Below are 53115 nucleotides of genomic sequence, written 5' to 3' on the forward strand. Positions count from 1 at the left end.
ATCAGAGCGCGGTCGAAGGCCACACCGGCGCGAGCACGAACCGTGCCGAACCAGTCGCTGCGGTCGAGGTCGTAGGTGACGCCGTCGGTGCCGACGAATGCGCCCTCGGAGCCGAAGTCGGCGTACTGGATGTCGCCTTCGAGACCGACCACGAACGAGCCGATCTGGTAGTTGTAGCCGACCTGGGCGCCGCCGACGAAGCCGCCGTCGTCATCCTCGTCCGCCAGATCGACGGAGTCGAAGTCGTCGTTCGACCAGCCGAAGCCGGCGTTCACACCGACGTAGAAGCCGGTCCAGGTGAAGATCGGAGCAGCTGCAATGATCGGAGCCGGAGGAGCGGAGCGGACCGGCAGGTCAGCAGCGGCAGCAGCCCCGGCGAAGCCGAAGAGGGCGACGCTGGCGAGAAGAATCTTCTTCATGGTTTCTCTTTCCTAATCGATGTCATGCCAGCCGGACCCACTTGTTGTCGGTTCAAGCCGGGCACTCCCCATTTATAGAGCGACAACCTCGCGAGGGCTGTGACCTCACAACCACAGCAGCCAAGAACAGCTGTGGCAGGATTGTGGCGGCAATACGCAGATGATCCCCTTGCGACATCGCTGGACCAGTAATGCACAGCTTGGCTATTGGTTCAACGCCGAAGCAAAAAAATGTCATTTTCTTGGCGAGAGTGGGCAGCTAACGCTACGTCCTTACATTTTTAGAGGCATTTCATGAGAAAAGCAGCCCTCATTACCGGTGGCGCGCAGCGAATCGGGCGCCGGATCGTTGAGCGCCTTGCCGGCGAGGGATACGCGGTAGCGATCCACTGCCGCCGCTCCACCGACGAGGCGGAACACATGGCAGCCCAGATCAGGCACGCTGGCGGGAAAGCGTCGGTTGTCCAGGCCGACTTGACCGATGGCGAAAGTGTCGGACGTTTGGTGCCGGAGGCGGTTCACGCCGTTGGCCCTCTGACACTTCTTGTCAACAATGCCTCCGAGTTCGAGCCCGACGAGGTTGAAACCCTGTCATTGGAGCGCTGGGACCGGCACTTTGCCGTCAATCTGCGGGCGCCTGCCTTCCTGGGTCGTGATTTCGCTCATCAGCTCCCTGCCGAGGGCCAGGGCTGCATTGTCAACATCGTGGATCAGCGGGTTTGGAAGCTGACGCCGCAATTCTTTTCCTACACGCTCACGAAGGCCGCTCTCTTCACCGCCACCCAGACCATGGCGCAGGCGCTGGCGCCCCGGATCCGCGTCAATGCCATCGGACCTGGACCGACCCTGTCGAACACGCGCCAGGGGGATGAGGATTTTGACAAGCAGAGCAGAGCCGTGCTGCTCGGCCATGGCGGAACACCCGACGAGATCGCCGATGCAGTGCTCTACCTCGCGAAGGCCATCAGCGTTACCGGCCAGATGATCGCTGTCGACGGCGGCCAGCATCTCGCCTGGGAGACGCCGGACGTGGCCGGCATCAGGGAGTGAGGGCGATTGCCGAGATCAGGCGGCCGTAATCCGGCTCCTGCCGATGGGTGGTGCGACGATAGCTGAAGAAGCGCTCCTCGTCGGAATAGGTGCAGAGCCCGAGATCCGTGAAGGCACCGACTCCGGCCGCCTCAAGGCGGGCGCCGATGAAGCCGGGGAGGTCGAACATGGCATGTCCCGGCCTCTCCGCCTCCTTGAGGAAGCGTGCATAGCCGGGCACTTCCCGGGTGAAGCGCTCGATGAAGTCTGGGCCGACCTCATAGGCCTTCTGGCTGATCGTGGGCCCGAGCACCGCGACGATGTTTTGACGCCTCGATCCGAGACGCTCCATCGCAGTGATTGTGGACTCAAGAACCCCCATCACGGCTCCGCGCCAGCCCGCATGGGCTGCCCCGATCACGCGGGCTTTCTCGTCGGCAAACAGAACCGGCCCGCAATCCGCCGTGGTGATGCCCAGTGCCAATCCCGGCATGGATGTCACCAACGCGTCGGCCTTGGGCCGTTCATCGCGCCACGGACCTTCCACGATCACCGCATCGGGCGAGTGGACCTGATAAACGCTGATGAGAGAATCCGATGCGACGCTGAGCGCCTCGGCCATGCGCCGACGGTTCTCCTGCACCTTCGCCGGATCGTCGGAGGAGCCGACACCGCCATTGAGCGAGGCATAGAGCCCCTCCGAGACGCCGCCCTCCCGCGTGAAGAAGGCGTGGCGGATACCGGGCTGGGAGGCAAGGGGGGGAGCTTGGATGAGCATGGGGAGATCTTACGAAGAGAAGGGCAGGGCAGGCAATCCGGGCACGGCCTGGATGGCTTCATGTGTAACGGCCAAAACCTTAAACAGCTCTCCCATGCCGGTCGGTCCGCGCTCCGTGAGCCGAGTGAGGGCCCGGTCGATATCAGCGGCCTGAGCCGGAGTGGCGCGTGCCTTCAAGGCCTCGGCCCGGGTCTCGATCCCGAGCGCTTGGAGAAACTCGCCCTGAGTGACGGTGCCGTGGACCCGAGCGCCTTGCGTCGCAGCAGCCTGGGCCAAGCGATGAAAGTCCACATGGGTGGTCAGATCCGCCTCGCCCGGCTCCTGCAGCGGGTCAACAGGCCGATGGTTCTTCAGCGCCTGCAGGGTGTCGCCGAAGGCCGGCCCCCAATAGCCGTAATCCAGGATCAGGGCGGCTCCGCCATCGCGGGCGAGCCGTCCGGCCAGCGTGCCCATGATGTCGACTGAGACGCCGGGCCATTCGAGAACATCCCCCAGCCGCAGCGGCTTGCCGAGAGCGGGTTCCGGCTCCGGGCGCAGACCCAGGATCAGGTGCTCGTCATCCAAACCCACCAGCCGTTCGCACCAGCCGCGATTGGTGCCGAGGAATTGGCGGACGGGGAGCGCATCGAAGAACTCGTTGGCGACGAGCAGGATAGGGCCTGACGGCACATCCTCGAACCGGTCGTGCCACTGAACCGTAAATTCCGATTCAGCAAGAGCGTCCTGCTGGCGCTGCCTTAAGGAGGGACTGGTCTCGACGAGGTGAACAGTAGGGGCTCCCTTGAAGTCGGGCAGGAGGCGCGTCGCCCGCAAGAGATCCGCCATCAGGGTGCCGCGCCCAGGGCCGAGTTCCACGAGACGGCAGGGCGCAGGGCGGCCCATGCCGTTCCAGACCTCCAGCATCCACAGACCGATCAACTCGCCGAACATCTGGCTGATCTCCGGCGCCGTGGTGAAGTCGCCGGCGGCCCCCAGCGGATCGCGGGTGGCGTAATAATGCCGGAGGCACACGCTCATGTATCGCTCGACCGTGATCGGCCCCTCGAGGGCGATGATCTCGCGCAAGCTGTCCTCCAGCGTCTTCACGCGGCTTCGACGGCCTGCCGGGGCCGCGTTAAGCCCCGTGCGGCCAGCACGATGGCGCCTGCGCCCACGAGCGCCATGGGGACCGAGAGCAGCATCCCCATGGTAATGCCGCCGCCGAGAGCCCCGAAGGAAGAGCCGAAGAGGAAGCCGAGCTGCGCGTCCGGCTCGCGGAAGAACTCGCAGACGATGCGGGCCAGCGCATAACCCAGCACGAAGATGCCGCCGAGGAGCCCGGGCCTGCGGAAGCCGAAGCGCCGCGCCGCGAACGCCATGACGATGAACAGAATCAGGCCCTCGCCCAGGGCTTCGTAGAGCTGGCTCGGGTGGCGCGGCACAGGACCCGCGTGGGGAAAGACCACAGCATAAGGAAATTCGGGCGCCGGCCGGCCCCACAGCTCGCCGTTGATGAAGTTGGCGATGCGGCCGAAGAACAGGCCGATAGGTGTCACCACGGCGGCCATGTCGAGCATTGCGAGCGGGTTGAGTCCGCGGGAGCGGGCGAAGAGCACGATGGCGAGCACTGCGCCCAGGAAGCCGCCATGGAACGACATGCCGCCGCGCCAGACCGCGAAGATCTCCAAGGGCTGCGATAGGTAGGAGCTCAGGTTGTAGAACAGCACGTAGCCAATGCGTCCACCGAGCACAACGCCGAGCGCAACCCACACGATAAGGTCGTCCACATCGATGGGTTTCGGCTGCTTCAGCCCGCCCCAGAGATCGGCCTTTGCAGTCAGGCGCTTGGCATAGAACCAGCCGCCCAGGAGGCCGACCACATAGGCAAGCGCGTACCAGCGGATTGCAATGGGACCGATGGAAATGGCAATCGGGTCGATGAGAGGAAAGGAAAGCGGCATGTGCAGGCCTTGAACGAACGGGCTGCCATTGGACCCGTCAGGCAAGGATCGTCAACCCTGTTGCAGTTTAGGGCGAATGCGCCCATGTGTGGCGTTCCAGGGCCCAACAGGCCCACCGAACGCTGTGGATTGACCCATGACCCAATCGTCCAACCGGATCTTCGATGAACTCGCCCGCTTTGCCACCGATGCCGCAGGGGCAGCTCAGGGCGTCCGTCGCGAGATCGAGAGCGTGGTCCGCAGCCAGTTCGAGCGGCTGGTCAAGGATATGGACGTTGCCACCCGCGAAGAAGTCGAGGTTCTGCGCGAAATGGTGATTGCGACCCGCGAGGAGAACGAGCGGCTCGATGCCCGGGTGAAGGAACTCGAGGCGAAGTTGACCGCAGTCACCACGAGCTCTGCTGCAACCTAGTCAGGGATAAAAGCCGGCCTGCATCCGGCGCGGGGCTCCTGTTGTGGACAGGTGAATCCGGCGCATTGTGACGGAGGCCGAAATCTAAGACTGTCAATTATGAGCTGATTCGAGGTTGCTGCGGCAGGGTCTCCGAATACCGAAGGTATTCGGAGGTGTTCTTCCGATGAGTGCCCGGATTGACGCAATGGTATTGCCCGAATGTGTTTACCATGTTCAGGCAACTGAGTTTTCAGGGTCGACATGTCGCAGATTCATCTTGAAATCGACCGCGCTGAGCATCCTCTCGACGTGGTCGAACGTCTGGCTGCTCTGCGGCATTGGATCTTCGATCGCGCCGAGGCGGACGAGATGTCCGTCTCCGTTTCCGGCCGCTGGGCCGATTACGATGTCGCTTTCACGTGGATCGAGGATGTCGAGGCGCTGCATATGGCCTGCGCCTTCGACCTCAAGGTTCCTGATCGGCGCCGGCAGGAGGTCGTCCAACTCATCTCCGCCGTCAACGAACAGCTCTGGGTCGGGCATTTCGACCTGTGGAGCACCGAAAACGTGGTGATGTTCCGCCACGCGCTCCTGCTCGCCGGCGGCGCCGACCCCACGGACGGGCAGTGCGAGACCATGCTGCGGGTCGCGGTGGAAGCCTGTGAGCGCTATTTTCAGGCCTTCCAGTTCGTGATCTGGGCCGGGAAGTCGGCCCGCGAAGCCCTCGACAGCGTCCTATTCGAAACCGAAGGCGAAGCCTAGAGCAGCGGACCCAAAAGTGGACTTGCACTTTTGAGATCCGTCCGATGCTCCTTCTTGGAAGAGCGCATCGTCCAACGCGGAAAACCGGTTCCACTTTTCCGCACGATGTGTGACCTGCCTCGACAGAGCCTGACGGGCAGGGATAGATAGCGGTATTCCGCATTCTTCCGTCAGGTCAGCTTATGTCGCAGCACGCCGCTCATCTCCCCTCGTCGCTGATCCTTGTTGGTGCCGGCAAAATGGGCGGCTCCATGCTGGAGGGCTGGCTCAAGGTCGGCATGAGACCTCAAGGGGTGACGGTTCTCGACCCGCGCCCGTCCGAGGAGATGACCCGGTTTTGTCAGGTGCAGGGAATTGCTCTCAACCCTGCGAACCCCGCCGCGCCTCATGTGCTGGTGCTCGCCACCAAGCCTCAGATGCTTGACGAGGCGGCGGCCTCGGTCAATGCATGCCTCGGCCCCCAGACCCTCATCATCTCGATCCTCGCCGGCAAGACCATCGGCGACCTTCGCTCGAGGCTCCCAGCTGCCGGTGCCATCGTGCGCGCCATGCCGAACCTGCCAGCCAGCATCGGCCGTGGCGCTACGGGAGCGGCGGTCAACGAGCAGGTGAGCGAGGAGCAGCGGCTCATGGCCGATGCGCTCCTGAGCAGCAACGGCATTGTCGAGTGGCTACCTTCCGAGAATCTTATCGACGCCGTTACGGCTCTGTCGGGTTCAGGGCCTGCCTACGTGTTCCATCTCGTCGAATGTCTTGCCGAGGCAGGGGCCTCGGCCGGCCTCCCGAAGGAACTTGCCGAGCGTCTCGCCCGCGCCACCGTGACCGGAGCAGGGGAGCTTCTTTTCCAAAGCGTTCTGGCGCCAGCGACGCTGCGCCAGAACGTCACCTCGCCCGGCGGCACCACGGCGGCGGCGCTTGAGGTGCTCATGCGTGACCCAAACGGAATGAAGGCGCTGATGCGCGAAGCCGTGGCCGCGGCCAAGCGGCGCGCAGAGGAACTTGCTGGTTGAGGCTTTGAGGCTTGGGATTAGGGCATAGCGTCCCTAGATTAGCTTCAACGGTATATCTTCAGGAGGTTGATCGTGACGGCACAGGCTTCCACAGCTCCGATGGACAAGCGCAAGGCCATCATCGAAGCCCTCATGGATCTCGCCGCCCGGCGCTCCTGGCACGAGATCGAGATCACCGACATTGCGAAGGCCGCCAATGTCTCGCTCTCGGAGTTCCGCGATCTCTTTCCCTCGAAAGGCGCGGTGCTCGGCGGACTGTCCCGCATGATCGACAAGCAAGTGCTTGAGGGAACGACAGAGGACCTTGCCGGCGAGCCTGCCCGTGAGCGCATCTTCGATGTGCTGATGCGCCGCTTCGATGCGATGCAGCCCTACAAGGAAGCGCTGCGCCGGATTTCACAGGACCTGCGATACGATCCCGTGTCGCTCGCGGCGCTCAACCAGGTGGCACTCAATTCGCAGCGTTTCATGCTGGCGGCAGCCGGCATCAACACGGAAGGGCCGCTCGGCACGTTAAAGCTTCAGGGCGCGGTGCTGGTCTATGCCAACACCATGCGTACTTGGCTCGACGACGATGATCCCGCCCAGGCTAAAACCATGGCGCGCCTCGACCGCGAATTGCGCCGGGGTGAGCGCATCATCGAGGGTGCCGAGGATCTGCGCCGCCTGAGCGCTCCGCTGCGCGCGGTCGGCCGCGCTTTCATGCAGGGGCGCCGCTCATCCCGTTCCGAGAGGCGCCGGGCCGCAGATGACAACGGCGATGCGGAGAATCCCGCAGCGGCGATCTAACCAGACGTAGAGAGGCATATGGATCAGGAGTACTCGATCTCGCCGCAGATCACGTTCGACGATTTCCTGAAGGTTGACATCCGTGTCGGGCGCATCCTTGCCATCGACCCTTTTCCGCAGGCGCGCAAGCCCGCCTTCAAGCTCACGGTCGATTTCGGCCCGGAGATCGGCACCAAACGCTCTTCGGCGCAGATCACGGTCAACCACACACCGGAGGATCTCGTGGGAACGCTCGTTCTCGCAGTGGTGAATTTCCCACCGCGGCAGATCGGGCCGTTCCTGTCGGAGGTGCTGACGCTTGGCGTGCCTGATGCCAATGGCGATGTGATGCTAATCAGGCCGGATCGGGATGTGCCGATTGGTGGGAGGCTTTACTGATCAGGCCGGCAGGCGCACCGTCGCGCGCAAGCCTCCGAGCGGGCTGTCGCCGAGCACGATGTCACCGCCATGGGAGCGTGCGACGTCGCGGGCGATGGCGAGGCCCAGACCTGAGCCGCCCTCGTCCTGATTGCGCGCTTCATCCAGGCGCACGAAGGGCTTGAAGACCTCCTCGCGCATCTGAGGTGGGATGCCCGGTCCGTCGTCATCCACATGCAGCACGAGCCAGCGTGTTTCGTGATTGGCCGTGATCTCGATCCGATCCCCATGCCGCGCCGCGTTGCCGACCAGATTGAACAGCAGGCGGCGGAATGCGTCGGGGCGCACCGTGATCATCGGGTCTCCGACGATGTCGAGCTCCGTCACGTGGCCTTGCCGCTCCGCATCCGACTGCACTTCTTCGAGCAACTGCCGCAGATCCGTCTCGACTGCGTGTTCCCCTGCATCGCCGCCGTCACCGCGGGCGAAAGCGAGATAGCCTTCGAGCATGCGGCTCATTTCATCCACGTCCCTCTTGAGGTCTTCGACCTCGGGCGTCTGATCGAGGAAGACGAGTGAAAGCTTGAAGCGCGTCAGGATCGTACGAAGGTCGTGGCTGACGCCGTTGAGCATCGTCGTGCGCTGTTCCATGTTGCGCTCGATGCGCCGCTTCATTTCGAGGAAAGCGTGGCCGGCCTGGCGCACCTCGCGTGCGCCGCGCGGGCGGAAATCGATCTCGCGTCCCTTGCCCAGAGCCTCCGCTGCTTCGGCGAGCCTTAAGATCGGCCTGATCTGATTGCGCAGGAACAGGATGGCGATGCCGAGCAGCACGAAGGATGAGCCGCCCATCCAGACGAGGAAGATGTGCGAGTTCGAAGCGTAAGCCTGGCTGCGTCGCGCCAGAATGCGCATGACGTCGCTCTGGTCGAGCTTGACGCGCACTTCCACATAGCTCGAACGCCCGACCGTATCGATCCAGTAGGGGCGGTCGATCTGGCGGCGCAGCTCGTTCGAAAGGGTTTCGTCGAGAATATCGAAGAACGGCTTTGGTCCTGGCGGCGGCAGATCTGTGTTGCGCAGGATGTCCACATCGAGCTGCAGGCGCTCCGAGGCGATACGCGAGAGCGTGCTGGTGTTCCTGTCCTGCGGATAGCTCTCATAGATGTCGATGAGCGCCGCGATGTCCGCCGTGACCGCGGAGGAGAGGCGGCGCGTCACGAGTTCGTAATGGCGCTCCATGAACACGTAGGCCACGACCGATTGCAGCAGGATAACCGGCGCGATGATGATGATGAGCGCGCGCGCATAGAGCCCCTTCGGCAGGAAGCGCCCGAACCACCGCGCAGCGTGGTCGAGGGGCGAATAGTTCAGGGTCGCGCCGATCTTCATCGGTCGATCACGAGCCGGTAGCCGATGCCGCGCACGGTCTGGAGAAAGATCGGGTTGGCAGGATCCGTCTCGATCTTGCGCCGCAGGCGGTTGATCTGGACGTCCACCGTGCGCTCATTGGCGGCGATCCCGGTTCCGGACAGCGCCTCACGGGGCACGTTGTCGCCCGCCTGGCTGCCGAGGATGGTGAGGATCTCGCGCTCACGTTCGGTGATGCGCACCATCTCGTCGCCCCGCCGCAACTCGCCCCGGTCGAAGCGATAGGAGAAGGGGCCGAAATGGATCACGTCGGGCGTGTCGCCATTGGCTGCGCCCGCCACAGGCACCGCACGCTTAAGGATATTGCCGAGCCGCAGGAGCAGCTCGCGCGGCTCGAAGGGTTTCGACAAGTAGTCGTCCGCGCCGATCTCGAGGCCGGTCACCCGGTCGGAGGTGTCGGAGCGGGCGGTAAGCATGAGAATCGGCACCTGCGAATGCTCCCTCAAGGAGCGGGCATACTCGAAGCCGGTTTCCCCTGGCATCATCACGTCGAGGACGAGGGCGTCGAAGACGAAGTTCTCCGCTTTCGCCCGCGCCTCCGCGGCGCTGGCCGCCGCCGTCACCCGATAGCCGTTCTCGCTGAGAAATCGGGTCAGCAGGTCGCGCAGGCGGCGGTCGTCGTCCACCACGAGGACGTGCGGGGCGTGGTCGGGAATGTCGATGCGTGCATCCATCGGGTCTAAGGTTTCATTGTCACGGACCCTGCTTTATCAGGTTTCCCCGGACCCGAATACGAGTTGCTTCACATGGGCGCTCTCATCCGGATCGATCAGGCTCAGAAGATAGCGACTGACCGCATCCTTGGCTTCCGGCTCCATGCCGGACAGGGCGCGCATGATGCGGCGGGTCTGAAGCTTGGCAAGTTTCAGAGCCAACTCCCGGCCCTGGATCGTGGCAAAGAGCAGGCGCTGGCGCCGGTCGGAGGTGCCCATCCGGCTCTCGATGAAGTCTTTTTCGATCAGCTCCTTCAGGACCCGGTTGAGGCTCTGCTTGGTGATGCGCAGGATATCGAGGAGTTCCGCGATGGTCAGGCCCGGGTTGCGGCTCACGAAGTGCAGGACCCGGTGATGCGCCCGCCCGAAGCCGTACTCGTCCAGGATCCGGTCCGGATCGCTGACGAAATCACGATAGGCGAAGAAGAACAACTCGATCAGGTCATAGGCTGGGGTCTCGGCGAGGATGTCCTTGCCGAGATGATGAGACTTCAAAGCCGGAAGAGCGTCAGGCACCGTCCTGTTCCCAAATTTTATGTCAGCCTTATTGACATATCTCAGGACGATTGTTACTCGTCAAGCCGCTTCCACGAAATGAATGAAATTGAAATTGGCTGGAAGCGCACCGGAAATTACCCGGCCCCGGTTGCCACAAGGTCGGCCTGCAAGGAGTTAGACGATGTCCGCGACCCCCTTCGATCAACGTGATGGATGGATCTGGTACGACGGGCAGCTTGTACCTTGGAAGGACGCGCAGCTTCACGTTCTCTCGCACGGCCTTCATTATGGGTCATCCGTGTTCGAAGGCGAGCGGGCCTATGGCGGCGAGATCTTCAAATCGACAGAGCACTCGGAGCGCCTGAAGAAATCGGCCCAGATCCTCGACTTCGAGATCCCCTACAGCGTGGCCGAGATCGACGCGGCCAAGCGCCTCGTTCTGGAAAAGAGTGGCATGAAGGATGCCTATCTGCGCCCCGTCGCCTGGCGCGGCTCGGAGATGATGGGCGTGGCCGCTCAGGCCAACAAGATCCATCTCGCCATCGCGGCCTGGGAATGGCCGAGCTATTTCGACCCGGCCGAGAAGATGAAGGGCATCCGCATCGACATGGCGGAATACCGCCGTCCCGATCCGGCCACCGCGCCGTCCGCCGCCAAGGCCGCTGGCCTTTACATGATCTGCACGATCTCAAAGCACAAGGCGGAGCGGAAGGGTTATGCCGACGCGCTCATGCTCGACTGGCAGGGCCGCGTGGCGGAATGCACCGGCGCCAACGTGTTCTTCATCCGCGACGGCATCGTTCACACGCCGATTGCCGATTGCTTCCTCGACGGCATCACCCGCCGCACGGTGATCGACCTCGCCAAGCGCCGCGGCTTCGAAGTGGCCGAGCGCCGGATCATGCCGGACGAGCTCCCGAGCTTCAACGAATGCTTCATCACCGGCACGGCGGCCGAGGTGACGCCCGTGTCCGAGATCGGCCCGCACAAGTACCAGCCCGGCAACATGACCAAGGTGCTGATGGATGACTACTCGGCCGAGGTGCAGCCGAAGAGCAAGGCTGCTTAAGTCTTCCGGCCTTCTGTGAATTCCACGTCATGCCCGCCTGTGTGCCGGGCATTGACGTTTCTGACAGGCTTAATCCTTGGAATCTGCGTGAGCAATCACGCGGATCTCGACGATGGCTCCTTCGCGTCTGAGGCCAGCAACTTCAACTGCCGTCCAAGCCGGATACGGTTCGCCCAGGTATTCGAGGCGGATTGCATCGAAGAGGTCGAAATGATCCCGCAGGCCGACGTGATAGGTCGTCATTTCGACGATTGATCCAAATGTCAGGCCACCGGCCTGCAGCACGGATCCGATCTTTCCAAAGGCGTTTCTGATTTGGGTTTCCGCATCACCCGGCATCTGCCCGTGCTCGTCGCTTCCGGTGACCCCGGTCAGAAAAATGTGGTCGCCGGAGACAATGCCAGGGGACATTTTCAACTGGTTTGCCGCTGCTCTGAATTCAGGTGGAATGATTGCGCGTTTGCCCATTGAGCAGCCTCCGGGAGACGGTTGAGACACCATAGTGGAAAAGGTGTCCTCCATGCTCAACATGCCTTTCGCAACTTAAAAATCCTCCGCATCGGGAATGCGGTTGAAGGCGATCTTGGCGCCCGCATAACCGCCGGGGATCGTCACCCAGGGACCCCAGTGCAGCAGGGTCTTGCGGTGGCTGACATTGAGCTGATCGGCGATGGCGGACAAATATTCCATGCGCCGCTTGAGTTGCGCCTCCGGAGTGTCATCGAACAGGTCGTCCTCGATGTCGCTCAGCGGCACCAGATCGTGCAAGGCCACATGAACGCTGCGGCTGCGGCGCATCTCCTCCCGCTCGGCATGCTGAAACAGGCGGCTCAAGGACGCCAGCAGGGACGGGTCGTCCCAGGTGGACCGGAAATGCTCCTCTCCATACCAGCCCGCGCTGTTCCTGTCCGTCAGCCAAACGGCCAGCGCCTTGGCCGCAAAGCCGGCGCGGCGCATCCGGGCCGAGGCCTTGGCGAGCAGAACCCGGGCGGCTGCATAGGCGCCGTTGAGCGAGCGCCAGTCTGCGGGAAGGACCCGGCCGTGGCCGAACATCCGGCGGCGGGTTTCGGGCCGCTCCACAGTGTAGCCATGCAGCCCCATCCACATCCGCTCTCCCTCGACGCTGCCCCAGAGCCGGCGCAGTTCCTTGGGCTGGAGCCGCCAGAGGGCCGCCATGTCACTAACCCCGGCGCGGGCAAGCCGCGCCGCATTGCCCCGCGCTATGCCGGGGATATCCGTGAGGTCGAGGGAAAGCAGGGGGCCCGGCAGATCGTCCGGATGGAGCGCCACGAGGCCGTCCGGCTTTTTCATCTCGGCGGCAATCTTGGCCAGCAGATCATTGGGCCCCAGGCCCACCGAGCAGGTGAGGACAGGACCAATCCTGGCGGCGATCACATCCTTCACCTGCTGTCCAATCCGAAGGGCGTGAGGCCATTCGGAAGGCATCAGGGCACAGACCATCTCGTCGATGGAGCAGACCGCTCTCACGGGAACGACTGTGTCGATGGCCTCCAGGATCTGTCGGTGCAGTTCCACATAGGCCTCGTGCCGTGCCGTCACGAGAATGATGCCGGGACATTGCCTGCGGGCATCCCGCACGAAGGTACCCCGTTTGATGCCCTTGGCTTTGGCTTCACGGCTGACGGCGATGAGCCCCGTATGCTCCGAATCCACCGGGATCACTCCAATGGGACGGCCGCGCAGATGCGGCTGGAGATGCTGCTCGGCGCTGGCGAAGAAGGAATCGAAGTCGACATAAAGCCGCTCCAGGCCCGTCGGCTTGCGCATCGCCATCCACCTTTCTTGTGTCCGTGAACAAATCAAGAACATGAGCTTGGCAACGAGTCGAGGGCCGAAACTGTGGATAACGGGGATGAGTCTCCGGGGGTAATCCACCTTTCTCTGAGGAACCAAGGGTCTGCACGAGTGTTCTTGTCAAAGAACAAAACTAGAACATTAGGAGTCCTGCATGTCTTCGCACGGCAAAGTGAAATCCGGCGCTTCCGTTAACCATCAGCATTCCGCAGAGGCAGTTAACCCGAAGACCAATCCCGACCCGCCCGACAACCAGATCAAGGACCCGGACGAGTGGGTAACGGGCGATGAGCCCATGACCGGCGCTCAGGCGTCCTACCTCAAGACCTTGTCAGAGCAGGCTCATGAGCCGAAAGCGTTCGAACCCAAGCTCGACAAGGCCGAGGCTTCGAAGCGGATTGACCAGCTGAAGCAGAAACAGGGGCATTAATACACTGAAGCTCATGCGTCATGGCCGTCCCGGACTTGATCCGGAACGGCCGTGCCGATGCCGAAAAGCCGCGACACCTCTCCAATCAAGATCACCGGCACAATGCGAGTGATGATACCGAGGTTGAAGGCTGCTCGTGCCTTGACCAAAATTGAACCGCCCACTCTTCCGCAACCCCTTGGCCATCACCACATTATCTCTCGGAAGCGTCATGCTTCGAAGGGATGAAACATAAGACGATGATGAATTTAGCTTCTCGCCGCAGCCGGGTCATGATTGCCCTGGCGGCCGCTCTGGTCTTCGCCGGAAGTGCGGCCGAGGCCCGCGTCGGGCGGGGAGGGGGCAGCTTCGGCTCGCGCGGCTCGCGCACCTACACGCCTCCGCCGGCCACGCGGACAGCCCCGGATGCTGCAGCCCCGATCCAGCGTTCGCAAATTCCGAACCAGGGTCCCAACGTCACCCGTCCGGGCACTCCGGCTCCGAACGTGGCGCAGCCGCGCCGCTTCGGCTTCGGCACGGGCCTGATGGCCGGCCTCTTCGGCGCAGGCCTGCTCGGCATGTTGATGGGCAACGGCTTCTTCGGCGGCCTCGGCGGTTTGGCATCGATCTTTGGTCTTCTGCTCCAGATCGGCCTCGTGGTTCTCCTGGTCTCCTTCGCCATGAAGTGGTTCCGCCGTCGTCAGCAGCCGGCCTATGCGGGTCCGGACCAAGGGCAGGGCTATGCCCGCTCCATGGGCGGCAGCGTTCCTCCGACAGGAGGACGGCCCATGAGCGGTGGTCTCGGCGCTGGCTTGGGCGGCCTTGCCGGTGGTCTGGGCGGAGCGCTGGGCGGCCTGACCAGAGGGGCTCAGCCTCAGGGCGCGCCATCCCGTCCTGGCGTGCGGGATGAGATCGGCATCGGCGAGCGCGACTTCGCGGACTTCGAGCGTGGCCTCGTCGAGATGCAGGATGCCTATTCCCGCGAGGACGTCGCCAAGCTCTGGACGCTCGCGACTCCTGAAATGGCCGGGTACATCCAGGAGGAGCTGAACGATAACACCGCTCGCGGTGTCGTGAACAAGCTTTCCAATGTGCGCCTCAACCAGGGCGATCTGTCGGAGTCTTGGCGTGAGGGCTCAACGGACTATGCCACAGTCGCCATGCGCTTTGGCATTACCGACGTCATGGTCGACCGTGCCAGCGGTCGCGTCGTGGAAGGCGATCCGAACAAGGTCGAAGAGGCGACCGAGCTCTGGACCTTCCGTCGCGATCAGGGCGGCTCCTGGAAAGTTTCGGCGATCCAGCAGGCCTAAAGCCACTCTCAAGATAATACGAAAGCGGCCGGTGGAAACCGGCCGCTTTTTGTTTGCCTCACAGAGTGGGGTGATTACTCTGCAGCCTGGCGGCGGCCCGTATGCGAGCCCTCGCGCACCTCTTCGATGATTTTGCTGACGAAGGCATCGAGATCGCCGGGATTGCGGCTGGTGATGAGGCCGTGATCAGTCACCACTGTCTCGTCGCGCCATTGACCGCCGGCATTGATCACATCCGTCTTGATCGAGTGATAGGACGTACACTTCTTGTCTTTGATAATGCCGGCTTCGATCAGGAGCCAGGGTGCATGGCAGATCGCCGCGATGGTCTTGCCCGAGGAATAGAACGCGCGAATGATCTCGATGGCTTTAGGCTCGACCCGTAGCTTGTCCGGGTTGATCTGTCCGCCGGGAAGCACGAGCGCATCGTAATCGGCCGGGTTCACATCCTCGATGTCCTTGTCGACGGACACTGTCTTGCCCCAGTCCTTTTCGTCCCAGCCGTAGATCTTGCCGGACTTCATGCGCGACTTCGGCGCCGCGACATCGACCGTTGCGCCGGCATCAGACAGCTTCTCCTGCGGCACCATGAGTTCCGACTGCTCGAAGCCATCCGTCGCCATGATGAGGATTCGGGCCTGTTTGATATCAGGCATGATGCTTCTCCGTTGTTGTGGGGATCTGCTTGAGAACGGACGGAGCATTGAGGGGTTCCGTGAGAGGGCTGCAATCGGAACCCAGTCTGCGTAGCTCTGTTGACCCAGTCACGGATAAAAACGAGGAAGAATGATGGTCAATCCAGGACAGCCGACGAACGAGCCGCTGCCCGGCGGGAACATTCCCAGTGAGGTGCCGCCAGGGTCGATCCCCGACGAGGAGCCGGACATCGGGCCGACGGGGCCTCGCACCCCGTATCCAGTCACCGATCCCGGAATCACCGACCCTAAAGGTCCTGGCTCAGAGCCCGATTACCTGCCGGGCAACCCGACGGATCCCGGCACACGCTACTGAGGGCAGAGCTATTTGCATGATGAGCGGGCCTCTGATGGAGCCTGCTCAGATTTCGAGAATAGCGTAGGGTCTGCCCGTCGGCTTCTCGATGTGCTTGGCCACATTGTAGACTGGCTGCCCCCCAGGCGTACGGCCCTCAAAACGGCCTCGATGGGCGTGGCCGTGCACGATGGCATTGACCTTGAAGCGGTCAATGGTCTCCGCCAGGCGCGACGAGCCCAGGAAGGGGTAGATTTCCAGCGGCTCGCTCTCGATCGTATCGGTGACAGGAGCATAATGCAGAATGACCATGGAACGCTTGGCCCGCACGTGGCGCATGGCGTTTTCCAGCCGCAAGGTCTCGTTCATGGTTTCATTGACAAACTGCTTCATGGCCGGCTCGCCGAAATAGCCGAGCATCCGTCGGCCAAAGCCACCGGCAAATCCCTTCACGCCGACGAAACCGACGCCATCGATCTCCACCGACTGACCATCGAGCAGTTTCATGCCCGCATCGCGCAGGATCTGCGCCACTTCTTCCTGCGCGCCGCATTCGTAATCGTGATTGCCCAGTACGCCGACGACAGGGATCGAGCAGGCCTTCAGATCCTGCGCCAGAAGCTCAGCCTCCTTCGGCTTGCCGAGATCCGTCAGGTCTCCGGCCAGCACCAGCACATCCGCTTCCCGGGAGATCTCCCCAAACAGATCGCGGTAGGATTCGGCATTGTCTTCGCGAACGTGAAGGTCGCCCATGGCCGCGACCTTCAAGGTTGTCTGCACATCACTCATTCCGCCATTCACCTTCGCCGCCAACATCGGCAAAGCCCCATTCCTTCACGTCGATCTCATAATCGATTCGGGAGAACATCCGCCCGCGGCAGACTTTCATCTGCGGCGGAGGAAGGTCACGTTGCTTGGAAAGCCTGTCGAGGAGTTCGTCCATCACCCAGCCTGGGACCTTGTCGCGCTCGGACGGATAGATCCAGCGGAAGTTGAGCAGGTGCATGAGCAGCACCTCCCAATGCACTTCCATGTAGGCCAGGAGCCCATGCCAGTCGATCTGATCGTGAGCTTTAAGGATCGTGTGCGCTACGTCGGCGCCGTCATAGCGGTGGCGTAGCTGGATGAAGCATTTCGACCAGACGAGTTCGGTCGGCCCGACGATGCGCACGGGAATGCCGAACACCTCGATTTGCCGTGCATGCTCGAACCATGGATCGCCGATCGGCATAGTGCCGTTCGAAGACGCGAAGATCACGTCGAAAAAGTATTGGCCCTTGAACACCTTGCCGAGCCAGCGGTCGTCCTCGATCTCGATGGAGTAGCCAAGATTCTTGAAGTGCGAGAGGACGCGCGTGTAGTCGCCCGCCTTGCAGAAGATGTCGAGGTCCTTGGTCGGACGCGTGATGCCCGTATAGGCCGAGAGCGCATAGGTGCCGGCGAGCAGGAAGGGCAGCCCAAGCGTGTTCAGCTCCCGAAGAGCCTCCGCATAGAAAGCCTCCGACTCCGGGTACTTGAGGGTCGGCTCCGCCTTGGCGTCCATGATCGGCACGGACGGGTATGCGCCGGAGGTGAGATCGGGATCGTGAACTGCCATGGCCTTATCCGAAGCGCGGCCAAGAATGACCCGCGTTCGACAACCGAATGGCATTCATGAAGTTCCGTTCCAGCCCAGCTTAATGCCGGGGAGGTGATTTCTGGCTCAGGCTCGAAGCTGCCGCTGCTCGGGTTGCTGCTGCGGGGAAGGGCAAAGTCCGAGATTCTCCCAGGCGCCGAGGGTATTCTCCTCGAACTCGGTAACGCGCTGCTGGAGTTCGGCCTCATGCTCCACACCGTTCAACGGCTTGCCATCCTTCAACAGACGCTGTCCCGCTGCCGACAGAACATCTCCGACGAAACGGACCATGTCTGCTCCCCTATCCTGCAGGGACAGCCACATGAGCTGCGCCATGCGATCCGCCATAATGCCGCCACCCGTTACCGGTGAGGCAAAGTAGCTGAACTTGCGCTCGAAGCGCGAAAGATTTGCGACAGCTTTGTTGAAGCGATCCACCTGGAGTTTCCGCTCGGCGACGCCCTGCGACGGCAGGCAGGGTTGGCAGGAGCCCAGGGCAACGAGGATCGTGAGAGCCTGAACCAGGCGGTTGAAGCCCGCCTGTGCCAGTGCGGGCTCGGTCATGATCTCGCGCAATGTGCGAGGGCCTTTCTCAAGCTCCACAATCAGGGGATCGTAGATGCTGCTTTGCAGTTTGACGGCGTGGCGCAGGCCCCGCAGCTCACGCGGGATCTTGCTGCTTTTAGCTGACAGAACGAAGCGCGTCTCAAGCCAGCGCTCGCGCACCTGCTGGGCGGAGAGGCGGACTGCGCCTTTGACGAAGATGTCGCGCCGGAACTGCTGGTCGACAATGTGGTCGCGGGTCATCTGGCGCAGGGCGACGTCGTCGATCCCGGCGAGGAACTCCTGCTGCTTCTTCGTCAGATTGATCTCGTCGAGGTTCTCGAGCGCATTCGCAGGCCCGACCCAGGTCAGCTTTGCCTCAGCGAGGTCCTGCGCCAGATCCGTGAAGTAGAACGGCTCCGAATGCTGATTGAGATATTCGTGAGCAATATAGTTGGAATTCTGACCCTTGAGCTTTTCGATCCGCTTCGCCAACTTGGGATGGCTCCCGAAATAGCGCGTGTCGAGCTTCCCGACCTTGTCAGCCAGATCGATGAAGTGCTTGACCCGCGAAGGGCCGGAAAGTTGCGCTCCTTGAGCCACCGTATGCTCCAGGAGAAGGCGCCGGAGCGGCATCATGGAAGCCCATCCGGGCATGGTGTTGTAGGAGATGTAGACTAGGCCACCCGGCTTGAGCTTGCTGCGGATGAAATCGACGATGGTCCGCCGGTTCTCGGGGGAAATCCAGCTGTAGATCCCGTGAAGGCAGATGAAGTCGAAATCCGGCAGGTCGGTGCGACCGAGGAAGTCGGCGAAGCTGTCGTCGTAGAAGTGGACGTTATGCAGGCCTCCAGCCTTAGCGAGGTCCCGCGCGCCGACGATATGGCCTGGATTGAAGTCGGTGGCGTAGAATTGAATGTGCGGGTTTGCGGCTGCCAGAAGGTTGGCCGAGAAACCCTGGCCACATCCAAGCTCGCAATAGGCCAGTGACGACGAGCCAAGGTCCGGCGCCTGGACCCCCTGCAGGAGTGTCAGGAAGCCGAGGAGGCTTGGCGTCAATTCCTGATAGAAGCCGTGGGTATACTCGACATCGACAACATAACCTGCTGACCAACTCGCCATGACAATATCCCGGTCGCCTGCAGATGCCGCTGTGGCACCGGAACAGGGCTAGAAAAGTTATAAAGTAACTTATGTCAGGCGGCCGGGTCTGGATCAATGCTTTTCGAATGGCCTTGAGGACGTTGGTTGGCCCTAATGATCCCCATGCGAAACGCGCGCGTCGCGGGGGCTGTTGAGGATCTCGAGCAGGCTCTGGGCGATGTGCCTTGCCTCGTCGTCCTTCAGGCGCAGCAGGAAGGGCGGCATCGCGCCGGCCTGGAGGGCCACCACGGCCATGCCGTGCTCGTCCATGCCGACATCGATCGTCTGGGAGGTCACGTCGACCAGCTCCTCCGGCATCTCCTCGTCCCCGACGCTCTCGCCGATGGCGGCAAGAAGTTGGCTCACGGCCCTCACCAGCGAGCGGGCGGCATGGGGGTCCATGACCACGGCGGTGGATTGTTCGTCCTTCTGGAACGCCAGCTGAATGTTGTCGCCTTCGAGCGTGACGGAAATGCCTGCCATCGATGTCCTCTTCCTTGTCCCACCCATATGGGGCCCCACCAGGGCTGGGGAAAGGTAAAGGCGTTGTTACGACGGATGCGCCTCGTCCCCAAGGGGAGAAGCGCATCCTGGTAAATCGGCGGTGGTACCGGAGGTTATGTCAAACGCCGCTGCCCGAAGTTCCGCCAGTCCTACGGCTGCTGGAGGTTGCGGTGCCAGTGGCTGGAGTTCCGGTGCTGCCGGCTCCCGCGGCGCCTGCGCCCGAGATCATGGTGCCGGTGATGCCCGCATCGGCCGCCTGCTGGATGCGCAGGTTGTTCTGCACGTGGGTGACGCCGGAAACGGCCTCCGCGATGTCCTCTGCATGGCGCTTCTCGAAGCGGCTGTTGACTGTGCCGGAGAGCGTCACCTCGCGGTTCTCGACCCTCACGTCGATCTCGGAGGCGTCGATATGCGGGTCCTCCGTGAGGCGGTCGTTCACGTCCTCCAGGATGCGGGCATCGGACCGCTGGTAACCCTTCGGGCCGCGGCCGCGATGCTGGCCGGCCTCGCGCATGTCCCGGTCGCGGCGGCGCTCGGCGTCGTCGTCCCCGAACCAGGACCGCACCTCGTCACCGGCCCGCTCGAGGAAACCGCGCTCCTCGTTGTAGTCGCGCGACCCGCGGCCGAAGCTCTCGGAGCCTGAGCGGTCGCGCCCGTAGCGGTCCTGACCGAACCGGTCCTGATCGTGCCGGCGGTCCGTATCGAAGAGGGGACGGCCCTGGCCGCGCTCCTCGCCGACCACATCGTGCCAGTCGAGGGCCGAACCGCCGGTGCCGTAGCCGGCGGAATCACCGAAATCGCGCTCGCGGTCGCGGCCATAGCCCTCGTCGGAGCGCCGGTCGGAGCCGGTGCCCCGGTCGTAGCCGGCGCTGCGGTTGCCGAAACCGCGGCGGGCGATGTAGCCGTCGTCCTCACGCTCGCTCCAGCCGGAGCCCTGATTGCCGTAGCGGTTGCGATCATTGGCCATGAGTGCGCTCCTTCCTGCTGTCGTCCGGGCCGCTCGAGGGCCCGCTTCCGCGCAACCAACGTGAGGCACGAACGTCTGTTCCTGGGCCGGAAACCCTCCCGAGGGCTGTTTTTCTCGCTCCGCTTGAACGGTCCGGTCGCGGTCGCATTGAGAGGGTGGGGTATTCAGCACCATGACGAGGTTAACGATGGCAGATCTGTCCGGATTGAGCGACGAGGCGCTGGCGGTGTTCGCCTTCGCGGCCTATCACCAGTTTTCGAGCGGCCAGATGGTGCGCAGCGTGGTGCAGAAGGACGGAGCCGGCCATAAGGCGAGCGACGCCGCCGTGGAGGAGCTCACGGGGCGTGGGCTCATCGAGGCCGACGGCGCCGAGATCCGCTTCACGCCGCAAGGCGAGGAGGCCCTGCAGGGGGTGATCTCCGGCATCCGGGGCAGCCGCTGAAAGCCGGCGCCGGTCAGGGATTCATCGGGGAGGCCCCCGGGGTAGGAGCCTGGGCTTTGCCTTGCATTTGCCCCATCCGTACCCTACGTAGTTCTGATCGACATTTGGCCGGACGACTGGGCTTCCCGCTTTGGCACTGCCGGGCGCACGTTCCTTCTCTACCATCTATCGACTAACGGATGTCTGGCTTTTAAGCTCGCATCCACGTGCAAACGACAGTGAAAAGGGAATTCCCCATGGAACAGGGAACCGTGAAGTGGTACAATGAAACCAAGGGTTATGGTTTCATCCAGCCCGACAACGGCGGCAAGGACGTGTTCGTTCACGCTACGGCGCTCGAGCGCGCCGGCATGCGCGGCTTGCAGGAAGGTCAGAAGATCTCCTATGAGCTTCAGACCGACCAGCGCACCGGCCGCGCTTCTGCAGTGAATCTGCAGAACGCCTAAGGTTTCATGCCGGAGAACGTGCTACGGCACGTTCTCTCGCATCTGAGCCGTTCCGGTCCAGGGGCGGCTTTTTTGTTATGAGGAAAGGCTTTGCATGGCAAAGGAAGAACTGATCACCTTTGAAGGACTTGTGACCGAAATTCTGCCCGATGCGCGCTACCGCGTGCAGCTCGACAACGGGCACGAGGTCATCGCGTACACGGCCGGGAAGATGAAGAAGAACCGCATCAAGACCCTCGCCGGCGACCGCGTGACCGTCGAGATGTCGCCCTACGATCTGGAGAAGGGCCGCCTCATCTTCCGTCACAAGGATTCGGGTGCCTCTTCCGGCCCGCGTCCGCCGCAGCGCGGCAATCAGCAGTTCCGGCGTCGCTAAACCAACAGGCGCTCCGACAGGTGCGCCTGTTGATGGAAAGCTTCGTTTGATGGTCAGGCGACCGCGTGCATCACCGAGAGGGTGACGCGGTCCGGGCCGAGATCCTCCTCCATATCGGTGAGGTGCATCAGCTCGGCGAGGCGGTTGCGGGCCCGGTTGACGCGGCTCTTGATGGTGCCGACCGCACAGCCGCAGATCTCCGCCGCCTGCTCGTAGGAGAACCCGGAGGCGCCCACCAGCAGCAGTGCCTCGCGCTGGTCGTGGGGCAGGCGGGCCAGAGCCGTCTGCAGATCCTCGAAATCGAGATGGGACATCTGGTCGGGCGCTACCGAGAGGGTGGCGGCGTATTTGCCGTCCGCATCCTCGACCTCGCGGCGGCGCTTGCGGTACTCGGAATGGAACAGGTTGCGCAGGATGGTGAAGAGCCAGGCCTGCATGTTGGTGCCGGGCTGGAAGCGCTCGATATTGGCGATCGCCCGCATCAGGGTTTCCTGCACAAGATCGTCGGCGCGGTCCACGTTGTTGGTCAGCGAGATGGCGAAGGCCCGAAGGTTGGGCGTCGCCTTGAGCATGGAATCGCGAAGAGAGATGTCGATACTCATGACTAGTGCGTCTCCGGCTTGCGCTCGTCCAGCCGATTGATGATCTCGATGAACCGGTCCGGAACCGGCTGCTCGCCGAGGGCCAGCGTCTCGTAGAATTGACGCAGCCGCTGGCCGATCTGAGCCTGCACCGAGCGGCTGAGCGCCGGCGAGGACGATCCGTGAAGGCCAGGAACGGTTTCTGTGTCTTCATTGCGCATGGTGTCTGGATTCTTTTTCTGCATGGGGTGTCCTGGACAATCGTGGACGAGCGACCTCCCGCAGGGAACGCACTGTAAGCGGCCCCCAATCGCCGAGGGGGTAACGTCAGGCATTTGTGATCGTTCCGCGCCGGAACCTAACCCTTCGGTGCTCATCCACAGGCAAAAACTGACCTTAGGAAAGCAAAAACTGCCCTTGGGGAAGCTGGAACCTTTTCCGTATGGCCAAGTTTCCCACCCACTAAGCGCGGCCGTTCCAAGGCCCGCCGTCAAGGAGAATTGCCTATGGCTATCAGCACCATCCTGCTCATCATCGTGATCCTGCTGCTCATCGGCGCCGTGCCAGCCTGGCCGCACAGCCGCGGCTGGGGCTATGGCCCGAGCGGCCTGCTCGGCGTCGTTCTCGTCATCCTCATCATCCTGCTGCTGATGGGACGGCTCTGAGAACCCTGATCAAGGGCTGAAGAAGCAACCGGGGCGGCCGCAGGGCCGCCCTTTCTCGTTGGACAGCGCCGGCCGGGTTCAGGCCTTCTCGCCCGGCGGCCGATAGGCGATCGACGAGGCCTTCTGCAGGGCCGCCATGGTCTCCTCGACGCTCAGCAGGACGGTGGTCTCGAAGGAGCTGACCGCGCCGCCGGCGCCGATCGCCAGCGCGGTCGCGGCCATGGCGACGTTGTCCGGGGCCTCCCACAGGGTGTAGCCGTCGTGCTCGCCGAAGGCGTACCAGAACCCGTGCAATGTCCCGCCGGATGCTTCGATATAGGCCTTGGCGGCCGTCCGGCGGTCCTCGGGGTTCCTGATGAGCTTCGCCCATGTTGCCGGCGTGTAGCTGAACCGAGTCAGGTAGAACGTCATGGGCTCCTCCTTCACGGGCCATCTCTGGCAAGAGAGCCAGCATAGCACCTTTGGCCCTCGCGGAGCGGAGGCTCATCCGTTGTTGCCGCCGGTCGATCCCGCGCCTGTGCTCCGCTGGGGCTCGAATGACCGATGTGGGCCGATCCGGCCGCCGCTCGTGGCCAGCCGCATCCTCACTGGCTCCCCGAGGGTGTCCGGGCCTTCGCCCGGCGGCGCTGCGCGGTCCAATAGGCACGGTAATCGTCCAGCTCGTAGCGGACCGCATCGGCGAAGAGGTTGCGCTGGTGCAGGTAGCAGGGCGGCCCGAACCCGCCCTGGCAGCTCTCGTGCCATCGGCAGGTGCGCCGGCGGCAGGTCTTGTACGCCATGAAGAGGTCGGACAGGCGCTGAAGGGTGTCGTCGAAATCGGGCATGATGCAGAGGGGTACGTCGTCGTCCTGGATCATGATTGAATCTCTCGAGGCAATAGGGATGGGAAGGAATAAATGAAAAGGGCACAGGCTCTCGGTCCCGGGGCCGGTGAAGGCCCCGGGAGGGGAGGCAATCGAGGGTGGCGTGTCGTGCAGCCCGGCTCGATGTATGGTTTGGAAGGTGAGAGCCAGACTGCTCGTCACGCGCGGTTTGTTTCAGCGGACCTGGAGACATGCCAGATCGGCCACCCACGATCACAGGCTTGCGAGGCCTGCGGCGGGACCGCTCCTTGCCCCACTCTTGCGACGCCTCGCGAGCGCGCCCCTCGTTGGGCGAGGATGTCTCTAGCTATAGCCGAGGTTAGGAGAATTGTCAAGAACAAAATAGGAACATTTCTCCTGCTCACTCACTTTCATGGTCGGGCTCGTGCCGGCTATCCTCGTCTTCAGTTCGCTTGGTCTCGCACACATCCTCAGGATGAGTATGAGGGTTTTGAATGTCGGAACATTGGAGCAGGTGTAGGTATGACGGCGGAAGGTGTCACAGCCAATGAGTGTCCTTCCCAGCCGCAATGAAGTGGAGGGAAAGTCGCCCTAACGAATATTAGTAAGCTCAATACTTTACCTGATCACAGCTTACCTTCATCGACCAAGTTTCTGTACCAATTTAATTAAGAGTTGGCGTCAGAGGCATTTTAACTGGCGAGTTGTGTTAGTTCGTCATTATTTCTCAGACTAGTCAGCCTTCCGCGATAGTAAATATCTTAATTCTACTTGATCCCCGATCCCAGGCAGGTGAATCGCAACAATTTCACCGCAAGGAAGCAAAAATAGCTTGTTAACGTATTTTTTGCAGGAAATTTGCAAAAATACCCTAAATAGGCTATGAGACCTCCCTCAATGAAAGGCTATTAGAAATGCTGATGCGTTTTGGCGCGGCCAATTTCGGATCTCTAAGAACATCCCAAGAAATATCGCTAGTTGCTTCCTCTTTAAAAGATAAAGGAAGTCATCTCATTGAGGTCCCGGAACAGAAGCAGAGTTTACTCTCAAGTGCGATCTTGTACGGAGCAAATGCTTCTGGAAAGACAACAATGCTAAAAGCATTTTATGCTATGCACAATATGCTGCTTCATTCACACAACCGCTCTTCGCCGACTGGTGGTATTCAGCGCAATAAATTCGCCCTAGATCCAGAAATGAAAGATAACGTCTCGCAGTTTGACTGCGACGTTATCATTGATGGCGTGAGATATCACTATGGTTTCAAACTCAATGATGAGGAGTTTCTAGAGGAGTGGCTGTATGCATTTCCTGGAGGTAGCCGTCAATCTTGGTTTTACCGGAAGAAAGGTGAGCCAATAAATTTTGGGAAGAACCTTAAAGGTCAAAATAAGTCAACTGAGGCTTTGACGAGGCCCAACAGTCTGTTTCTGTCTGCTGCCGCCCAGAATGCTCACTCGCAACTTACGTCGATCTATAGTTACTTCCAAAAGAGGTTCTTCTTTGATCTGACGCCCAATCCCAACCCAGTGATGTTGCCCTTCCTGTTTGCTAAGAATGACTTCGATAGACGAATTCTATCGATCTTGAATATGGCCGACACAGGGATTGTCGATGTGAAGCTTGAGCGGAAGCAGGGATCTGAAAAGCAAAAAATGATGCTGTCAGGGCTTGTCGATGTAATCAGCAATGTCTTCCCAGATATTGGACCATCTGCGCAAGAGATCGACAATATATTTCCTGAGCTTCGATTTGCACACAGTGCTAAAAGCGGAGAGAAAGTATTTTTGGATCTAGATACAGAGAGTAGGGGCACTATTAGGCTAGTAGAGTTGCTTGGTCCTTGTCTTAGGGCTCTAGATACAGGTGGAATTCTGTTTGTTGATGAGATCGATACCAGTTTGCATACTGGATTGGCGAGCGCAGTAATCGAGCTCTTCAGTTCGAACGTATCCAATCCGAAAGGGGCTCAGCTCATCGCAACTACGCATGACACAAACCTGCTTTGCTCAGGCGCTCTCCGTCGAGATCAAATTTGGTTTGTTGAGAAAGATAGCTCAGGCGAATCCAGTGCCTATCCACTGAGCGATCTAAAAACCCGAAACACAGACAATTTTGAGAAGGGCTATCTTGAAGGGCGCTTCGGTGCGGTCCCATTCACTGGGAATATTCAAAAGCTTTTCATGGAAGAGGCTGCCTAAGATGAGGGGGCGCGTATTACCGCCCAATGTCTCGCGCAGGGTGGCTCAAAGAAAACCAAAATTCTCTGTTACGATTGTGTGTGAAGGGAAGAAGACGGAGCCTTACTACTTCGAGGCGTTCGCAAACGAATATGGAAATATGCTCGTTTCTGTCACGGTTGTTCCGGGCGCAGGAGTCCCTATGTCCGTAGTGGATGCAGCAATCCGCCTGCGAAATTCAAAGACTCGTAAGAAGAAGAATAGCTTTGAAGAGGCTGATGAAGTCTGGGCCGTATTCGACTGTGATGAACATCCAAAAATCAAAGAGGCAACCAACAAGGCTAGGTCAAAGTCTGTAAATGTGGCCTACTCTAATCCCTGCTTCGAGCTATGGGCGCTGCTACATATCCAGGATCATGACGCGCCTATCCACAGGCATGACTTACAAAAGCTTCTGAAAGAAATAATGGAAGGCTACGATCCGCAAAGGGGAAAGGGCCTTAACTACAGTATCATGAAAGCCCAATATGAGACGGCATGCAAACGAGCTGAAAGGATGGCCCAGCGAAGGGTTGATGAAGGTAACGAGCATGGTAATCCGTTCACGGATGTCTACAAACTTACTGAAAAGATAGTTGCTAACGGCAAGAAGTTAGCAAGCAAGCGCTAGTTGAGCCTTGAACCCCGCCGCCTCCCACCACGTTCTCCCCACCGCGCGGAGACCCTTCCATGCCTCTCATCATCCAGGCCGGCCTGTGGGGCCTGCTCAGCGGATCGGCCCTCGTGCTGGGGGCGCTCATCGGGTATTTCTCAAAGCTGCCGCAGCGGGTGATTGCGGGCGTGATGGCGTTCGGGGCCGGGGTCCTGATCTCGGCGCTCTCCTTCGACCTCATGGACGAGGCCTATCGCCAGGGCGGCATCGGCTCCACGTCCTTGGGGTTTCTCGCCGGGGCTGCGGTCTACACAGGGGCGAACGTCCTCGTGTCGCGCCGGGGCGCCCAGCACCGCAAGCGGTCGGGGTTCACGGAGCATGCGCGGCCCTCGAACGAACAGGGGAGCGGTCTCGCGATTGCGCTCGGCGCGCTCCTCGACGGCATTCCGGAATCCATCGTGATCGGCGTGAGCCTGCTAGAAGGCGCGGGCGTGAGCCTGGTGGCGGTGGCGGCGGTGTTTCTCTCCAACCTGCCGGAGGGGCTCTCCAGCGCCGCCGGCATGCGCCGGGCCGGGCATTCCAAGGCCTATATCTTCGGCATCTGGGGCGGCATCGCGCTAGCCTCAGGGATCGCGGCGCTCATCGGCTACGGGGCCTTCGCGGAGGCCGCCCCCGCAACCATCGCGTTCGTGACGGCCGTGGCGGCGGGCGCGATCCTCGCCATGCTGACCGACACCATGGTGCCGGAAGCCTTCGAGACCGCCCACGAATATGCCGGCCTCATCACCGTCGCGGGTTTCCTGGCGGCGTTCACGCTCTCAAGGGTCGTGGGGGCGTAGGGCAAGCGCTGCTCTTTTTCCTCCCCCTTGCGGGGAGGGGGGCGCGCAGCGGCCTGGTGGGGGTCGTTTGATCGGGTGAAACCTTTCCCGTCATGGCCGGGCTTGTCCCGGCCATCCCGATCCTGTGAGGCTCAGCGTTTCAAACAATCGGGATCACCGGCACAAGGCCGGTGATGACGTGGTAGGACGAACATTGGCAGGGCTTTCGGGCGCAGCGCTCCGACTTTCCGACCCCCACCTCCAACTCCTCCCCACAAGGGGCAGGAGGGCTTTTCGAACTTAGCGGTGCGGGTTCAGCCCGGAATCCGTTGCTCGTAGTCGGGCCGCAGGCGGGCGATCTGGTCCCAGAAGGGCTCCGTCGGTTCCCGGCCTGCTATGCGGGCGGCCAGGATGTCGAGATGGGTGTGCCAGCCGGAGCTGACGCTGAGCAGGGTCGAGCGCTCGGGCACCCGGTGGTGGACCAGGGTGAGCAGGGTCTTGCTGCCGATGGGCTCGAGCGTGAAGGTGACGCCGCCGGTGGAGCCCCAGGTGATGGCGAGCTTTTTCGGCGGGTCGATCTCGGTGATCTTGCACTCCAGCCGGTGCTCTTGCGCTGAGCCGGCCGGGCGCGGTCCGGGCGGGTTGGTGAGCTCGTCGTTGCGCCACACGAACTCGAAGGGGGCACCGACGGCGAGCGCCATCTCGCCGGCCGCGAGCCACTGGCGGCGCAGCTCGCTCTGCGTGAGGTAATCCCACACCCGCTCGACCGGGCCGGGGAGAAGGCGCTGGATCGTCAGCGTGTCGGGGCCGGTGAGCACGCCATAGGCATCGGGGGCCAGCGTGGTGGGCGAGAGGTCATTCATGGCTGTCTCCTCGTGGGTTTATCGGGGGCTTGGGGGCACGGGCATCCTCCTCGCGAAGGAGCCGGTCGAGGGCATCCAGACGATCGGTCCAGAAGCGTTCGTAAGTGGTGAGCCATTCATGGGCGCTCGCCAGCGGGCCGGGATCGAGGCGGCACAGATGGGTCCGCCCGCGCACCTCGCGCCGGATCATCCCGGCATTCTCAAGCACCTTGATGTGCTTCGAGGCGGCCGCCAGGGAGATCGCGAAGGGCTCGGCGAGCTGGCTCACGGTGCGCTCAGATTGGGCGAGGTCCCGCAGCATCTGCCGGCGGGTGGCATCGCCCAAGGCGTGGAAGACGGTGTCGAGGTGGGATGCGTGTTGTTCAACCATGTGGTTGAATATGCGCGCGGCGCGGATGATTGTCAACCGATTGGTTGAATGATTGTGCGGGATGCCTCCGTGGCGTGATCCTTGGATCGAGTCCGGCGACTGCCATGAAGAAGACGGCAGGAAAATTCCTGCTGCAAACCAAAGGGTGTAGATTGCTCCAGGGGGCCCGGAGATGACGACGATGCCCATCTACCTCGACCGGCACGACCTCAAGGGCCTGACCGCCGCCGACATCGCGGAGGCGCACCGCAAGGACCTGGACGTGCAGGGGCGCTACGGGGTGCGGTTCCTGACCTACTGGTTCGACGACACCCGCGGCACGGCCTTCTGCCTCATCGACGCGCCCGACATCGACACGGCCATGCGGGTTCACGACGAGGCCCATGGGGAAATCGCACGCGATGTAATCGAGGTCGACCTCTCCGCCGTCGAGGCGTTTCTTGGCCGCATCTCCGATCCGGAGCCGGCGGGGCATTGCTGCGACGGACGCGTCGATCCGGCCCTGCGCACAATCATGTTCACCGACATCGTCGATTCCACCGCCATGACGGCGCGCCTCGGCGATGTGCGCGCCGTCGAGATGGTGCGGGCGCACGACGCCATTGTCCGCCGGGCGCTGCACAACAAGGGCGGGCGCGAGGTGAAGCATACGGGCGACGGGATCATGGCCGCCTTCGACGATGCGGCGGCGGCGGTTGATTGCGCGCGGGCGATCCAGCAGGCCTTCGAGGCCTTCAACCTCGCCAGCCGCGAGAAGCTGCAGGTGCGCATCGGCCTCGATGCGGGTGAGCCGGTGGCCGACCACAACGATCTGTTCGGCGCGACCGTGCAGATGGCGGCGCGCCTGTGCCAGAGCGCGGAGCCTAACAGCATTGTGGTGTCGGAAACTCTCAGTGGGCTCGTGCCCGACCGCTCCCGCCTTGTGAGTCTCGGGCCAAGGGCGTTGAAAGGTTTTGCGCAGCCTGTCGAGGCCTATGAGGTGGCGTGGCGGTGAGGGCGACGCCCAAGCAAAATGCCCGGCACGGGGCCGGGCATGTCATCGCTCAACGGAAACGAAAGCGGCCTTACCGCCCCTTCCGTCCGCCCTTGTATTTCGGCTTCTGCCCCGCAAGCCCTTGCGTTGAGCGTCCGGCCGGGCGCTCGCGGAAGTTCAGCGGGACCTCGCGGTCGGTGCCGGGGCCCATCTCGTCGAGGCCGGGCTTGCGCACCCGGGTGCCCTCGTCAGAGCGGCCCTTGCCCGTGGGGCCGTAAGAGTCCGAATCCTCGTCGCCCGCCGTGGCGCCCTCAGTTGAAGGCGGCAGGCCCTTCGGCGGCAGATTGGCACTGCGGCCGTATTTGCGCGAGCCGCCATACTTGCCGGCCTCGCGCTCCACGTCGCTTTGTCGCGCCATCGGATCGTCGCTGATGGCAAGCTCCGTGGCCTGCAGGCGCTTGAGCTCGTCGCGCAACCGTGCCGCCTCCTCGAATTCCAGGTTCGCCGCGGCCTCGCGCATGCGCTTTTCCATGTCGGCGATGACGGCCTTGAGGTTGTGGCCCACGGTCCTGTCGGCCATCCCCGTATCGACCGACACGTGATCGCGCTCGTAGACGCTGTCGAGGATGTCGGCGATGTCTCGCTTCACCGATTGCGGCGTGATGCCGTGCTCGGCGTTGTAGGCAAGCTGCTTCTCGCGGCGGCGGTTGGTCTCCGCGATCGCGCGCTCCATGGAGCCGGTGATCTTGTCCGCGTAGAGGATCGCCTTGCCTTCCACGTTACGCGCCGCGCGGCCGATGGTCTGCACGAGGGATGTCTCGGAACGCAGGAAGCCTTCCTTGTCCGCATCGAGAATGGCCACGAGCGCGCATTCCGGAATGTCGAGACCCTCGCGCAGCAGGTTGATGCCGATGAGCACGTCGAAGGCGCCGAGGCGCAGGTCGCGGATGATCTCGATGCGCTCCAGCGTATCGATGTCCGAGTGCATGTAGCGCACGCGGATGCCGTTCTCGTGCATGTACTCAGTGAGGTCTTCCGCCATGCGCTTTGTGAGCGTGGTCACGAGCGCGCGGTAGCCGTTGGCGGCCAGCTCCTTCACCTCGTGCACGAGATCGTCCACCTGCGAGCGCGCGGGCCTGATCTCCACCACCGGATCGACGAGGCCCGTCGGGCGGATGACCTGTTCGACGAAGATACCGCCGGTCTGCTCCATCTCCCACTTGGCGGGCGTGGCCGAGACGTGCACCGATTGCGGGCGCATGGCATCCCACTCCTCGAAGCGCAGTGGTCGGTTGTCGAGGCACGACGGCAGGCGGAAGCCGTATTCCGCGAGCGTCGCCTTGCGCCGGAAGTCGCCGCGATACATGCCGCCGATCTGCGGCACCGTCACGTGGCTCTCGTCGGTGAACACGAGCGCGTTGTCGGGCAGATATTCGAACAGGGTCGGGGGCGGCTCGCCCGGCTTGCGGCCGGTGAGATAGCGCGAATAGTTCTCGATGCCGTTGCACACGCCCGTGGCCTCGATCATCTCGAGATCGAACTGCGTGCGCTGCTCCAGGCGCTGCGCCTCGAGCAGGCGGCCCATGCGGGCGAGTTCCTGCAGGCGCTGCTGCAGCTCGTCCTGAATACCTTTTACGGCCTGTTGCAACGTGGGACGCGGCGTCACGTAGTGCGAGTTCGCGTAGACCTTCACGAATTGCAGGTCGTTGGTCTTCTTGCCGGTGAGCGGATCGAACTCGACGATGCTTTCGATCTCGTCGCCGAAGAGGCCGATGCGCCAGGCACGGTCCTCCAAGTGGGCCGGGAACAATTCAATGACATCGCCGCGCACGCGAAAGGTGCCGCGGGCGAAGTCGCTCTGGATTCGCTTGTACTGCAGGGCCACGAGATCTGCGATGAGCTGGCGCTGCTCGATCTTCTCGCCCACCTTCACGGAGAAGGTCATGGCCGTATAGGTCTCGACGGAACCGATACCGTAGATGCACGACACGGACGCCACGATGATCACGTCGTCGCGCTCCAGAAGCGCGCGCGTCGCCGAGTGGCGCATGCGGTCGATCTGCTCGTTGATGGACGATTCCTTCTCGATGAAGGTGTCCGAGCGCGGCACATAGGCCTCGGGCTGGTAGTAGTCGTAATAGGAGACGAAGTATTCCACCGCATTGTCGGGGAAGAACGACTTGAACTCGCCGTAGAGCTGGGCCGCCAGCGTCTTGTTGGGCGCGAGGATGAGGGCAGGGCGCTGCGTCTCCTCGATCACCTTGGCCATGGTGAAGGTCTTGCCCGAGCCCGTGACGCCGAGCAGCACCTGGTCGCGCTCCTGTCGGCGCACGCCGTCCACCAGCTCGCGGATCGCGTTGGGCTGGTCGCCGGCGGGCTGGAAGTCAGACTTGATCTTGAACGGAATGCCGCCTTCCGACTTCTCGGGCCGGGGCGGGCGGTGCGGCACCCAGAGCGTGCCGTTCTTGAAGCGCGGATCGCCTTCGGTGAGCAGCCGCGAGAGCGCATCGACCGTGGCGGAATAGCCGGACCCGGAGATCTCACCCAACTCCTCGGCCACGTCAGGCCCGTCATCGGGACCCTTCAAGCCAAGCTTCTTCGCCAGGGCGGGATCGACATCCGTGATGTCGCCATGGATGAAGGTTCCCTGCGCGCGCTCGGCAAAGCCCTCAGCCGCCTCCCGCTCCCGGTTGACCGCGGGATTGAGGAGATCGGCCAGGTGAGGCGCCAGGGGCTTCAGCTCAGGCTTGGAGGCTTTCCCGGTGGAAAGCTTGGGCTTCTTAGGTGATTTGGCCATAGAACGAATATGGTACGAACTGCTGAGGAATGGAAGTATGGACGGTGGTATTCTTTGCCTTCACAGCAGGAGCAAAGCACTTAGTTATAGGAATATACGCTTGAGAGCTGCCTCTGAACATGGTTTGATCGGAGTATCTGAATGACTGCAATGTGAGTTCCATGATGGCTGGGCAAAACGACCGCAAATGCTGCCGAATTTGCTGGAATACTAAGCACTGGCGGGAGCCTACAGGTGAGGCTGCGAAGCTTGAAGCCGAAGACAGTTTTGTTTCACGAAATCGATTCGGGCACGAGGAATGGCTCTTCAATTTTTCATGGATCCATCCAAGCGAGAACTCCTCGTCTAAGGGTTTCAAGTATGGATATTTGCAGCCGATAGGGAAATATCGGACTGCATACGAAGGCAATGCGCTTGATATTCTGCTTTACACGCTAGGACCCAACAAGAAGCGTATCGCCGTTGCCGAAATCTCCAACTTGTTCGTCCCTCCTGTAAAGGAGTTGAAGCGTGCCGTAGCCTTCATGAGGAAGAACAGATGGTTGCACGAAATGATGGACGATTTGGGTGCACTTGGCGTTTCATCCTCGATGCTGGAGGAGCCGGCAGAGCACATTTTCAATGTTCGATTTGATCCAGATCAGGTTACTTTCTTCGATCCGATGATCGTCCTTCCAGAAACTCATAAAACGTATCGCAGTAACCGATATCAGCCACTCAATTGGGACGGTACTTCACCATTGCAAAATGAAAATACTGCTATCCAAGTTTACGGAAACAGGGATGGAAAGCGCAGATCGGAGGAAGATAGGACAAGGGCTGCTATAGAGGGCGTTCGATACAGCCCGAGACACGTGAAGCTGCAGAACGCACTACATGATTTTTTCTGCAAAAAATATGGAAAGAAGTCAGTTTATTACGAACGCAATTTCGTAGACTTAGCGCTGAATGTAAACAACTCTTTGACCTACTACGAGATCAAAATCGCTCCCACTGCAAAAAGCTGCATCCGAGAGGCATTGGGGCAACTGCTCGAATATGGTTTCTATCCTAACGAGCAGCGCTGCGAGAGACTTGTCATCGTAGGCGATGGTACGGCAACAGCCGATGATAGAGCATACATTCAATATCTACGACGCGAGTTTAAGTTGCCAGTCTTCTACCAATGCTGGTCCTGGCAAAAAGGTATTCTTCTTGAAGCAGTGTGAGTCATAGGCCCCATTCCTTTACAAGGCAGATAGCTATCTATGGCTGCGTAGCCCATCTGAAAAGCGAAACCTCCTTGCCTTCCTCATACTGTGTGCTTCTCGGCCTTGCGGCTGCCGCCCCGCAGAGCCTTGATCAGCGGCACGGCGACGAAGTGGACCAGGGGGATCAGCAGCCCGCCCAGGACCAGTCCGAAGATTCCGGAGGCGGCTGCGGAGACGAGCCATTCCACGAAGCCGCCCAGGGCCGGAACGGCGTGCCCGGCCGCCACAGCCACGTCATGGATGGCGTGGCCGAGCCCGGCGAAGCCGTAGCCTTCGAGCCCGTGGATGATGATGCCTCCGCCGACCCAGATCATGGCGGCGGTGCCGACCACGCTGAGGATCTTGAGCAGAATCGGCATGCCTTTGACGAGACCGCGTCCAAGGACTTTTGTGAGCGGCGCCAGAGCGCGGTCCGCGCCTGAGGGCGGCGCGCCCGGCCCGGCCCGACCCAGGAGGCGGGAGACAGGCCGGTTGCTGGCCGCCATGGCCACGCCGGCATCGTCCGCCTTCACGATCAGCGCCACGCCGCCATAGACCAGGGCCGTGATGCCGATGCCGACGACCGCGAGCACCACGGCCTGCATGGTGAACGATCCCGCCGGCACGCTCGCCAGGGTGATGGCCATGATCTCGGCCGAGAGGATGAAGTCGGTCTTGATTGCGCCGCCCACCTTCTCGTCTTCAAGGTTCTGCGCTGTCTGCGCGGCTTCGCCGACAGCGGCCTCGTGCTGGTGCGCCCCATGGGGAAAGAGCGCCTCGAACACCTTCTCAGAGCCCTCGTAGCAAAGATAGGCGCCGCCGATCATAAGCAGGGGCGTGATGGCCCAGGGGGCGAACAGGCTGAGCAGCAAGGCTGCGGGGAGAAGATAGAGGAGCTTGTTCTTGAGGGAACCGAGGGCGATCTTGCCGACGATGGGAAGCTCGCGCGCGGCGGCGAAGCCCACCACGTAGCGCGGCGTCACGGCGGCATCGTCGATCACCACGCCGGCCGCCTTCGCGCCCGCCTTGGCGGCCTGCAACCCCACATCGTCGAGCGAGGCGGCGGCGACCTTGGCGAGGCCCGCGATGTCGTCCAGCAGGGCGATCAACCCGATGCTCATTGGGGCTCCTGTCGAAAAGGGTCAAGCGTGAGTGTTCGAGCAATGAGCTACACTGCTCCTCAGGACTCGACAACGCCCGACGGGCATGTTGGGTGCAATGCGGCGTGGCTTGCCACGGTCACCCACCGTCATTGGCCTGTCATAGGACGGGCGCATGAGGATCCGGCTAACCTTGACCGTCTTGCGGGGATCCCATGCATCGCTCCTTCATCGCCGGCTCGTTCGCCGTCGCGTTCCTCTCCGGCACTGCGCTCAGCGCCTTCGCGGCCGAGTATTTCGACCGCATCGCCAGTTTCCCGATCACGGCGAACCTGCCGAAAGACGGGGATCAGAAGGCCGAGACCGTAGCCGAGATCATCACGGCGAGCGAAGACGGCAAGCTGTTGATCTACACGGACAGCCCGCGCAAGGCGCTAGGCTTCATCGACATCACCGACCCGGCGCAGCCGAAGACCGGCGGCTTGCATGCTCTCGGTGGCGAGCCGACCTCCGTGAAGGTCGTGGGCCGGAAGGCTTATGTTGCGGTCAACATGTCAGAGAGCTTCACCAAGCCGAGCGGCAAGCTCGTGACGATTAACCTCGCCGACCGAACGATGGCTGCGGAATGCGCCTTGCCTGGCCAGCCGGATTCGGTTGCGGCCAACGCGGGCGTTCTCGCCATTGCCATCGAAAATGAGCGCGACGAGAAAGTGAACGATGGCGCGCTTCCGCAGCTGCCTGCAGGTTCGCTGGTGGTCGGCCCGCTCAACGGCGATTGCGCAAGCCTCAAGACCGTCAGCCTGACCGGCCTTGCTGCCGTGGCGGGCGATGACCCGGAGCCGGAATATGTCGACGTGTCCGACGAGGGCAAGGTCGTCGTGACCCTGCAGGAAAACAACCACATCGCGGTGGTCGACGGCAGGACCGGCAAGATCGAGGCGCATTTCTCGGCCGGCAGTGTAGACCTGAAGAGCATCGATACCCAGAAGGACGGCAAGATCGAGCTCTCCGGTTCCATGGACAAGGTGGCGCGCGAGCCGGACGCCGTGCACTGGATCGATGCAAACCGTTTCGTAACTGCGAACGAGGGCGACTGGAAGGGTGGGTCACGCGGCTTCACCATCTTCAATCGGGATGGCAGCGTGGCGTATGAATCCGGCGCGAGCCTGGAGCACGAGGTCGTGTCGCTCGGCCATTACCCGGACAAGCGCAACAAGAAGGGCGTTGAGATCGAAGGCGTCGAGACTGGCCGCTTCGGCAACGACAACCTGATCTTCGTTGGTGCCGAGCGCGCCTCGGTCGTAGCCGTCTATCGCGACACGGGTGCTGCACCCGAACTCGTGCAGGTTCTGCCCACCGGCATCGGCCCTGAGGGACTTCTCGCGATCCCCGGCCGCAATCTGTTCGTTGCCACCAGCGAGACCGATCTGCATGGAGAAGGCGGCGTTGCTCCGCACGTGATGATCTACCAGCGCACGGAGCGCGCTGCGCCCGCCTATCCGACTATCCGCTCTACCCGGAACGCCAACGGCCAACCAATGGCCTGGGGGGCGCTCTCGGGCCTTACTGCGGACAAGACGCAAGCCGGCAAGCTCTACGCGGTGACGGACAGCGTCTATAGCGGAGCGCCGCGCATTCTCACCATTGATGCCACCGGGAAGCCTGCGATGATCACCGGCGAAGCGCTCGTCACGCGCAACGGCGCAGCGGCCGAGAAGCTCGACCTGGAGGGCATCGCTGTGGCGGGCGACGGCTTCTGGCTCGCCTCCGAGGGCAACCCGGAGAAGGGCCTCAACAACCGTCTCATCAAGGTCGATGCCAAGGGTGCGATCCAGGAGGAGATCACCGTGCCGGCAGATCTCGAAAAAGGTGCGAAGAACTACGGCTTCGAGGGCGTGACTGTCACCGGCTCCGGCGCCGACGAGATCGTGTGGCTCGCAGTCCAGCGCGAATGGGCGGATGACGGCAAGAACGCCGTGAAGCTCCTCGCATACAAGCCATCAGATAAGAGCTGGAGCGTCGTGCGCTATCCGCTCGACAGCGCGGAGGCTGGCTGGATCGGTCTCTCGGAGATCACGGCTGCGGGCGATCGGGTTATCATCATCGAGCGCGACAACCAGATTGCCGAGAAGGCAAAGGTGAAGAAGCTCTATGCGGTCTCCATGGCCGACATGAAGCCGCGGACGCTCGGCGGCGAATTACCGCTCGTGCAGAAAACACTGGTGCGTGATCTGCTGCCTGACCTGAAGGCGGCGAGGGGCTATGTGCTCGACAAGGTCGAGGGCTTTGCCATCGATGCTGCGGGCGATGCCTACATCGTCACCGACAACGATGGCGTGGATGATTCATCTGGTGAGACGCTCTTCCTCAAGCTCGGAAAGTTGTAAGCCCGAAACTCTTCGAGGATGGAAACGGCCCCTCGTTGAACGGCCTTTTTCGTTTGGTCGCATGCCTTCGAGGGGCAGCAAAAAAAGCAGCCCCGAAGGGCTGCTGAAGTGTGTGATCACTGGGAAACCGGGCGGAGCTTTCGCTCCGCCCATGCCGGGATGCGGGGGGATCAGCCCGGCAGCAGAACGGTATCGACCACGTGGATGACGCCGTTCGATTGCATCACGTCGGCGATGCTGACGGTGGACTTGCCACCCTTCTTGTCCGTGATGGTGAGCGTGTTGCCGGACGGCGTGACGGTGAGCATCTCGCCCTGCACGGTCTTCAGCATGGCCTTGCCGCCGCCTTCCTTCACCTTTGCGGCGAGATCCTGCGCGGTCATCTTGCCGGCCACAACATGATAGGTGAGCACGCCGGTGAGCTGGGCCTTGTTCTCGGGCTTCAGGAGGGTGTCGACCGCGCCGGCCGGCAGCTTGGTGAAGGCTGCGTTGGTGGGAGCGAAGACCGTGAAAGGGCCTGCGCCCTGCAGGGTCTCGACGAGGCCTGCAGCCTTCACGGCCGCCACGAGGGTGGTGTGGTCCTTCGAATTGACGGCATTCTCGACGATGTTCTTCGACGGATACATCGGGGCGCCGCCAACGGTCGTGGTCTTCTCCTGTGCGGTGACAGGCAGCGACATCACGACAGCCGGAGCCGCTAGAGCAATGGCGGCAGTCATGCAGGCAATGCGAATGTTCATGGATCTGGTCCCTGAATTGGTTGGATTAAGGATCCCGGCTTGCTGCCGGAGACCGAAGGCTCAACCTTCAGGGCGGATACCCCGCATGGATGCGTTTGGATGCGGGGTCGCGTTTTCGTGAAGACAGAAATATTCTGGGGTCAGGCGGTGAACGCCGTCGGACCCCTCAGGTAAGCCTCCATGCGGTCGAGCTCGACCTCGACGTCTTCTGCTTTCACGAGGCCTGGCGCGTCCTGCTCGGTCTCGGGAACGGGCAGCTTATCAATGGCCGTGCTCTCTTTGAGAGATTTGTGGAGAGCCTGCAGATGCTTGATCTGCTCATCGTCATCCGAACTCTCAGGCGGGTGGCGCGGAGCCATGACATCCTCCTTCCGGGTTAGCCAAAAGTATTGGCGCGATCCGTGTCACAAATAGGGCGCCGTCACAGTGCTGTGGATGCCGTGCCCTTCATCACCACAGGTCCCGTAGGCAGGCCCGTGGGGGAGCCGCTGAGCGGCTCGACCGAGATCGCGAACAGTTGATTCGAATGCGGCTGGGGCAGGTTGCGCGGATTGAGCAGGACCGTTCTGGCGGTCTGCACCACGCCCACCGAGACCGGCGCTCCGTTCGGGTCCGGGAAGGCCCAGACCTGGATGGAGTGATTGTGCGGGATCTCCATGTCGCCGAGCGGCGTGAGCTCGAGGCGCCCATCTGCGAAAGTGCGCAGCACGGCGCCCGGTTGGTTGGTCTCGCTCATGAGCACCGCCACGAGGGTCGGCTGGCGGGCAGCCTTCTCGGCGAAGTAGCCCACGCCCAAGGCGAGCAGGAGCCCGGCCAGCGCACCGGCCATGCCGAAGCCGCGCCAGAAACTGAGGCTGTTCCAGAGCCCCTGCAGAAGGCCCGGCGAAGTCTCCCGCCGTGCGAGGGCCACAGGCCTCGCGGCAGTCGCTACCGGCTGAGGTTCAAGGCCGGTCTCGATCCGCTGCCACAGAGCTTCACCGGGCGGGAGGTCGACGACGGTATTGTCCCATTCCGCGAAGCGGATACGCCATTGCTGGACGAGGGCCTGGAAGGCTGCGTCGGACGTCATGAGACGCTCGGCCAATCCGCGCTCCTCTCCCTCGAGAAGGCCCAGCACATGCTCGGCGGCGAGGCGATCCTGATCGTCGCGGGTCATGCCATGCACTCCCGCAGGGAGATCAGGGACCGGCGAATCCACGACTTGATCGTGCCGAGCGGCACGCCGAGACGGCCGGCGAGCTCTCCGTGGCTGAGCCCGTGGATATAGGCGAGCGTGATGGCCTGGCGGCGTGCGGGCTCCAGGCGCTCCAGGCAGCGCTTGAGGCTTCCCGTATCGGACAGGCGCAGCATCACGGTTTCGGCGCTCTCCTCGTCGCTTGCAAGCCCCATGGGCTCGAAGTCATCGACCAGATCCGTGCGGGTCTCACCGCGCAGAATGTTGAGCGCCCGGTTGCGCAGGATGGCGTAGAGCCAGGAGCGGGCATCACCGCGGGCAGGGTCGAAGCTGTCCGCCTTGCGCCAGACCTGGAGGAAGGTGTCGTGCACGGCCTCCTCGGCCAAGGCCCGTCGGCGCAGGAGCCGCATGGCAACCCCCAGCATCCGCGGCGCCTCGCTATCATAGATGGCACGCAAGGCCACGCGATCGCCCCGGGCGCATTGGCCGAGGGCGTGGTTCAGGTCCAAGGCCGGGGAGGCCATCTCCCCCAGCGCTGCCTTCACGCGAGAACTCCGTTTCCACTTGCCGACGATACACCCGAACCCTGCCGTTGGATGCAGGAGGTCCGAGAAAAAATGCACGTCCCCTGCATCCATAGAGGATTCCGGCGGGTATGCGCAACGCCGGTCGCTCATGGCCGGCGCTTTCAGCCTGAGGATCATCTCATGAAGTTCATACCCTTGGCCGCGGCTCTCATCGGGTCATCCCTCGTCGCCGGTACGGCGCATGCGCAGAGCGTCGCTGCCCTCGTTGGGGACGATACGATTGTCATCGTGGATGTGGCGGGAAAGAAGGTCGAGCGGTCGATGAAGGTCTCGGGCCTCTCCGGCGCGCTGGTCGGCATCGACGTGCGTCCGGCCGACGGCATGCTCTATGGCGTTGCCAGTGATGGAACGGTGGTGACGATCGACCCAGTGACAGGCAAGGCGACCATGAAGTCCAAGCTCGACACCATGCTCGCACCCGGCACCATGGCGACTGTCGATTTCAACCCGGTGGCGGACCGGCTGCGGATCATCGGCTCTGACGGCATGAACCTTCGCGCCAATGTGGACGACGGCAAGGTCACGAAGGACGGCCCGCTGAAATTCGCCGACACCGACATGCACAAGGGCAAGATGCCCAAGGTGGTCGCCGGCGCCTATACCAATTCCATGAAGGGCGTGAAGGAAACGACGCTGTACGACATCGAGGCGAGCGGCATTCTCGTCAAGCAGGCGCCTCCCAACGATGGCGTGCTGAACTCGATTGGCATGCTGGGCATGGAAGCCGGAACTTTGGCCTTCGACATTGTGACTGCCGATGCCATGAGCGAAGGCTGGCTCATGAGCGGCAAGTCGCTCTACAAGGTCGATCTGGCAACCGGAAAGGCCTCGGAAGTCGGGATGATTGCAGGCGTGGATGGGACCGTGCGCGACATCGCGGCGATGCCCAAGGCCATGTAATCCATGAGCGGCGCGCCAATGATTTGGCGCGCCATCCCGCTCAGGCGCAGCTGCGGCCCATGGCGTTGAGACCCTCGTCCAACAAGTCGGCGAGGTTCGGGATACCGATGAGCCAGTCGGCGGTCGAGGCGGAGCTCGCTTCCTCGCGCTCCCGGGCGAGACGCACCGCAGCGCCCCATTCCTCGGGCTCCATGTCGCCGCGGCCGATATAGACCAGGGCAATCAGGTCGGCGCGCTCGTCGTCGTTGAGGCCGGCGATCACATCCCGCACTTCCTCCTCGGTTGCGTCGTCGGGCGAGGCGGTCAGCGCGTCTATGCTGCCGTCATCGATGGGATTCGAGCCCGAATCCGGATCGGTGACGCCTTCCTTCACATCGATGGCCCTAGCCCGGAGAATGAGTTCGCAAACCTTGTCGAGCGCGATATCCATAGAAATCCTCTTCGAAGTCCTCTCGGGGGAGCCCTTTGGGACAGTCGTTTCGTCAGTTAGGTTTCGTCACTTGGCTGACAGGGAAACCCGGAAGAGGGGATTCGGTTCAGCCGAGGTGCGTGTTGGCGTCTGATGGGCTCTGCGCGTAAGGTGGACCGGGCTGGGGATATGACATGCGCCGATCGATCGTCTTCTGGCTGGTGGGGCTGCTCCTCGCCGCCGTTCCCGTTCAAGAATCCCAGGGGCAGTCTGCCCGCCGGGCCGATCCGTTCCAACTGGCGCCGCAGCGCCCGGGACAGACCGACGTGTACATCCTGTCCTTCGGCCTCTGGGGCCCGCAAAGCGTGTTCGAGAGCGAGGCCAAGGGCGCGGCCCGCATTCTGGAGGCGCAGCTCGGCGCGAAGGGCCGCTCCATCGTCCGGTTCAACACCAAGCGTCGGGCCGGCGCCACGCCCGAAACCCTTGTGGCTGCGGCCGAAGCCGCAGGCCGGACGCTCGATCCCGCCGAGGATATCGTGGTGCTCGTCCTCACCTCCCACGGAGCCCCGGAGGGCATCGGCCTCGTGGCCGGCCGCGATACCCGCCTCGTCACGCCCGGTGACGTGAGGGCCTTGCTCGAGACAACCAAGGCGCAGCACCGGGTGCTGATCGTCTCTGCCTGCTATTCGGGCGTCTTCGCCCGTGAGTTGGCCGATGCGCAGACCCTCGTGATCACGGCGGCTGCGGCCGACAAGCCGTCCTTCGGCTGCCAGGACGGGGCGACCTGGACCTATTTCGGGGATGCCTTCTTCAACAAGGCGCTCAGGGGCAACGCGCGCCTGGATGCGGCCTTTGAGAGCGCGCGCGGCCTCGTCACCCAGCGGGAGAAGCGGGAAGGCTTCGATCCGTCCAACCCGCAAATCGCCGGCGGCTCTCAGGTTCTCGAAAGATTGAACGAAACCTGCCGGATCAACCTCGCGCGGCAAGCATGCTGAGGCGCGCAACCCAGCGCTCGAGCCGCCGCCTGTTGACGCCGAAATCCGAGCGGCCGATCTGGCTGCGGGAATACAGGGCCAGGGTCGATGTATCCTCGCCCCGGTCGAAGACCTGCACGACCACGGTGTCGGGAAAACGCATGAATCGTGTGCGCACGAGGTAGCGATCCTGCTCCTCGCCTCTGTCGACAAGACTCGTACCAGGCTCCGCCAGGGCTATCTCGGACACGATGCTGCGGAGGCGGGCGCCGGGCACGGGAAAGACCGGCGGCTCGAGGTCAGGCTGCGCCCCTGGGCAGTTGTCGGCTGAGCAGATCAGGGCATCGTTCGGCGTCGCGCGGCGCCTCAGGGTGGCGAATTCCACGGGCCCGAGATCGGGCGAGCCGAACAGGCCCTGCCACGACCGCTCGAGCCCCGTTTCCCAACCGCGCCACAGGCCGTAACCGAGACCGACGCTCACAAGTCCGATTGCCACAGCCTTCTTCCGCATGTTCTGCCCGTTCCCAATCGGCCGCTTGACAGCCCGGCTGAGAAGCATAGGGCAGGGCGCGCCTCCCTCCTAGCCATTCCCCGGAAGTCCGATGAGCCCGCACACCGCCCCCATCCTGATGCTGATTGCCTCGAACGTCTTCATGACCTTCGCTTGGTATGGCCATCTGAAATTCAAGACATCGCCCCTGTGGATCGCCGTGATGGCGAGCTGGGGCATCGCCTTCGTCGAATACTGGTTCGCCGTGCCGGCCAACAGGATCGGCTCCGCCGTTTACTCGGCGGCCGAGTTGAAGACCATGCAGGAGGTGATCACCCTGGTGGTCTTTGCAGCGTTCTCGGTGCTCTACCTGAAAGAGCCGCTCGGTTGGAACCACCTAATCGGCTTCTGCCTCATTGCCGGTGGGGCCGCCTTCATCTTCCAGGGGCGGTGAGCGGACCCGTCAGGTCGCGGGCTTCATGCGCAGGATGCGGCCGTTGCGGGAATCGGTCAGCAGATAGACGAAGCCGTCCGGCCCCTGGCGCACGTCGCGGATGCGCTCACCGAGCTGCTGCAGCATGCGCTCCTCGCTCGTGACCCGGTTACCGTTGGTTTCCAGGCGCGAGACCAGCTTGCCGGCGAGCGCGCCGACCAGGATGCTGCCGCGCCACGCCGGGAACTTGTCACCGGTGTAAAACGCCATGCCGGACGGGGCGATGGAGGGATCCCAATAATAGACCGGCTGCTCTAGGCCTTCCTTCTTCGTGCCCTCGCCGAGCTTCGCACCCGAATAATCGACACCGTAGGAGATGACCGGCCAGCCGTAGTTCTTGCCCTTCTGCGGGATGTTCACTTCGTCGCCGCCGCGGGCGCCATGCTCCACGGTCCAGAGTTCACCTGTCGTCGGATGAAGCGCCGCCGATTGCAGGTTGCGGTGGCCGAGCGACCAGATCTCCGGCCGGGTGTCCTCGCGATTCAAGTAAGGATTGCCGGGGGCTGCGCCCCCTTCCGGCTTGATGCGGACGATCTTGCCGAGGTGGTTGGCGGGGTTCTGCGCTTGGTCGCGCAGATCGAAGCGGTCGCCGAGGGTTACGAAGAGATTGCCCTCGCGGTCGAAGACCAGGCGCGAGCCCCAATGGTTCGGTCCCGTATGGCTCGGCTCCTGCCGGAAGATGATGGTTAGTGATTCCAGCGCCTTGCCGTTGTCGCTGAGGCGGGCCCGGGCCACGCTCGTGCCGGCCCGGCCCTCGCCGCGATCCTCGGCAAAGCTCAGGTAGACGAGCCGGTTCTGGGCGAAGTTGGGATCGAGCGCCACGTCGAGAAGTCCGGCCTGTCCGCGCACGGCGATCCGCGGGAGGCCCTCAATCGGTTCGGAGAGGGTGCCGTTGGCATCGACGATGCGCAAGCGTCCGGCGCGTTCGGTGACCAGCATGTGGTTGTCGGGAAGGAAGGCCAAGCCCCAGGGGTTCTGGAGATCGCGGGCGACCGTTTCGACGATCACCTCGACCTTGTCGGTGCGGAAGCGCTGGGTGTCCTGGGCCAAGGCGGGGGAAAGGGCGCCGAGCGTCAGGGCGCAGGCCAGGGCAACACGAAGCTTAAGCATACATCTCTCCGTCGATCCGATGCCGGAGAGCTAGACTCTTGCGGCAGGGCGTCAACCGTGCCGACGTTCACTCAAGCGTTATCGGGGAGAATAGACGTGGATGGTTCTCGTGTCCTGGGCGGAGAGCGTCTGAGTGGTCGCCATGACGGAGAGCGTCGCCAAGCCCATCAGCATGATCAGGGCTAGGGAGCAGCGGCTTTCCTGGCGCCGGTCGAGACGCTGAACCCGGGACGAAACGTGGCAGGTGTTTCTGGCTCTGAAGGTCTTCATCGGTTCTTCCCCTAGCAACCGAACGATGATTACGGGAGGAAAACTTCTTTGATTCAAGAAAGTTCCGAGGTGCGGCGAAAGTGCTGCTTGCGGAGTCTTGGCTAAGTCTTTGTTAACCAATTATTAACTATTATGGCAAGCCATCAGGCTGTCCCCGACGCACAACGATGGACTTAAGCGGAGCGTTCCGTTGGGCCATGAAACACGGCTTCGATGTTGTGGCCATCAGGATCGAAGGCGAAAGCCGCGTAATAGCTTGGATGGTAGGAGCGCTCTCCCGGCCCGCCATTGTCCCGCCCGCCGTGGGCAAGCGCCGCTGCGTGAAAGGCATGAACGCTCTCGCGGTCCTTCGCCTGAAACGCCAGGTGAACCCGCGACACGGGGCCGTCGGCTTGATCGACCCAAAGCTCGTCACAGGCGAAATGCTCCGGGCTCTCGGACGTGAAGTCATGCCCGACTGCCTGAAGAACCGCGCGATAGAAACGCCGGCTCGCTTCGAGGTTGGAGACGCGCAGATGGATGTGATCGATGAGGCGGCCTTGGTGCTGCATGCGAACTAACCTTCGATTGACTTACCATTTCCACGTCATCACCGGCCTTGTGCCGGTGATCCCGATTGGATGAAGCGCTGAGTCTCACAGGATCGGGATGGCCGGGACAAGCCCGGCCATGACGAAGAGGGAGTCATCTCCGACGAGCGTAGCGAGGGAAGGGGATCCATAGCGCTAAGCGTACAGTTGGATTCCCTTCTCCTCCGCTGACGCGTCCTCCGGCAATGACACCGAACATTCTCACTCAGCCTTGATGCCCGCTGCCTTGATGATCTCGGCCCAGGTCTGGATCTCCTTCTCGAGATACGGCCTGAAGGCATCCGGGTTTCGGACGTTCAGGGTGAATCCGAGCTTGGTGATGCGCTCCTTCACGTCGGGCTTGTTGAGGATCGCGATGATCGTGCCGGACAGCCTGTCGAGGATGGGCTTGGGCGTGTTCACCGGGGCGAAGAAGGCGGCCCAGGATTCCGCGTCGGCATTGGTGATGCCCTGCTCGCGCAGGGTCGGCACATCGGGCGCCTGCGGGTTGCGCTGCGGGCTGGCAATGCCGATGGCCCGCATCTGACCGGCCTGGAACTGGGAGAGCACGCTCGGCAGGGTCGAGTTCGACACGTCGATGCGCCCCGCCATGAGCTCCGTCACCAGGGGAGCCGCGCCCCGGAAGGGCACATGGGTCATCTTCGTGCTCGTGCGGGTCATGAAGAGTTCGGTGGCGAGATGCGAGCCGGAGCCCACGCCCGTCGAGCCGTAATTCAGCTTGCCCGGATCCTTCCTGGCGAGTTCCACCAGCTCCGGGATCGTCTTCACGGGCAGGTCGTTCTTGACCACGAACACGTGCTCGAAAGCGCCTGCGCCGGCGAGCGGCGCGAAATCCTTCACGGCGTCGTAGCCCGGCTCTTTGAGCAGGAACATGTTGTTGCCGTGGGTCTGGTTGTTGCCGAACACGATGGTGTAGCCGTCGGGCTCAACCTTGGCGACCGACCGGGTGCCGACCGCCCCGGAGGCGCCGGCGAGGTTCTCGACCAGCACGTTCTGGCCGAGCGACTTGCCCATCTCCTCGGCGACGATGCGGGCAATGACGTCGGTGGGGCCGCCGGCCGGGTAGGGAACCACCATCCTGATGACGCGGGTCGGGAAGTCCTGAGCGGAGGCGGCAGAAGCCAAGAGGGTCGCGCCGGCGAAAAGACCGAGGGCAAGGCGGCGGGTGACGGATGTGGTCATCGGAAAAGGCGTCTCCTCAAAATCCCGTCTGGCGGGGCTGTTTTGCTTGCTTGGGCGGCTTGACCGCTTTACGGTCCGCCGCCGTCACGGTCCCTTTCTAACGCCCCCCTCGGAGGATTCCCATGGGCTTTTTGTCTGACGCCCTTTCCCGCATCAAGCCGTCTGCCACCATCGTCATCACGCAGAAAGCGCGGGATCTGAAAGCCCAGGGGCGGGACGTGATCAGCCTCTCCGTCGGCGAGCCGGATTTCGACACGCCCGACAACATCAAGGAAGCGGCCATCGCGGCGATCCGCCGGGGTGAGACAAAGTACACGCCCGTCTCCGGCATCGTGCCGCTTCGCGAGGCGATCTCGCGCAAGTTCAAGCGCGAGAACGGCCTCGACTACAAGCCCTCGCAGACCATCGTATCCACCGGCGGCAAGCACGTGATCTACAACGCGCTGCTCGCCACGTTGAATCCGGGCGACGAGGTCATCATCCCGGCGCCGTATTGGGTGTCGTATCCTGAAATGGTGGTGCTGTGCGGCGGCAAGCCCGTGTTCGTGGATTGCACCATGGAGCACAGCTTCAAGCTCCAGCCCGAGCCCCTCGAGCGCGCCATCACGCCGAAGACCAAGTGGATCATCCTCAACTCGCCGTCGAACCCGACAGGCGCCGCCTATTCGCGCGCCGAGATGAAGGCGATCACCGACGTGCTGATGCGCCATCCGCATGTGTGGGTGCTCACCGACGACATGTACGAGCACCTGACCTACGGCGATTTCGAGTTCGTCACGCCGGCGCAGGTCGAGCCGAACCTCTATGAGCGCACGCTCACCATGAACGGCGTGTCGAAGGCCTATGCCATGACCGGCTGGCGCATCGGCTATGCCGGCGGTCCGCAGCACCTCATCAACGCCATGGATTTCGTGCAGGGCCAGCAGACCTCCGGCACCAGCGCGATCTCGCAATGGGCTGCCGTCGAGGCTCTCGATGGTCCGCAGGACCACCTGCCGCGCTTCAGGAAGGCTTTCGAGGAGCGCCGCGATCTCGTGGTCTCCATGCTCAACCAGTCGAAATACCTGAAGTGCCCGATGCCGGAAGGCGCGTTCTACGTCTACCCGTCCTGCGCGGAAGCCATCGGCAAGACCGCGCCGTCGGGCAAGGTTCTGGCGACGGACGAGGACTTCGTGTCCGAGTTGCTGGAAGCGGAAGGCGTCGCCGCCGTGCACGGCTCGTCCTTCGGGCTCGGCCCCAACTTCCGCATCTCCTATGCGACGTCCAATGCCGCGCTGGAGGATGCCTGCAACCGCATCCAGCGCTTCTGCGGGTCTCTTCGCTGATGACCCTGCCGCGGACCTTTCATCCCGATCCCGCGGCAGAGCCCTATAGGGCCAATCCCGCCTCCACGCACCGCGTGAAGTTCGACGCCCGCGTCGACTTCACCAATGGCGGCTACGTGGAGGCGAAGGATTTCCTGCTCGACATCGAGGACGACAGCATCGCGCTTGAACGCTTGGCCGAGATGGTCGTCTCGGCCATGAACCTGTTGCGCGCAGGCCCCGTGACGATCACGGCCATGCGCGTGGTGCGGCGGGGTGAACATCAGGACGCGTAGTCCACCGCCCAGAATTGACGCCTCTCTGTCGGAACGCTGCTTCCCCTGCGCCGTTGATCGCTAAGCTTGTCCAAGCTCAGGAGATCACCATGCGTCGTGCCGCTCTCTCCGCTGCCGCTCTCACCCTTATTGCGTCTCTCGGTGTCACGGAAGCCCAAGCTCAGAATCGGGGGCGGGTCGGGGTCCTGTCCTGCGCTGTGTCGGGCGGGATCGGGCTCATCGTCACGTCGCAGAAGACCACGCTCTGCACTTTCAACCCGCGGCGCGGACCGAACGAGGCCTATGCGGGCGTGATCCGCCGGTTCGGGCTCGATATCGGGGCAACGCAACGCGGCATCCTCACTTGGGCCGTGTTCTCCCGAGGCAGCGTCGCACCCGGCTCGCTCGCCGGCAGCTATGTCGGCGGTGCTGCGGAGGCGACGGTGGGCCCCGGCGTCGGTGCGAATGTCTTGGTCGGTGGCTCGAACCGCAGCATCTCCCTTCAACCTCTCTCCATCAGCGGCCAGACTGGCTTCAACTTCGCCCTCGGCGTCGCCGATTTTGAACTGCGTCAGGCGCGCTAGTCAGGGTTGAGATTCGTCAGGACGGCCGAGCGCAAGCTAGGCCGTTTTTGCTTTGTCACCATCCGCAAAACCCTCTTGCCATTCCGCAGCGACAGGCAGAGCATCGGGGTAACGCGTCCGTGAAGAGCGCGCCAACAGCGGGGGCAGGGAGGATGACATCCTATGGCACCCAACGGCAGACTAGCGGCGGGCCCGCGATGCATCGCGATCGTCGGCCCGTTTCAGAGCGGCAAGACCACGCTTCTTGAGGCCATCCTGGAGCGGACCGGAACCATCTCGCGGGCCGGTCGCGTGGCAACCAAGGACAGCGTGGGGGATGCGAGTGCCGAGGCCCGCGCCCACGCCATGAGCATCGAGCCCAATGTGGCCAGCGTGAATTTTCTCGGCGAGAACCTGACCTTCGTCGATTGCCCCGGTTCCACCGAATTCCTGCACGAGATGCGCAACATCACGCCGGTCTGCGACGCGGCGGTCGTCGTGTGCGAGGCGGATGAGCGCAAGATCCCGGCGCTCGAAATCATCCTGCGCGAACTCGAGGAAGCCGACATTCCGCGCTTCCTGTTCATCAACAAGATCGATACCGCCACGCAGCGCGTTCGCGAGACGCTCGCAATCCTGCAGGAAGCCTCCCGCACGCCTTTGCTCCTGCGCCAGATCCCGCTCTGGAAAGACGGGATCGCAATCGGCTTCATCGACCTGGCCCTGGAACGCGCCTTCATCTATCGCGAACATGCGCCGAGCGAAGTCGTCGATCTTCCCGAGGGCGAGCTGCCGCGCGAGAAGGAAGCGCGCTTCGCCATGCTGGAGCGGCTGGCCGATTACGACGACGAGCTGATGGAGGAGCTGATCTCGGAGATCGAGCCGCCGCGCGACCAGATCTTCGACGATCTGTCGAAGGAGCTGAGGGAACGGCACGTGGTGCCGGCGCTCATCGGCTCGGCCGAGCGCGGCAACGGCATCACCCGGTTGCTCAAGGCCTTGCGTCACGAGGCTCCGACCCTGACGGAGACCCGGGCGCGTCTCGGCATTGCCGAAGATGGGCCGCCTCTGGCGCAGGCCATGAAGACCCTGCACCAGGGGCAGGGCGGCAAGCTCACCTTGGCCCGCGTCATGCGTGGCACCTTCCATGAGGGCGACACCGTGGTGGGCTCCCGCGGCGGCGAGGCGCGGATCGGCAGCCTGCTGACGCTGGTGGGCAACACCACGACCCGCAAAGCGGAGGCCGTCGCCGGCGACACGGTCGGTTTCGGCCGGTTGGAAAACATCGCAACGGGCGACAGCTTTGCGGCCGGCAAGGCGAGGCCCGAGGCTGTCCTGTCGATAGCGCCGCCCGAGCCGGTTTATGCGATGGCTCTCAAGGTCAAGGACCGCAAGGATGACGTGCGCCTCTCAAGCGCCCTTGCCAAGATCACCGAGGAGGATCCGTCACTCGTGGTTGAGACCCGCCCGGAGATGGGCGAGATCCGGCTTCACGGGCAAGGCGAGATGCATCTGCGGGTGGCGGTCGAAAAGCTCGCCTCGCGCTTCCAGGTGGGCGTCGAGACCGCCAAGCCCAAGGTAGCCTATTGCGAGACGATCAAACTGCCGGCGGCAGCTCGTGGGCGTCACCGCAAGCAGACCGGCGGCCATGGCCAGTTCGGCGACGTGATGATCGAGATCAAGCCGCTGCCGCGCGGGGAGGGCTTTGCCTTCCAAGACCATATCACGGGCGGCGTGGTGCCGCGCCAGTACATCCCCTCGGTCGAGACCGGCGTTCGGGATGCGCTCAAATGCGGGCCTCTCGGCTTTCCCGTGGTGGATCTCGCCGTATCGCTGACGGACGGCTCCTACCATACGGTCGATTCCTCGGACGCTGCCTTCCAGGCCGCCGCCAAGCTGGCCCTGGCGGAAGCCCTGCCGAAGGCCAAGCCTGTGCTGCTGGAGCCGGTATTGTCGGTGGAGATCACGATCCCGTCCGAGGCGCTGTCCAAGGCGACGGCCCTCGTGACCGGCCGGCGCGGGCAGATCCTCGGCTATGATGAGCGGCCCGGCTGGAATGGGTGGCAGGTGCTGAGCGCGACGATCCCGGAATCTGAGATCGGCGATCTGATCGTCGAGCTGCGCTCCGCGACGGCTGGGGTCGGAACCTTCTCGACCCGGTTCGATCACATGGCCGAGCTCAGCGGCCGCCCGGCCGACATGGTGCTGCAGAAGACCCATTGAGCTCTCTCGACCTGGACGGTCCCTCAGGATCGTTCAGGTCTAAACTATTCCATCGACAAACGGGCTCTTCCGCGCCAAGTTAAGCTCAGCGCATCGTGCGGAAAAGTGGATACCGGTTTTCCGCGCCCAACGATGCGCCACCAATAATGGGCATCGTCTAGATCCCAAAAGTGGTTTCCACTTTTGGGTCCGATGCCTGGGAGACGCCATCTCCCATGAAGCAAACCTCGCCAAAAAGCGGAGGATGACGATGAACGCCACAAATCCGGCGCCTGCCACGGCAGGCGCTCAGGACCTTTCTGCAACGCGCCCTTGGCTCAAGTCTTATCCGGCGAGTGTCCCGCCCACGATCGATGAGGCCAGAATCGGCACGCTCAACGACATCTTCCGAGATGCCCTCGCCAAGTACCCGAACCGGCCGGCCGCCGAGAGCTTCGGCAAACGCGTGACCTATGCCCAATTGGGGCGCGACGCCGATGCGGTGGCCTCCTGGCTCCAGGGGCAGGGGCTGAAGAAGGGTGACCGGGTCGCCATCATGCTGCCCAATGTCATGGCCTTTCCGGCGATCCTGTTCGGGATCCTCATGGCCGGCGGTACGGTGGTGAACGTCAACCCGCTCTACACCCCGCGCGAGCTGACCTATCAGCTCAACGATTCCGGCGCCCGTTTCCTGTTCGTGCTCGAGAACTTCGGCGCGACAGTCGAGGAATCCCTGCCGGAGATCAAGCTTGATCGGGTCGTGCTTGTGACGCCGGGCGATCTGCTCGGCCTGAAAGGCGCGATCATCAATCTCGTTTCCCGACGCGTGAAGAAGGCCGTGAAGCCGTTCAGCCTGCCGCAGGCCGTGACCTTCAAGGCTGTCATGGCTGAGGGAGCGCGCAAGAAGCCGCAGCCGGTCAGCGTGTCGCCGGAGGATATCGCCTTCCTGCAGTACACGGGCGGCACGACCGGCGTTGCGAAGGGGGCCACGCTGCTCCACCGCAACGTGGTGGCCAACGTGATGCAATGCGAGGCCTGGATGCTGCCGTTCTTCGGGACGCGCGAGGACCATCTCATGGTCACCGCGCTGCCGCTCTACCACATCTTCGCCCTCACGGTCTGCGGGCTCCTGATGACGAAGATCGGCGGCTGCCAGCTGCTGATCGCCAATCCGCGCGACATCCCTGGCTTCGTCAAGACGCTGCAGAAGAGCCGCATCACGCTGATGTCCGGCCTCAACACCCTCTACAATGCCCTGGCCCATGCGCCGGGGATCGAGAAGGTGGATTTCTCCCAGATGGTCTTTGCCGTCTCGGGCGGCATGGCCACCCAGGAAACCGTGGCCAAGAAATGGAAGGAGATCACCGGGCAGCCCATCGTCGAAGGATACGGTCTCTCGGAAACGTCGCCGGTCGTCTGCGCCAATCGCCTCGACATCGAAGAGTTCACCGGCACGATCGGCTATCCCCTGCCGTCGACGGATGTGACCGTGCGCGGCAGCGACGGCACCATCCTGCCAGACGGGGAGCGGGGAGAACTGTGCGTCAAAGGTCCGCAGGTGATGGCTGGCTACTGGCAAAGGCCTGACGAGACTGCGAAGGTCATGACACAGGATGGCTGGTTCCGCACCGGAGACGTGGCCATCATCCTACCCGACGGTCAAATCAAGATCGTGGACCGCATGAAGGACATGGTCCTTGTCTCCGGCTTCAACGTCTATCCGAACGAGGTCGAGGATGTGCTGGCCAAGCATCCGGGTGTGATGGAATCGGCGGTCATCGGCCTGCCGGACGAGCACTCGGGTGAGGCGGTGGTGGCTTATGTGGTCCGCAAGGATCCGAACCTGACCGCCGATGAACTGCGCCAGTTTTGCCGCGAGGCGCTGACCGGCTACAAGGTGCCCCGCCGGATCGAGTTCCGCGAAACCCTTCCGAAGACCAATGTAGGCAAGGTCCTGCGCCGTGCGTTGAAGGAGGAGGCGGAGCAGTCCCACGTCCGTTGGAGCTGACTCCAACCGAGCACAAAAAGAAAAAAGCCGGGCCAAAGGCCCGGCAAAGTAGAGGTCCGACAAATAAGTCAAAACCTTCCAGAGGGAACGGCCGACACGGCAGCGCCGGGAGGAAGAAAGCACTGCCGCGTTAAAATCAGCCACCGCTCATATCGACCGCATCATGCCTCTTTGCAATGCAGCATGCCTCATGAAAGGGCTGCACGGAATGCATGGCTATTGTCATATGGGTGACAAAGGTCGACCAGCTATCGAGCTTGGCCGGAAAAGACCCGATTAGAATGTCCAGCGCTGGGCTTTGGAGATCAGGAAGTCGCGGAAGGCCTGGACGCGCGCGACGGAACGCATCTCCTCGGCATAAACCAAGTAGCTGTCGAGGGAGGGCATCTCCACGTCGCGCAGGATCTGGATGAGGTCCGGGTTACCCACCACTGCATAATCCGGCAGCACCGCAATCCCGGCGCCTGTCTCGACGGCGAGCTTCAGGGCCGTGATGTTGTTGACCACATAATGGTACTGGCGCGGCTCACGCCCTTCGCGTCCGGCTGTGGCAAGCCAATGTACCGCCATGAGATAGGACGGCTGGTCACCACCGAAGGACACGATGCGATGCTCGTCCAGATCCTCCAGTGTCTTGGGCTCGCCGAACCGCTTGA

Annotated in this window: 61 protein-coding genes and 1 pseudogene (1 of these 62 only partly in view); 28 read left to right on the forward strand and 34 right to left on the reverse strand. The window is 62.6% G+C overall.

All coding sequences use genetic code 11. The annotated features are described in order from the left end of the window. Positions 1-419, reverse strand: a pseudogene (locus I2H36_RS00005) (outer membrane beta-barrel protein); the annotation flags it as partial. Positions 420-713: 294 nt separating this feature from the next. Between I2H36_RS00005 and I2H36_RS00010 the strand changes: the two are divergent. Then, complete coding sequence (locus I2H36_RS00010; protein ID WP_196261856.1) at positions 714-1469, forward strand: SDR family oxidoreductase; 756 nt, start codon at positions 714-716, stop codon at positions 1467-1469. Here the strand turns inward: I2H36_RS00010 and pgeF are convergent. The 3 genes from pgeF to lgt are packed head-to-tail and all read right to left on the reverse strand — an operon-like array spanning position 1459 to position 4166. After that, entirely contained in the window at positions 1459-2226 is a 768-nt protein-coding gene (gene pgeF / locus I2H36_RS00015) for a peptidoglycan editing factor PgeF (protein ID WP_196261857.1), read from the reverse strand. The genes I2H36_RS00010 and pgeF overlap by 11 nt on opposite strands. A 9-nt stretch (positions 2227-2235) precedes the next feature. After that, positions 2236-3312 (reverse strand): class I SAM-dependent methyltransferase, encoded by a 1077-nt coding sequence (locus tag I2H36_RS00020; protein WP_425523259.1) that lies wholly within the window; start codon positions 3310-3312, stop codon positions 2236-2238. Next, positions 3309-4166, reverse strand: a complete 858-nt coding sequence (gene lgt, locus I2H36_RS00025) for a prolipoprotein diacylglyceryl transferase (protein ID WP_196261858.1) — start codon at positions 4164-4166, stop codon at positions 3309-3311. The genes I2H36_RS00020 and lgt overlap by 4 nt, the downstream gene beginning before the upstream one ends. 136 nt (positions 4167-4302) lie before the next feature. On the opposite strand from lgt, the gene I2H36_RS00030 reads away from it, so the two are divergent. The 5 genes from I2H36_RS00030 to I2H36_RS00050 all read left to right on the forward strand — a co-directional run bounded on the left by I2H36_RS00030 (position 4303) and on the right by I2H36_RS00050 (position 7499). Next, entirely contained in the window at positions 4303-4578 is a 276-nt protein-coding gene (locus tag I2H36_RS00030) for an accessory factor UbiK family protein (RefSeq protein WP_196261859.1), read from the forward strand. Positions 4579-4821: 243 nt separating this feature from the next. Further along, on the forward strand, positions 4822-5322 hold the full coding sequence (locus I2H36_RS00035) for a type III secretion system chaperone family protein (RefSeq protein WP_190842662.1): 501 nt from the start codon (positions 4822-4824) through the stop codon (positions 5320-5322). Positions 5323-5504: 182 nt separating this feature from the next. After that, a complete protein-coding gene (proC, locus tag I2H36_RS00040; protein WP_196261860.1) occupies positions 5505-6332 on the forward strand; it encodes a pyrroline-5-carboxylate reductase in 828 nt (275 codons plus the stop codon). Positions 6333-6431: 99 nt separating this feature from the next. Beyond that, on the forward strand, positions 6432-7121 hold the full coding sequence (locus tag I2H36_RS00045; RefSeq protein WP_196262554.1) for a TetR/AcrR family transcriptional regulator: 690 nt from the start codon (positions 6432-6434) through the stop codon (positions 7119-7121). Between the two features lie 18 nt (positions 7122-7139). Next, complete coding sequence (locus I2H36_RS00050) at positions 7140-7499, forward strand: tRNA-binding protein (protein WP_196261861.1); 360 nt, start codon at positions 7140-7142, stop codon at positions 7497-7499. Here the strand turns inward: I2H36_RS00050 and I2H36_RS00055 are convergent, their stop codons facing one another. From I2H36_RS00055 to I2H36_RS00065, 3 genes are read right to left on the reverse strand one after another with little or no spacing between them, the layout of a single operon-like run. Continuing rightward, positions 7500-8867, reverse strand: coding sequence for an ATP-binding protein (locus tag I2H36_RS00055; protein ID WP_196261862.1), 1368 nt, complete (start codon positions 8865-8867; stop codon positions 7500-7502). It lies immediately after the preceding gene. Beyond that, a complete protein-coding gene (locus tag I2H36_RS00060) occupies positions 8864-9580 on the reverse strand; it encodes a response regulator (protein WP_196261863.1) in 717 nt (238 codons plus the stop codon). Before I2H36_RS00060 ends, I2H36_RS00055 begins: the two co-directional genes overlap by 4 nt. Before the next feature lie 36 nt (positions 9581-9616). Beyond that, a complete protein-coding gene (locus I2H36_RS00065) occupies positions 9617-10135 on the reverse strand; it encodes a MarR family winged helix-turn-helix transcriptional regulator (protein WP_425523260.1) in 519 nt (172 codons plus the stop codon). A 163-nt stretch (positions 10136-10298) separates the two neighbouring features. On the opposite strand from I2H36_RS00065, the gene I2H36_RS00070 reads away from it, so the two are divergent. Continuing rightward, complete coding sequence (locus I2H36_RS00070; RefSeq protein WP_196261864.1) at positions 10299-11186, forward strand: branched-chain amino acid aminotransferase; 888 nt, start codon at positions 10299-10301, stop codon at positions 11184-11186. Between the two features lie 69 nt (positions 11187-11255). Here the strand turns inward: I2H36_RS00070 and I2H36_RS00075 are convergent, their stop codons facing one another. Together I2H36_RS00075 and I2H36_RS00080 are read right to left on the reverse strand one after the other, a co-directional pair. Further along, the gene (locus I2H36_RS00075; protein WP_196261865.1) at positions 11256-11654 is read right to left on the reverse strand and encodes a RidA family protein; all 399 of its coding nucleotides are present in this window, start codon (positions 11652-11654) and stop codon (positions 11256-11258) included. 75 nt (positions 11655-11729) lie between these two features. Continuing rightward, complete coding sequence (locus I2H36_RS00080; RefSeq protein WP_196261866.1) at positions 11730-12980, reverse strand: Y-family DNA polymerase; 1251 nt, start codon at positions 12978-12980, stop codon at positions 11730-11732. A gap of 175 nt (positions 12981-13155) precedes the next feature. Between I2H36_RS00080 and I2H36_RS00085 the strand changes: the two genes are divergently transcribed. Together I2H36_RS00085 and I2H36_RS00090 are read left to right on the forward strand one after the other, a co-directional pair. Beyond that, positions 13156-13431, forward strand: coding sequence for a DUF3072 domain-containing protein (locus I2H36_RS00085; RefSeq protein ID WP_196261867.1), 276 nt, complete (start codon positions 13156-13158; stop codon positions 13429-13431). 239 nt (positions 13432-13670) lie between these two features. Continuing rightward, positions 13671-14723, forward strand: coding sequence for a Tim44 domain-containing protein (locus I2H36_RS00090; RefSeq protein WP_196261868.1), 1053 nt, complete (start codon positions 13671-13673; stop codon positions 14721-14723). Positions 14724-14797: 74 nt separating this feature from the next. Here the strand turns inward: I2H36_RS00090 and I2H36_RS00095 are convergent, their stop codons facing one another. Beyond that, positions 14798-15379, reverse strand: a complete 582-nt coding sequence (locus tag I2H36_RS00095; protein ID WP_196261869.1) for a type 1 glutamine amidotransferase domain-containing protein — start codon at positions 15377-15379, stop codon at positions 14798-14800. A 133-nt stretch (positions 15380-15512) separates the two neighbouring features. Here I2H36_RS00095 and I2H36_RS00100 point away from each other — a divergent pair, with 133 nt between their 5' ends. Then, the gene (locus tag I2H36_RS00100; protein WP_196262556.1) at positions 15513-15734 is read left to right on the forward strand and encodes a hypothetical protein; all 222 of its coding nucleotides are present in this window, start codon (positions 15513-15515) and stop codon (positions 15732-15734) included. Between the two features lie 45 nt (positions 15735-15779). Here the strand turns inward: I2H36_RS00100 and I2H36_RS00105 are convergent, their stop codons facing one another. The 5 genes from I2H36_RS00105 to I2H36_RS00125 all read right to left on the reverse strand — a co-directional run bounded on the left by I2H36_RS00105 (position 15780) and on the right by I2H36_RS00125 (position 20485). After that, positions 15780-16502 (reverse strand): metallophosphoesterase family protein, encoded by a 723-nt coding sequence (locus I2H36_RS00105; RefSeq protein WP_196261870.1) that lies wholly within the window; start codon positions 16500-16502, stop codon positions 15780-15782. After that, entirely contained in the window at positions 16495-17310 is an 816-nt protein-coding gene (locus I2H36_RS00110; protein ID WP_246718584.1) for a nucleotidyltransferase family protein, read from the reverse strand. The genes I2H36_RS00105 and I2H36_RS00110 overlap by 8 nt, the downstream gene beginning before the upstream one ends. A 105-nt stretch (positions 17311-17415) precedes the next feature. After that, entirely contained in the window at positions 17416-18993 is a 1578-nt protein-coding gene (locus I2H36_RS00115) for a class I SAM-dependent methyltransferase (RefSeq protein WP_196261871.1), read from the reverse strand. Between the two features lie 132 nt (positions 18994-19125). After that, positions 19126-19497, reverse strand: a complete 372-nt coding sequence (locus tag I2H36_RS00120) for a hypothetical protein (RefSeq protein ID WP_196261872.1) — start codon at positions 19495-19497, stop codon at positions 19126-19128. Between the two features lie 139 nt (positions 19498-19636). Beyond that, positions 19637-20485, reverse strand: coding sequence for a BON domain-containing protein (locus I2H36_RS00125; protein WP_210330872.1), 849 nt, complete (start codon positions 20483-20485; stop codon positions 19637-19639). Between the two features lie 187 nt (positions 20486-20672). Between I2H36_RS00125 and I2H36_RS00130 the strand changes: the two genes are divergently transcribed. The 3 genes from I2H36_RS00130 (at position 20673) to infA (ending at position 21749) form a co-directional block, all read left to right on the forward strand. Next, positions 20673-20927, forward strand: coding sequence for a hypothetical protein (locus I2H36_RS00130; RefSeq protein ID WP_196261874.1), 255 nt, complete (start codon positions 20673-20675; stop codon positions 20925-20927). 236 nt (positions 20928-21163) lie between these two features. Beyond that, a complete protein-coding gene (locus tag I2H36_RS00135; protein ID WP_190842609.1) occupies positions 21164-21373 on the forward strand; it encodes a cold-shock protein in 210 nt (69 codons plus the stop codon). 94 nt (positions 21374-21467) lie between these two features. Beyond that, complete coding sequence (infA, locus tag I2H36_RS00140) at positions 21468-21749, forward strand: translation initiation factor IF-1 (protein WP_009494617.1); 282 nt, start codon at positions 21468-21470, stop codon at positions 21747-21749. A gap of 53 nt (positions 21750-21802) precedes the next feature. On the opposite strand, the gene I2H36_RS00145 is transcribed toward infA, so the two are convergent. Beyond that, complete coding sequence (locus I2H36_RS00145; RefSeq protein ID WP_196261875.1) at positions 21803-22351, reverse strand: sigma-70 family RNA polymerase sigma factor; 549 nt, start codon at positions 22349-22351, stop codon at positions 21803-21805. 2 nt (positions 22352-22353) lie between these two features. Further along, positions 22354-22575: a NepR family anti-sigma factor gene (locus I2H36_RS00150; protein WP_196261876.1), complete on the reverse strand. Its 222-nt coding sequence runs from the start codon at positions 22573-22575 to the stop codon at positions 22354-22356. 261 nt (positions 22576-22836) lie between these two features. Between I2H36_RS00150 and I2H36_RS00155 the strand changes: the two genes are divergently transcribed. Beyond that, on the forward strand, positions 22837-22995 hold the full coding sequence (locus I2H36_RS00155) for a DUF3309 family protein (RefSeq protein ID WP_196261877.1): 159 nt from the start codon (positions 22837-22839) through the stop codon (positions 22993-22995). A gap of 78 nt (positions 22996-23073) precedes the next feature. Here the strand turns inward: I2H36_RS00155 and I2H36_RS00160 are convergent, their stop codons facing one another. Together I2H36_RS00160 and I2H36_RS00165 are read right to left on the reverse strand one after the other, a co-directional pair. Next, complete coding sequence (locus tag I2H36_RS00160) at positions 23074-23406, reverse strand: GYD domain-containing protein (protein WP_196261878.1); 333 nt, start codon at positions 23404-23406, stop codon at positions 23074-23076. Between the two features lie 173 nt (positions 23407-23579). Then, positions 23580-23852 (reverse strand): hypothetical protein, encoded by a 273-nt coding sequence (locus I2H36_RS00165; protein ID WP_196261879.1) that lies wholly within the window; start codon positions 23850-23852, stop codon positions 23580-23582. A gap of 881 nt (positions 23853-24733) precedes the next feature. On the opposite strand from I2H36_RS00165, the gene I2H36_RS00170 reads away from it, so the two are divergent. From I2H36_RS00170 to I2H36_RS00180, 3 genes are read left to right on the forward strand one after another with little or no spacing between them, the layout of a single operon-like run. Beyond that, a complete protein-coding gene (locus I2H36_RS00170) occupies positions 24734-26020 on the forward strand; it encodes an AAA family ATPase (RefSeq protein WP_210330873.1) in 1287 nt (428 codons plus the stop codon). 1 nt (position 26021) lies between these two features. Continuing rightward, a complete protein-coding gene (locus I2H36_RS00175) occupies positions 26022-26669 on the forward strand; it encodes an RloB family protein (RefSeq protein ID WP_196261881.1) in 648 nt (215 codons plus the stop codon). A 59-nt stretch (positions 26670-26728) separates the two neighbouring features. After that, complete coding sequence (locus I2H36_RS00180; protein WP_196261882.1) at positions 26729-27490, forward strand: ZIP family metal transporter; 762 nt, start codon at positions 26729-26731, stop codon at positions 27488-27490. A 293-nt stretch (positions 27491-27783) separates the two neighbouring features. Here I2H36_RS00180 and I2H36_RS00185 read toward each other — a convergent pair whose 3' ends face one another. Then, positions 27784-28332, reverse strand: coding sequence for an SRPBCC family protein (locus tag I2H36_RS00185; protein ID WP_196261883.1), 549 nt, complete (start codon positions 28330-28332; stop codon positions 27784-27786). Continuing rightward, positions 28325-28702, reverse strand: coding sequence for an ArsR/SmtB family transcription factor (locus I2H36_RS00190; RefSeq protein ID WP_196261884.1), 378 nt, complete (start codon positions 28700-28702; stop codon positions 28325-28327). Before I2H36_RS00190 ends, I2H36_RS00185 begins: the two co-directional genes overlap by 8 nt. A gap of 181 nt (positions 28703-28883) precedes the next feature. Here I2H36_RS00190 and I2H36_RS00195 point away from each other — a divergent pair, with 181 nt between their 5' ends. After that, on the forward strand, positions 28884-29696 hold the full coding sequence (locus I2H36_RS00195; protein ID WP_196262558.1) for a nickel-binding protein: 813 nt from the start codon (positions 28884-28886) through the stop codon (positions 29694-29696). A gap of 70 nt (positions 29697-29766) precedes the next feature. Here I2H36_RS00195 and uvrB read toward each other — a convergent pair whose 3' ends face one another. Beyond that, the gene (gene uvrB, locus I2H36_RS00200; RefSeq protein WP_196261885.1) at positions 29767-32472 is read right to left on the reverse strand and encodes an excinuclease ABC subunit UvrB; all 2706 of its coding nucleotides are present in this window, start codon (positions 32470-32472) and stop codon (positions 29767-29769) included. A gap of 161 nt (positions 32473-32633) precedes the next feature. On the opposite strand from uvrB, the gene I2H36_RS00205 reads away from it, so the two are divergent. Beyond that, entirely contained in the window at positions 32634-33680 is a 1047-nt protein-coding gene (locus I2H36_RS00205) for a hypothetical protein (RefSeq protein WP_196261886.1), read from the forward strand. Positions 33681-33763: 83 nt separating this feature from the next. On the opposite strand, the gene I2H36_RS00210 is transcribed toward I2H36_RS00205, so the two are convergent. After that, positions 33764-34822 carry a DUF808 domain-containing protein gene (locus I2H36_RS00210; protein ID WP_196261887.1) on the reverse strand — a complete coding sequence of 353 codons (1059 nt, stop codon included), beginning with the start codon at positions 34820-34822 and terminating at the stop codon, positions 33764-33766. A gap of 194 nt (positions 34823-35016) precedes the next feature. Here I2H36_RS00210 and I2H36_RS00215 point away from each other — a divergent pair, with 194 nt between their 5' ends. After that, complete coding sequence (locus I2H36_RS00215) at positions 35017-37188, forward strand: esterase-like activity of phytase family protein (RefSeq protein WP_196261888.1); 2172 nt, start codon at positions 35017-35019, stop codon at positions 37186-37188. A 170-nt stretch (positions 37189-37358) separates the two neighbouring features. Here I2H36_RS00215 and I2H36_RS00220 read toward each other — a convergent pair whose 3' ends face one another. The 4 genes from I2H36_RS00220 to I2H36_RS00235 form a co-directional block, all read right to left on the reverse strand. After that, entirely contained in the window at positions 37359-37928 is a 570-nt protein-coding gene (locus I2H36_RS00220) for a fasciclin domain-containing protein (RefSeq protein ID WP_210330874.1), read from the reverse strand. 140 nt (positions 37929-38068) lie between these two features. Continuing rightward, positions 38069-38287 (reverse strand): hypothetical protein, encoded by a 219-nt coding sequence (locus I2H36_RS00225; protein ID WP_196261889.1) that lies wholly within the window; start codon positions 38285-38287, stop codon positions 38069-38071. Positions 38288-38349: 62 nt separating this feature from the next. Beyond that, positions 38350-39084: an anti-sigma factor gene (locus I2H36_RS00230; RefSeq protein WP_196261890.1), complete on the reverse strand. Its 735-nt coding sequence runs from the start codon at positions 39082-39084 to the stop codon at positions 38350-38352. Next, positions 39081-39626, reverse strand: coding sequence for a sigma-70 family RNA polymerase sigma factor (locus I2H36_RS00235; protein ID WP_196262560.1), 546 nt, complete (start codon positions 39624-39626; stop codon positions 39081-39083). Before I2H36_RS00235 ends, I2H36_RS00230 begins: the two co-directional genes overlap by 4 nt. 183 nt (positions 39627-39809) lie before the next feature. On the opposite strand from I2H36_RS00235, the gene I2H36_RS00240 reads away from it, so the two are divergent. Further along, positions 39810-40589, forward strand: a complete 780-nt coding sequence (locus I2H36_RS00240) for a DUF4394 domain-containing protein (RefSeq protein ID WP_196261891.1) — start codon at positions 39810-39812, stop codon at positions 40587-40589. Between the two features lie 40 nt (positions 40590-40629). On the opposite strand, the gene I2H36_RS00245 is transcribed toward I2H36_RS00240, so the two are convergent. Next, positions 40630-41019 carry a DUF3775 domain-containing protein gene (locus I2H36_RS00245; RefSeq protein ID WP_196261892.1) on the reverse strand — a complete coding sequence of 130 codons (390 nt, stop codon included), beginning with the start codon at positions 41017-41019 and terminating at the stop codon, positions 40630-40632. A gap of 173 nt (positions 41020-41192) precedes the next feature. On the opposite strand from I2H36_RS00245, the gene I2H36_RS00250 reads away from it, so the two are divergent. Continuing rightward, positions 41193-41993: a C13 family peptidase gene (locus I2H36_RS00250; protein WP_196261893.1), complete on the forward strand. Its 801-nt coding sequence runs from the start codon at positions 41193-41195 to the stop codon at positions 41991-41993. Here I2H36_RS00250 and I2H36_RS00255 read toward each other — a convergent pair. After that, entirely contained in the window at positions 41968-42483 is a 516-nt protein-coding gene (locus I2H36_RS00255; protein ID WP_196261894.1) for a DUF1499 domain-containing protein, read from the reverse strand. The two genes, I2H36_RS00250 and I2H36_RS00255, sit on opposite strands and share 26 nt — an antisense overlap. A gap of 91 nt (positions 42484-42574) precedes the next feature. Here I2H36_RS00255 and I2H36_RS00260 point away from each other — a divergent pair, with 91 nt between their 5' ends. Beyond that, entirely contained in the window at positions 42575-42916 is a 342-nt protein-coding gene (locus tag I2H36_RS00260) for a DMT family protein (protein ID WP_196261895.1), read from the forward strand. 9 nt (positions 42917-42925) lie between these two features. Here I2H36_RS00260 and I2H36_RS00265 read toward each other — a convergent pair whose 3' ends face one another. The 4 genes from I2H36_RS00265 to I2H36_RS00280 form a co-directional block, all read right to left on the reverse strand. After that, entirely contained in the window at positions 42926-44065 is a 1140-nt protein-coding gene (locus I2H36_RS00265; RefSeq protein WP_196261896.1) for a PQQ-dependent sugar dehydrogenase, read from the reverse strand. A 78-nt stretch (positions 44066-44143) separates the two neighbouring features. Continuing rightward, the gene (locus I2H36_RS00270; protein WP_196261897.1) at positions 44144-44335 is read right to left on the reverse strand and encodes a hypothetical protein; all 192 of its coding nucleotides are present in this window, start codon (positions 44333-44335) and stop codon (positions 44144-44146) included. A 173-nt stretch (positions 44336-44508) separates the two neighbouring features. Then, the gene (locus tag I2H36_RS00275) at positions 44509-44886 is read right to left on the reverse strand and encodes a VOC family protein (RefSeq protein WP_196261898.1); all 378 of its coding nucleotides are present in this window, start codon (positions 44884-44886) and stop codon (positions 44509-44511) included. Positions 44887-45126: 240 nt separating this feature from the next. After that, complete coding sequence (locus I2H36_RS00280; RefSeq protein WP_196261899.1) at positions 45127-46107, reverse strand: Bug family tripartite tricarboxylate transporter substrate binding protein; 981 nt, start codon at positions 46105-46107, stop codon at positions 45127-45129. 122 nt (positions 46108-46229) lie between these two features. Here I2H36_RS00280 and I2H36_RS00285 point away from each other — a divergent pair, with 122 nt between their 5' ends. The 5 genes from I2H36_RS00285 (at position 46230) to I2H36_RS00305 (ending at position 52459) form a co-directional block, all read left to right on the forward strand. Next, on the forward strand, positions 46230-47432 hold the full coding sequence (locus I2H36_RS00285; protein WP_196261900.1) for a pyridoxal phosphate-dependent aminotransferase: 1203 nt from the start codon (positions 46230-46232) through the stop codon (positions 47430-47432). After that, a complete protein-coding gene (locus tag I2H36_RS00290) occupies positions 47432-47707 on the forward strand; it encodes a cyclase (protein WP_196261901.1) in 276 nt (91 codons plus the stop codon). The genes I2H36_RS00285 and I2H36_RS00290 overlap by 1 nt, the downstream gene beginning before the upstream one ends. An 89-nt stretch (positions 47708-47796) precedes the next feature. Then, complete coding sequence (locus I2H36_RS00295) at positions 47797-48270, forward strand: DUF992 domain-containing protein (protein WP_196261902.1); 474 nt, start codon at positions 47797-47799, stop codon at positions 48268-48270. A 162-nt stretch (positions 48271-48432) separates the two neighbouring features. Then, positions 48433-50472 (forward strand): elongation factor G, encoded by a 2040-nt coding sequence (locus tag I2H36_RS00300; protein WP_196261903.1) that lies wholly within the window; start codon positions 48433-48435, stop codon positions 50470-50472. A 250-nt stretch (positions 50473-50722) separates the two neighbouring features. Then, positions 50723-52459: an AMP-binding protein gene (locus tag I2H36_RS00305; protein ID WP_196261904.1), complete on the forward strand. Its 1737-nt coding sequence runs from the start codon at positions 50723-50725 to the stop codon at positions 52457-52459. A gap of 276 nt (positions 52460-52735) precedes the next feature. Here I2H36_RS00305 and I2H36_RS00310 read toward each other — a convergent pair whose 3' ends face one another. Then, a protein-coding gene (locus I2H36_RS00310; RefSeq protein ID WP_196261905.1) for a LysR substrate-binding domain-containing protein crosses the window boundary here: on the reverse strand, positions 52736-53115 show its 3' portion. Its footprint extends 511 nt past the window's final position; only the last 380 of its 891 coding nucleotides appear in the window; its start codon lies beyond the right edge, outside the window — the gene reads right to left on this strand; the stop codon is at positions 52736-52738.

The sequence above is a fragment of the Microvirga terrestris genome (genome assembly GCF_015694425.1).
Classification (GTDB): domain Bacteria; phylum Pseudomonadota; class Alphaproteobacteria; order Rhizobiales; family Beijerinckiaceae; genus Microvirga; species Microvirga terrestris.

Excerpts from the sequence above, each read along its gene's own strand:
- I2H36_RS00010 (WP_196261856.1), top strand. The coding sequence starts at position 714 with ATGAGAAAAGCAGCCCTCATTACCGGTGGCGCGCAGCGAATCGGGCGC.
- pgeF (WP_196261857.1), bottom strand. The coding sequence starts at position 2,226 with ATGCTCATCCAAGCTCCCCCCCTTGCCTCCCAGCCCGGTATCCGCCAC.
- lgt (WP_196261858.1), bottom strand. The coding sequence starts at position 4,166 with ATGCCGCTTTCCTTTCCTCTCATCGACCCGATTGCCATTTCCATCGGT.
- I2H36_RS00030 (WP_196261859.1), top strand. The coding sequence starts at position 4,303 with ATGACCCAATCGTCCAACCGGATCTTCGATGAACTCGCCCGCTTTGCC.
- I2H36_RS00035 (WP_190842662.1), top strand. The coding sequence starts at position 4,822 with ATGTCGCAGATTCATCTTGAAATCGACCGCGCTGAGCATCCTCTCGAC.
- proC (WP_196261860.1), top strand. The coding sequence starts at position 5,505 with ATGTCGCAGCACGCCGCTCATCTCCCCTCGTCGCTGATCCTTGTTGGT.
- I2H36_RS00045 (WP_196262554.1), top strand. The coding sequence starts at position 6,432 with ATGGACAAGCGCAAGGCCATCATCGAAGCCCTCATGGATCTCGCCGCC.
- I2H36_RS00050 (WP_196261861.1), top strand. The coding sequence starts at position 7,140 with ATGGATCAGGAGTACTCGATCTCGCCGCAGATCACGTTCGACGATTTC.
- I2H36_RS00055 (WP_196261862.1), bottom strand. The coding sequence starts at position 8,867 with ATGAAGATCGGCGCGACCCTGAACTATTCGCCCCTCGACCACGCTGCG.
- I2H36_RS00060 (WP_196261863.1), bottom strand. The coding sequence starts at position 9,580 with ATGGATGCACGCATCGACATTCCCGACCACGCCCCGCACGTCCTCGTG.
- I2H36_RS00070 (WP_196261864.1), top strand. The coding sequence starts at position 10,299 with ATGTCCGCGACCCCCTTCGATCAACGTGATGGATGGATCTGGTACGAC.
- I2H36_RS00075 (WP_196261865.1), bottom strand. The coding sequence starts at position 11,654 with ATGGGCAAACGCGCAATCATTCCACCTGAATTCAGAGCAGCGGCAAAC.
- I2H36_RS00080 (WP_196261866.1), bottom strand. The coding sequence starts at position 12,980 with ATGGCGATGCGCAAGCCGACGGGCCTGGAGCGGCTTTATGTCGACTTC.
- I2H36_RS00085 (WP_196261867.1), top strand. The coding sequence starts at position 13,156 with ATGTCTTCGCACGGCAAAGTGAAATCCGGCGCTTCCGTTAACCATCAG.
- I2H36_RS00090 (WP_196261868.1), top strand. The coding sequence starts at position 13,671 with ATGATGAATTTAGCTTCTCGCCGCAGCCGGGTCATGATTGCCCTGGCG.
- I2H36_RS00095 (WP_196261869.1), bottom strand. The coding sequence starts at position 15,379 with ATGCCTGATATCAAACAGGCCCGAATCCTCATCATGGCGACGGATGGC.
- I2H36_RS00100 (WP_196262556.1), top strand. The coding sequence starts at position 15,513 with ATGGTCAATCCAGGACAGCCGACGAACGAGCCGCTGCCCGGCGGGAAC.
- I2H36_RS00105 (WP_196261870.1), bottom strand. The coding sequence starts at position 16,502 with ATGAGTGATGTGCAGACAACCTTGAAGGTCGCGGCCATGGGCGACCTT.
- I2H36_RS00110 (WP_246718584.1), bottom strand. The coding sequence starts at position 17,310 with ATGGCAGTTCACGATCCCGATCTCACCTCCGGCGCATACCCGTCCGTG.
- I2H36_RS00115 (WP_196261871.1), bottom strand. The coding sequence starts at position 18,993 with ATGGCGAGTTGGTCAGCAGGTTATGTTGTCGATGTCGAGTATACCCAC.
- I2H36_RS00120 (WP_196261872.1), bottom strand. The coding sequence starts at position 19,497 with ATGGCAGGCATTTCCGTCACGCTCGAAGGCGACAACATTCAGCTGGCG.
- I2H36_RS00125 (WP_210330872.1), bottom strand. The coding sequence starts at position 20,485 with ATGGCCAATGATCGCAACCGCTACGGCAATCAGGGCTCCGGCTGGAGC.
- I2H36_RS00130 (WP_196261874.1), top strand. The coding sequence starts at position 20,673 with ATGGCAGATCTGTCCGGATTGAGCGACGAGGCGCTGGCGGTGTTCGCC.
- I2H36_RS00135 (WP_190842609.1), top strand. The coding sequence starts at position 21,164 with ATGGAACAGGGAACCGTGAAGTGGTACAATGAAACCAAGGGTTATGGT.
- infA (WP_009494617.1), top strand. The coding sequence starts at position 21,468 with ATGGCAAAGGAAGAACTGATCACCTTTGAAGGACTTGTGACCGAAATT.
- I2H36_RS00145 (WP_196261875.1), bottom strand. The coding sequence starts at position 22,351 with ATGAGTATCGACATCTCTCTTCGCGATTCCATGCTCAAGGCGACGCCC.
- I2H36_RS00150 (WP_196261876.1), bottom strand. The coding sequence starts at position 22,575 with ATGCAGAAAAAGAATCCAGACACCATGCGCAATGAAGACACAGAAACC.
- I2H36_RS00155 (WP_196261877.1), top strand. The coding sequence starts at position 22,837 with ATGGCTATCAGCACCATCCTGCTCATCATCGTGATCCTGCTGCTCATC.
- I2H36_RS00160 (WP_196261878.1), bottom strand. The coding sequence starts at position 23,406 with ATGACGTTCTACCTGACTCGGTTCAGCTACACGCCGGCAACATGGGCG.
- I2H36_RS00165 (WP_196261879.1), bottom strand. The coding sequence starts at position 23,852 with ATGATCCAGGACGACGACGTACCCCTCTGCATCATGCCCGATTTCGAC.
- I2H36_RS00170 (WP_210330873.1), top strand. The coding sequence starts at position 24,734 with ATGCTGATGCGTTTTGGCGCGGCCAATTTCGGATCTCTAAGAACATCC.
- I2H36_RS00175 (WP_196261881.1), top strand. The coding sequence starts at position 26,022 with ATGAGGGGGCGCGTATTACCGCCCAATGTCTCGCGCAGGGTGGCTCAA.
- I2H36_RS00180 (WP_196261882.1), top strand. The coding sequence starts at position 26,729 with ATGCCTCTCATCATCCAGGCCGGCCTGTGGGGCCTGCTCAGCGGATCG.
- I2H36_RS00185 (WP_196261883.1), bottom strand. The coding sequence starts at position 28,332 with ATGAATGACCTCTCGCCCACCACGCTGGCCCCCGATGCCTATGGCGTG.
- I2H36_RS00190 (WP_196261884.1), bottom strand. The coding sequence starts at position 28,702 with ATGGTTGAACAACACGCATCCCACCTCGACACCGTCTTCCACGCCTTG.
- I2H36_RS00195 (WP_196262558.1), top strand. The coding sequence starts at position 28,884 with ATGCCCATCTACCTCGACCGGCACGACCTCAAGGGCCTGACCGCCGCC.
- uvrB (WP_196261885.1), bottom strand. The coding sequence starts at position 32,472 with ATGGCCAAATCACCTAAGAAGCCCAAGCTTTCCACCGGGAAAGCCTCC.
- I2H36_RS00205 (WP_196261886.1), top strand. The coding sequence starts at position 32,634 with ATGATGGCTGGGCAAAACGACCGCAAATGCTGCCGAATTTGCTGGAAT.
- I2H36_RS00210 (WP_196261887.1), bottom strand. The coding sequence starts at position 34,822 with ATGAGCATCGGGTTGATCGCCCTGCTGGACGACATCGCGGGCCTCGCC.
- I2H36_RS00215 (WP_196261888.1), top strand. The coding sequence starts at position 35,017 with ATGCATCGCTCCTTCATCGCCGGCTCGTTCGCCGTCGCGTTCCTCTCC.
- I2H36_RS00220 (WP_210330874.1), bottom strand. The coding sequence starts at position 37,928 with ATGAACATTCGCATTGCCTGCATGACTGCCGCCATTGCTCTAGCGGCT.
- I2H36_RS00225 (WP_196261889.1), bottom strand. The coding sequence starts at position 38,287 with ATGGCTCCGCGCCACCCGCCTGAGAGTTCGGATGACGATGAGCAGATC.
- I2H36_RS00230 (WP_196261890.1), bottom strand. The coding sequence starts at position 39,084 with ATGACCCGCGACGATCAGGATCGCCTCGCCGCCGAGCATGTGCTGGGC.
- I2H36_RS00235 (WP_196262560.1), bottom strand. The coding sequence starts at position 39,626 with ATGGCCTCCCCGGCCTTGGACCTGAACCACGCCCTCGGCCAATGCGCC.
- I2H36_RS00240 (WP_196261891.1), top strand. The coding sequence starts at position 39,810 with ATGAAGTTCATACCCTTGGCCGCGGCTCTCATCGGGTCATCCCTCGTC.
- I2H36_RS00245 (WP_196261892.1), bottom strand. The coding sequence starts at position 41,019 with ATGGATATCGCGCTCGACAAGGTTTGCGAACTCATTCTCCGGGCTAGG.
- I2H36_RS00250 (WP_196261893.1), top strand. The coding sequence starts at position 41,193 with ATGCGCCGATCGATCGTCTTCTGGCTGGTGGGGCTGCTCCTCGCCGCC.
- I2H36_RS00255 (WP_196261894.1), bottom strand. The coding sequence starts at position 42,483 with ATGCGGAAGAAGGCTGTGGCAATCGGACTTGTGAGCGTCGGTCTCGGT.
- I2H36_RS00260 (WP_196261895.1), top strand. The coding sequence starts at position 42,575 with ATGAGCCCGCACACCGCCCCCATCCTGATGCTGATTGCCTCGAACGTC.
- I2H36_RS00265 (WP_196261896.1), bottom strand. The coding sequence starts at position 44,065 with ATGCTTAAGCTTCGTGTTGCCCTGGCCTGCGCCCTGACGCTCGGCGCC.
- I2H36_RS00270 (WP_196261897.1), bottom strand. The coding sequence starts at position 44,335 with ATGAAGACCTTCAGAGCCAGAAACACCTGCCACGTTTCGTCCCGGGTT.
- I2H36_RS00275 (WP_196261898.1), bottom strand. The coding sequence starts at position 44,886 with ATGCAGCACCAAGGCCGCCTCATCGATCACATCCATCTGCGCGTCTCC.
- I2H36_RS00280 (WP_196261899.1), bottom strand. The coding sequence starts at position 46,107 with ATGACCACATCCGTCACCCGCCGCCTTGCCCTCGGTCTTTTCGCCGGC.
- I2H36_RS00285 (WP_196261900.1), top strand. The coding sequence starts at position 46,230 with ATGGGCTTTTTGTCTGACGCCCTTTCCCGCATCAAGCCGTCTGCCACC.
- I2H36_RS00290 (WP_196261901.1), top strand. The coding sequence starts at position 47,432 with ATGACCCTGCCGCGGACCTTTCATCCCGATCCCGCGGCAGAGCCCTAT.
- I2H36_RS00295 (WP_196261902.1), top strand. The coding sequence starts at position 47,797 with ATGCGTCGTGCCGCTCTCTCCGCTGCCGCTCTCACCCTTATTGCGTCT.
- I2H36_RS00300 (WP_196261903.1), top strand. The coding sequence starts at position 48,433 with ATGGCACCCAACGGCAGACTAGCGGCGGGCCCGCGATGCATCGCGATC.
- I2H36_RS00305 (WP_196261904.1), top strand. The coding sequence starts at position 50,723 with ATGAACGCCACAAATCCGGCGCCTGCCACGGCAGGCGCTCAGGACCTT.